This window comes from Paenibacillus sp. YAF4_2, assembly GCF_052113225.1.
Lineage (GTDB): Bacteria > Bacillota > Bacilli > Paenibacillales > Paenibacillaceae > Pristimantibacillus.
In genome coordinates this window covers 574,243-629,819 of record NZ_JBFRCT010000001.1, presented here as the reverse complement: position 1 = coordinate 629,819, position 55,577 = coordinate 574,243, and the positions used below count along the sequence as shown (strand labels likewise).

The following is a 55,577-nucleotide window of genomic DNA, read 5'->3' as shown; positions in this document are numbered from 1 at the left end:
ATCCACCTCATACTTGCTTATATACGCAGTTGGCTCTGTACTCTACGGCAAGCTGCTTGATCGTTATCAAGCCAAAAATCTGATTACCTTCGGATTACTCGTATTCGCGTCAGGCTCATTACTTGGGTTATTCGCTGGATCCTACGCATTTGTGCTGATGGCAAGAATCCTGCAAGCAGTCGGAGCGGCTGTCATCCCGGCTTTAGCCATGTTAATTCCTGTCCGCTTTTTTCCACCAGAGAGAAGAGGTCATGCGCTTGGAATCTCGGCCACCGGACTAGCACTAGGAAATGCCATCGGTCCAATCGTGTCTTCGCTGCTCGTATCGTTTGTTCATTGGCGGTGGCTGTTCGCTATACCGTTACTAATTCTGATTACACTGCCATATTATCGAAAATATCTAAACACGGAAATTAGAGCAGGAGGAAGCATCGATTGGCTTGGTGGAGGTCTTCTGGCCGGGACTGTTGCCTTGCTGCTTCTTGCGATTACACAAAGTAATTGGTGGCTAGGAGCTGGAAGCGCGTTGTTGCTCTTAGGCTTCTCTCTGCGGATTAGGATGGCTTCTGATCCGTTTGTCTCAAGGACGCTAATGAGAGATCGTATTTATTTAACGGGATTAATGATTGCTGCGCTTGTGATGAGTGTCAGCTATGCTTTACCTTTCTTGACACCTCAGTTATTATCGGGTATTAATCAGTTAGAGCCAGGATGGGTCGGCTTCGTCATGGTACCTGGTGCCTGCGTTTCAGCTTATCTCGGTAGAAAAGTCGGCAAATTGGCGGATGCAAAGGGTAATTCTTTTGTGTACCATACGGCTTCTCTGTTACTTTTCAGCTGTTTCCTCTTGTTATCGTTATTCGTAGGAAGTCCGGCGGTTATAATCGGTTTTATTTTCACCCTTGGCAATGTTGGCCAAATGTTCATGCAGATTGCACTCTCGAATACGATCTCGCGCAGCATTCCGAAGGATCAGATTGGCGTTGGGATGGGGCTGATGACACTATGTAACTTCCTCGCGGGGGCGATATCAACGGGGATCTATGGGAAGATCATGGATGATGGGGCAGATGTGAGCTGGATTCCGTGGCATTCGAACGAAGCTTCCTATGTTTTTAGTAATTTGTATTTGGTCTTGGCCATTATCCATGTAGGAATTTTACTTCTCTATCGCAGTGTCTTTGTCAGCAGGAAGAAGGCTGATGCTGCAGCTCAAGGCATGAGTAGGCAATAATAAATGAAAAAACCGGATCAATTCTCTTGTGAGAGATCGATCCGGTTTTTTATATGGAATTGCCATAAGCACCAAAGCTGATGATAGACGGTGAAAACAAGACGAAAAACACGATTGATTGGAAAATATAGAAGGTTAACGATACTAAGAAGGAATACCCATGGACAATAAACAATTATTTGCCGGCTTTCATAACGAGGAACAATGGAACGAAGCACTGCACGATCAAAATAATCATTTGCAGGAGACCTACGGCATCGAGCCGTTCGAGATCAAGGAAGCGGAAGTGCCAAGTATGAATGAGCAAGCTCTAGAAGCTATGACTTTCATGAATGAAATAGCGGATTGCTTGAAAAGTGGTGTCAAGCATCATGATAGCAGGGTTAGAACCCTTATTTGTAATCACCTTGCTTTTATGAAAGAGCACGGTCATTCTATTTCGGCTGAAGATTATGTTGTGCAAACTCGATTTTTCTTAAGCGATGATTTTCACCTTGCCATGCTAGAAGGCAAGCAAACAGGATTGGCTTATTATCTAGCAGCGGCAGCGGAGGCTTATATAGAGAGTTAAAGGAATGAATAAAATGTGTAGACGCTTTCATTTATAATGAATAACCAGGCAAATTGAGATGATTTGCTTGGTTTTTTGTATGAAAAAGATTAATGAGCTTAAATAAGTTTTGTTTTAGATAAATGTAAAGAATAATTCGTTATGATCATGGTAATGAATTTACTACGGGTCGGAATTAAGATTCAGCAGCCGGCAAAAAATTGAAAATGAATTAACCGATTAACCAGCTGATTGAAATCCATGCAATCAATGAAATCAGTTGTACAAATGATCAACTGTAGAATTAGCTGCAGATCAGCTAATCAGATAATTAATCATTAAATACGATTGTAATTAAAAATGTGAAACATTGAAACGCGAAATTAGATTTAAACAGCAAGAGAAATGAAATTGAAGCAACATAAAAGCAACATAATGAAGCATGAACGCGCGAATATGAGAGCTTAAAGCAAAATCAACGAAAAAGAGCAAAATCATCGAAATTGACCAGAAGCACTGTTATCCTGGTTTTATTTGGTATTACTTTTTCACAAAACCCGTATTTTATACATATGTCTGTAACTAAGTAATAACCCTTACATCAAAGGTTTTGATATTGTGTCATACATTATATACGTGTGTTAGAGAAAATCAAATTTATAAGTTGAAGACATCCGTTGTTCCGTCGTTATCTCATCCCACACGATTATTACTGCTGCTTATCACAAATATAAAAAAGCATCGTATTTAATAACGATGGTTTTTTATCGATATGAAATTGGTCTACAACGTATTCAGCCAATTGTTTAAGTTGGTCTTAAGATTCCACGGCGTTTTAAGATTTATTTAATTTTATATTTATTTATAAGCTCGTCTTTAAAGCGCCCTTCTTTTTCACCAGATATATTTTTTTGGTTTGTTTCACCAATGTTGTATTTACCTTCATTAATACCTAAAATCACATTTAAATCAGGATATGTTAGGTCAGGTTTTAATACAAGAAGGTATCTTGTATTTAAGCTCATCGGTGTGTAATCTTCAATGCGAAATTCTGTTTTTCCTGGAGAAATACCGTTATCAACGATATAATAAGGCTCTGCAACCTGAATTACATCCCCTTTTTTATATTTTTCATCCTTATTAACGTAAGTGCCATCTATCTCAAAACTTGTTATTGTATAGGATTCAATTGTAAATCCATCTTTATCCCGAACAATATGATTTTTACTTTCAATTGGCTTGCCTGTAACAATTAGTCCTGAGCGATTTTCAAGTTCACTTAAAGATTGATGCTTAACACTCAGCGCCTGTACTTCTGCATAGCTTACTTTTGTATCTGCGTATAAATACCCTGAAACTGACATTATGAGTGCTAAAGAAGTTATTGTTATGGTTTTTTTGAATTTCATAGTTATAACACCTCCTTAGTATCCATATTTTACCTACATAAGCAACTATACTAAAATATGTAGGTTCTGAAGTAACCTCAGACATAGCCAAATTACTTGAAACATTATTCCAGGCCAATGCCCCTGTATTTGTTTTACTTGTATATCCATAAGTGGCAACAGAAGAATCTTTCCAAAACTTTAGGTTTTTAGCAGTATTACCGAACCCTGTAGTGTGATAATACACGCTTGCTGCAAACGCTGTTGTTGAAGCAACCACAAGAGAAGCTGCAAGAAGTGAAACACCCAACAATTTACCTCTTTTCAAACTAATCATCCCCTAAATTTGTTTTATTAATTCCTCGTAAATAAATGTATATTACATAATGAGATCTTCCCCTCCAATTCCTTTTTTTTACATTGTATAGCAGATTTATGGTAATATCTACATTTTATATAACAAAAACTATAAAGGATACATATGAACTATTTCCATATAAATCAAGTACTTTAGGTCGTATATCTTAATATTTCCTGCATGCTCATTGGCGTAAATGACTGGTAACGATCGTGATTCCGTTTCTCTTCGAAACGAAATGCGTTAATGGAGTTTCTCCTTATAGGCTAACGTATCTTTAAGATTCGTCTATCTTTTGTCGGTAATGAGATCAAGTTCTAATCATCTGGTTTTGACAAGAACTTGATCCCATTAATGAAGAAAGCCGCGATTTTCGTGTGCTTTAATGAAATTAATGTTTTTGTCACCCGACACCAGTTGACTCCGAGTGTTGGCAGCCCTATAAGATCGAAGTCGTAATTTTGCGTTTTCTACCCTGTACTTCGATAAAAACGGCAGCTGATCCTCCGATCCGCTGCCGCCACAATTTTTATCATTGAAATTTCTCGAACTCGTTTTTTAGCCAAATCTGATTTTGTTGGGCTACATATTGTTCTAAACGAATAATATGTTCTACTAGTTCAGACTTTGTAGACTGCATATAACGTAGTTTAACGCGCTCTAGGTCTCGATTAATTTTGATCTGTTTGAATGATTCCATATCGTCCAAAAGCCGCTTAACTGCCTTTTTACGCGCCTTATAAGGTTTGGCAGTTTGATGCTGAGTGAAATATGCCTGAAGTTCGCTATTCCTACGAATTGTGTTAGGGTGGATGCCCTCACCATCCGGATCCAATACCCTGGTCAGTTCCGAAACAGTGTGATATGAAACGGGTTTATTATCTTTTACAAGCTTATCGATTGCATTAATTCCGAGTTCAACAGATCTACTTTTTCTTTGCTCGTATCTGTTTTGAAGCCAAGATAATTCATTATTTGTGGGAGATTCTGATTTCTGACGCATGTTTTTCATCCTTTTGATATCTTTCAATCAATTGTATCTCTTTAAGCTCAGTTCGAGCTCGATTCTTAGTAATCTTCATTTTTTGAGCTTCTAGTGGCAGTCCAAGCTTTTCAAATCGTTTCTCACTTTCATCTGCCAACGTGTAGAGAGACGTTATTTCATCTTTAAATTCAGGCCGGGGAACTTTAGCAGCACACCCGATACATGCCATTTTTGTAGGACATACTGAGTCAATTGTACAGATACCGCCTACTACTTTTGAAAGAGTCCCTACTTTCTCCCGATAGTCGTCATATAATTCTTGCAGTTCCTCCGGACCTCTCAAAATTCCCTTCTGAATATCGATTTGGGTAACCCAATTTTCATGGAGACTATTAATAGACTCTGAGATCTGCTGAGATGTAGGTGCAGAGTAATATGCAGTTACCTCAACATCCTTCTGATGTAAGAGAGACTTGACGATATCCAGTGGTAGCTTCTCACTTTGTACTGCATGCGTAGCAAAGGCATGGCGAAGTAAGTGTGATTTTTACGATTACCTGATTACCTTCAGCTGTTTGAATGATGATCCCGTGTAGTAGAAATCTTAATATTGCATTAATAGTAAAAACATTGATGTGCCTGGACTGATACTGAAAAATGTATTTTTTTGCGCTAAGAAGGTGTTTCCGGCTCTCTACATCGAACTCGACATCAGGAATCCGATCATTTCCGTATGAATCTTTTAGCATCTTCACAATTTCAGTCATAAACTTAAAAACATCTTCAGGCATGTAATAATTCTCAGCCTCTTCACGTCCCTTTGGTGTAAGACGAAAAATGTAATTCTTCCTAGCTGGTGTGGCACTCTTATCGACCGTTATTACACAACATTCCTTGTCATAACTGATTTGTAGTAATTCAATTATCCGTGCTCCTGAAGAAGTAATAATATCTAAAGCGAAACGAGCAAACATACAAGCTGTATAAATTGGCTCTATATTGATGAATATCTTATTGGTGGTTCGCTGCTTCTTTGTAAGATACAATCCCTGAATTAACAATCCAGGATTTCGCGGAAGAAACGGAGCTGTGGTCTTACCATCCTCATCTACATCATAGCCCCAGTGATTAAGGTACTCAATTACTCTGGCTCGATGTTCCTCAGTTGTGTATTGAGTATCCCATTGACCTAATACTCTTAGTCGCAAGAGGTCTAAAAACCATGGACCTTCTCCAACAGATCCGTCATCTAGTTTCTCTGCTTTAATAAATTCCAGAAAATAATCTTTATCATTTTGCTGACGGTATTGATTTTTTCCTTCAATCTCGTGTTCATAGCTCGAAATGTCCCAGAGTGTAAAGTACCATCTAAAAACGGCAGCGAAAAAAGCGGAAATCACTGAAAACGGCAAGCTGGCTGAACTTCTCGCCCTCGCTGACGGACAGGAATATCAAATCAACTACGTCCTTGGCGGCAAGGCGTGGCGCGGCTTCGGCGTGATGGGTGCCTACGATACGGAAGACGCGGTCCCTCCTGGACTTCCTCGCCGGGGACTACATTGTGGTGCCTGGCACTGGCGCTGACCATGACCGCCTTGCTGACGAAATCACAGGCAAAGTGTTCGGTGGCCTGATCCAAGAAATCCCGGACTACAAATACGTTGGGCCTGGTAACTCAACCTTCGTCAAAGCAGTTGAAGACGGTACATTCTACGGTGAAATGTGGCTTCGTGCGAAGAAAGTAGCAGACTAATCGCAGTCACAGGAGCACCCTCATGGCAAATTACAACGCTACTTGTGATACGGTTCATCGTATCGTCTATACAGCAAAATCGAAGGCACCGATAGGTGCCTTTTGAAGTTAGACGGAGGTTGGAAGCGACGATATATGTGCCGTTCATCCTGATCCAACAGTATCAGACGAAGCGGACGAACCTTCCACTCACTGCCTGTCATGTCGGTAGCATCCTCCGCCAGGCGATAAGCATATCCAGCAGCCTCGCATAATAATATGAGCCGTAATGTCCTGCACGAACGGCTCGTCAAGTGACGCATGGCCGTTCAGCAGTCGGTACCAGATAGCTGATTCATTAAAGATTAGTTGCCGTAGTGTATGTTCAGTTAAATTTCAAAGCTTTTCCGAAATAGCTTTAAGTCAAGGAGAAAAAACAAAATAACTAATGTCTCCCGTTCACAGTTCGTCAGCGTCGTTCAAGGCGTTTCAATGATTGCTCCGGAGGACGTTACGCGCCGATTTGGCCGTCCTGCAGCCGCAGTTTAATATCATGCGGATGCTAAGGTGAGTTTGTCAACCGGTCTTTGACGATGCCGCGCGTCAGCTTCCTGGTGCGTTAATTCAAAACAATCCGTTGGCCTTCTTTGTTTTCCGTTTATCTTCAGTTTACAAAAACGCTCTAAGCTATTATTAATTAAATCGAACTCAAGGAGAGATGCACATGGAGAACACATCATTAATCGAAGCAATGGATGGCTATTTTCAAGCGGGGACTCTATTGGATTTGGATAGGCTGGATGCGATCTATGCACCTGATTTCGTTAACATTAGGACTGACAAGATCGGGCAAACCGTCACGATTACGAAGGAACAGTTCATGCTGACCTTTCGCCGCTTGAAGAATGGGGGTGGGACGACGCTCGGAACGACTGAAGATGTGCAGTACATGGCCACGACCGTGTATGATAATCACGGATCGGTCGTTCTGCGTCGAGTAAAGGAAGGAAAGCCCGCTCTCTATAACTTCGTCTGGCGCATGGAGGATGGATTGCCGACAACGATCATTCGCGAGTTTTCGGTGGAGGATGACTTAAGTGCACTGATCAGCATGATTCGCGGATCATCTACCAGCGGACAATTTGGATCCTAGTAATCCGGCAGTCAGTGTTCCGCACAGGGTTGTTACCGGGATTATAACCTTTAGTTTAACAGCCTGCCGGATCCCGGTAGGCTGTGTGATTGAACTATCGTTCCCAGTTAGCTCAATCTGCTAGGTGAAAGGGAAAGAAGCCACGAGAAACTGACGGCTATTTTGCAGCGGAAAAACTGTGTCTGAGGCTCCGGAGTATCCGCGCAATAAGGTCACTGTGAGGCGAAGGTTCACTCTCGGCCCATTGCGGCCTTTCGATCTTCTAGCATATCGGCATAAATTGCTCGCCGTTCGGCTGCGATGCTCTTTACGGATTGCAAATGCGCAATTTGCTCTTGCAATTGGTTGATATGCTTCATCAGCAGATCCACGCGTTTGCTTAAAATTTGAGCGGTCAAAGTATCGGGCTGTTCCTGCCGCATCAAAAGACAGCCATCCTGTGCGAACAATGCGATATCCTCGAGCCTCATGCCGGTTTTTTTTAGCCCGTCTATAAACGCGATAATTTTCAAATCCGAATCTGTATAGCGCCTTGCCTGACTTCCGGCCGCGCGCTGCGGTTCGGGTAGCAGGCTGATCGATTCGTAATAGCGCAGTGTTGAAGCGGATATGCCAGTCATTCGGGATACTTCGCCGATCGCGTACATCCAAGTGCATCCTTTCTATACGTTTATTCATTGACCAATACAATTTTACCTGCGACCCTGGAAGTCTCCAATATTTCGTGCGCCTGGATTGCATCCTCTATAGGAAGGATCTGGGAAACTAGTGGCTTAATTTTTCCTCGCGCCAACATATCAAGTACTGCCGCCGCATCCTCCCAGAACCAATCGGGCTGTTCCCGTTTCATCCCCGTAATACTGTAAAGCAAAATGGGATTACCGTTCTCGGTAGCCTGCTGTTCGGCCAGCCACTTCCATTCAGCCGCCCAGTCTTCCGCCTCACCCTCCTGAAGGATGGAGGTATAGCCGTAACTGATGAATCGGCCATTGGCACTTAAGGTTTGCAAGGATCTGCGATAGTTGTCGCCGCCGATAGGATCGAGCACGATGTCCATGCCCTCTGGCGCTTGTTCCCTTAGTACTTTAACAAAGTCCTGACTGCGATAATCGATAGGGAAGGCCCCATACGACGTGACAACTGCATGTTTGGCCTTGGAGGCGGTGCCGTACATCTGAAGTCCGGCGAGCTTGCCAAGCTCCAACAGAGCCGTGCCAACGCCACCACTTGCCCCGTGAATCAATAATCGATCGCCCTCGGTTGCGCGTGCCAGGCGGTGAAGCAATTGGTATGCAGATACGTAATTCAGAATGACCGCTGCCGCAAGTAAGGGATTTAGACCTTCGGGAATCGGGAACACCTCATCGGCTTTGGCATATACATGCGTGGAATAACCGCCGGCGCCGTTGAAGAAGACGCCCACTTTTTGCCCCGGATGGAAGTGCTTCATTTCCGCTCCTGCTTCTTCGACGATTCCTACTGCATCGTATCCTGGTGTAAAGGGAAGCGTTAAGGAAACCGGATATTTCCCCGCCCGTCTCAACACATCGCCGAGTGCAACACCGGCAGCTTGAATCTTGATCCGCAGCTCTTGCGCGAACGGGGGGCGAAGCGGCTCCTTAACCCATTCCATCGCCTGCGGACCTCCGAACTGTTTGACGACCCAATGCGAACGAAACATAAGCATCTCTCCCCTGATTGAGTGATGCTTCTCATTGTAATGTTTAAAGTTAACTTTAAGTCAATGGAGAAAAACAAAATAACTAACGTCTCCCGTTAACCATTGAATAGTACCTATCGTTATTACAAATTAAGCAACCTTGGCAGGATAGAATAATTTCATATCTCCAGATTGTGGGAATCAATCTTTCTTGAGACCCTGATTCAACTACATGCATAATTCGTATAACTTTCATTTTCCACAATCAAAGCCCTTTTCCACCTAATACTTGCAGCTTGTCTCCCTCCATACTGGAAATCAATGGTCTTCCTCGTTGGATAAGAGTCTTCGTGGACTCAAGTGTCAGAGATGCTGCATGTGACGCCTCGTCTTTCCATATCTCTGTGACCCAGATTGTATCCGGGTCTGTATTCGAGATGCTTACTACGTACAATTCGCAGCCAGCGACTGTTTGCATGGAATCAGCTGCTTCCAGCAGGACTTTAGCCAATGCTTCCCCTTGTCCCTCTTGTGCTTTCAGTTTACCGCACATACCGAATTTGCCCATTACCATTACCTCCATATTTGTGTTTTAACGAGCGTACTAATATATCTTCCTGCAACATGTCCTCTGCTCAACCATATTACCATAAAATGGATTGACACGCATTTAACTAATCTGCCCGTTAGCTCAATAACTCGTTGTACATTATTAGCAACCGGCGTTGTATAGAAGTTCTTGTCCTAATACGGCTATGTATAGAAGTTCTTGTCTTGGGCAAATGACAAGAACTTCTATACATAAAATAAAAAGCCGCAATATAAGCGACTCCGATTGTATGTATGTTCTTGTCCTCCGACACTCCTTGTAGGATAACCATCGGGAATGTTATCAAGTTCTTGTCATTTCATTTTGACAAGAACCTGATAACATAAAACAAAAAAGCCGCAGTTTATGCGACTCTAATGTTACCATGTTCTTGTCACCCGACATGTAATATGGATTGTGTCACAATCAATCACTTGCTCTCAGCTTTGTTTTTTATTACTCTCTTTATTGTTTAGTTTTTTTATAACTAAATTGAGAATGCCTTGGCAACATCAAAGGGGAAATTTCAAACAGGCAGCCACGAATGGCTGCCTGTTTGAAATAATAACAATTATTATCTTTTAGAAGCTAACCAGACAGCTAGTGCATCTATTTGTTCCTCGCTTAATCGTTTTTCAAAGGAAGGCATTCCGCCTTTACCTTTACTCATGATACCTAAAAGCTCCTCTTGTGTATATTTTGCACCAACCTTTTGTAAGTTAGGGCCAACTCTACCTTGAAGATCGATTGCATGGCAGGATACACATTTTTGTTTATAGATCGTTTCTGCGTCACTAGTTCCGCTTACAGCGTTTTGCTCTTGCTCTGAAACGCTGCTGCAACCAGTTATTGTACTTGCAATAACCAAAAGTGCTATGGCTCGAATAGATTTCGTAATCATAAATGTCCCCCAACTATTTATAGCCTTGTTCGTAAGCATACCTTGCTAATTGAACGCGATTATCCATCTGCAGTTTTTGCAATATATTCTTCAAATGATTTTTAACGGTATGTTCAGAAATACTTAAATTGTCTGCTATTTCACGATTAGAGGACCCACGAGCAACCCAGCGTAATATTTCTTGTTCTCTTGGTGTTAATGGATCACTGAATACTCTAGGAGTATCCTTGTGGGAGAATTCTTGCAGAATACGCAGCGCTAGTTCTTTGGATAACGGTGCTTCGTCAAAAATGACTGCTTTCAAATACTCATGCCAGGCTCCTGGATTTAAATTTTTAAGCAAATAGCCCTGCGCCCCTTTTTTTAGTGCTTCGAATAAATGAGTGATATCATCTGATACCGTAACCATTACAATTTTAACATAGGGAAATCGAGTCTTAATTTCCTTCGTAGCTTCTAGCCCATCCATACCTTTCATATTGATATCCATTAGAATTAAATCCGGCATCCATATGTCTGTGAGTTGAATAGCTTCCACTCCGTTCTCCGCCTCTCCAACTAACTCAAAGATGGGATTTGAACTTAGAATGACCTTCATTCCCTCACGGGCATGCCTATGATCATCTACAATTAGTACACGTATTGGCTGCTTCATTGTTATTAATGTACCTCCCCTCTAATCTTCTGATATTTCCGAACGACCCTTCTTATTCCGACTTATATACCTTTCATTTTGCCCGAATCTGAAGGTCTTCACATGACTCGATAGAGCTAAAGAAGTCCCGATTGTTTGAATATAATTTGAATCTTATGGATTGTTCAGTTAAAGCATATGGTGTTCCTCTATTGTTCAAAAGTCTGTAACATCCCTCCATCTATCTAGCCCCATTGAGTTATTCTTGTTTATTGATTCGTTTCGCATAATGAATATGTAGGGTACGCAAGGACAAGGAAGTGATTATATATTTGTTGAATTTCGGAACGAAAATTCTCATTATTGCTCGTGATAAACGTATTCAAATGCTGTTGAAGTCTAATCTTGAGATGGAAGGCTGCATTGTTATCCAAGCTTATGATGGTAAGTCCTCGCTACTTAAAGCACGACAATTCGACTATAGTCTCGTTGTATTGGATGCAGTAATTCCTTACGAGAATGGAATCGCTCTTTGCTCTAAGATCAAGAAGGATAATGATGTACCGGTCATCATGATCACTGATAACGAGCATCAGATGCTGAAGAGTTTTCAAGCTGGCGCTGATGACTGTGTACTCAAACCGTTCAGTTTCACAGAGATGATCCTACGCATCCAAGTGATTATAAGACGCTACACGGTTAGGAGATCTGATGATTCAAAGCTAAGAAATAAGGAATTTATTAAGCTCTCACATCTGATTATTGAGCGTTCTGCGCATAGAATTCTTGCGGATCAGAAACCTGTTCATTTTTCGCTGAAGGAATATGAATTGCTCTTATACATGGCTTGTAATCCTAATGTTGTACTAACGAAAGAGCATCTTTTCCATGTGGTTTGGAAGCAGGAGCAGCCCAATAATTACCGTACGATAGATACACATATAAAAAGAATTCGAGATAAATTGTCCAATGCGTCTACAGTTTCACGTAACATGATTCAAACCATATGGGGAATCGGCTATATTCTACGAGACCCGATGTAATATCATCTAGGGAGAGGAGCAATCGAAATGCTGTATTGGTTTATCTTGGGAGGGCTATTTCTATGCGGTGGCGCCTATATCATGTTAAACGGTGCTAAGCTTGTACGAGAGGATAATGAAATTCAAGACAAGTTAGCCGAAGCAAATAAACAAATGCAACAAGAGTAGATATTTTATTGAGTAAAGGGCTGCCCTAACAAGTCAGATGAACTTGGGCAGCCCTTTCGCAGCTTTCAATTACTTTGTATGCCACACCACTAGTGTAGTTCGGCCTGAATCTCTTCTTAAATCCATATCCCATCCCAATTCCAATGAACGTTGCTTAAGAAACTTTAAACCATAGCTTCCTTCCTTTAGAAAAGGATTTCCAATAAAACCTTGCCCATTATCTGAAATAAAGCATTTCCAGCCCGCCTCTAGTGCTTCTAAATTAATGCGAATATGATTCGCTTCAATGGCATGCTTTCGGATATTGTGAAGGCCTTCTCTTATAAACTCGCTAAGGCCCTTTTGTTCTTTCGCTGAAAGATCTATTTCTGCAATAGGCCACTTGTATTCAATTTTCATAGATGGATCCCAATCAATATCATGAATAATACGGTGTATTGAATCTTTACCCAGAATGGAGATGGTTTCGGGCGGATGTTTTAAAGTAGAGATTGACTGGCGTACATAATTATTTACTTCTTGAACTGTTTTTTTTATAGATTGTAGTTGTTCATCTTGTACGTCGCCTAAATTCTGATGATCAAGTTTTACAGATAACAAAAACAATGATTGAGCAATTCCATCATGTAATTCTCTGGCCAAGTTCTCACGTTCCTGTAAAGCAGCCTGGAGCAATCTCGATTGATGAAGCTCTTCTTGAATTCTTTCTAAAATGACGAAAAGTCGTGTTATAAAGAGCAAAGTTATCAAAAATACAATTAAAGGTGACAGCCAATTTCCTGCATCCATTGAAATATAGGATAATAAGTATTCATGACGAACATATTCCCAGACCCAAATCGTAAGCGTAGGGATAATTAGGATCAGCCACTTTATTTGCTTATACATTTATATTTTGTCCTCCTTGATAAAATAAGAAAAGTTAATCAACTACATACCTATTGTCCCTATTTTCTACGTATCTGACATGACTCTATAGAGCTAGCCGCGCATATTTCATTTATTTGTCACCATATAGAAAAAAGTCGCGTTTACACGCGACTTAGAGCTCTTTAACTACCCAAACCAGCCCGACAAAGCATCCTGCAGCCCATGGCTGCTTCCCAGCTGGTCTCTGATTTGTCTTGCGTTTCCGTCTAATTCAATTTGTCCGTTACGTAAAAATAAAATACGGTCGGAAAGAGCTTCGGCAACCGTTAATTGATGTGTAGAAAAGATTACGGTTTGTCCATTCTTCGCTGTTTGCTTAACAATATTAACAAAAGTATCTACCCAATAAGGATCAAGTCCGTTAGTTGGTTCATCCATCAGTACAATTGGCGGATTAGCCAGTAATGCTTGAGCGAGCATCATCCTCTGCCGCATGCCTTTGGAGAACGATGAGACAGATTTGGTTCCAGTGTCTGACAAACCAACTTGCTCTAACACTACTCTTGCTCTCTGTGCCGGCAAACCTTTTAATGAGCTCCAGAATGACATTGTTTCAATTGCTGTTAATCCGGGGCTGAAATGAAAATTATCTGGCATGTAACCAATCAGGCTGGCATACTGCTTACGATTCTTACGCCATGATACGTTTTTCACTAAAATATGACCTGCATCAGGCTGCCATATACCGGCTGCCATTTTGAGAATCGTACTTTTGCCGGCTCCGTTTCCGCCTAATAGAGCGATAATTTCACCTTGTGCAGCCTTAAGATTCAAATTCTCAATAATGACCTGCTTCTTTAGTTTTTTCTTCACCTTACTGATAGTCAATACGGAGTCAGACACGTGTTCTCCCCCTTTCCCAAAGGTAACAGGCAGTCGTAATCGAGATGCCGATCCATACAATCGCTACACCAATGAAGGAATAGGTTCCTTCTGAACGCCGAATCCATTTTACCCAATCGTAATATTCCGGGCCAAGGATTGCTCCTCCCCCTAGTTTCACAACCGTAAACAATCGCGATAATTCAGCGGGGTTCAAAAAGGTCAAAGTCGTAACCATCGGTTTAATTAACGGGTATTGTAAAAATCCCAAAAAAGCAATCATGATAGGCGCCCATCCAATAATGGCAAAAAACCAGACAGCTACACCATAGGTTAACGCTTGCCAGCGGTTTTTTGCAATTGACCCTGCAATCATGGCGATAGCAAGAAAAAATAAGGCAAGGCAACAAGAAAACACAAGCAAAATAGCATATGCCTTGAGGGCAAATCCGCCTGCAGTGAAAAGTCCAGAAATCCCTGCCAATCCGAAGCCGGTTGCTACAATGAGCAGTAACACAACGGATAATCCGATATATTTGCCAAGTATATACGTCCAAGTAGATATAGGATAAGAAGAAAGCAGTTCCCAGCTGCCTTCTTCTTTTTCTGCTGACAGAGAGAAAGAACCCAGCAGAAGAGACATTAATGGTAGCAAATATAGAATAAGATTAATCATCGTTCCGGTAATACCGGAATACCCCTGCAAATAACCCTGTGCGTTGATCATGAGAAGACCGATCATAAATAGAGCAAAGATAGCCATAAATGAGTAGGACCAGGGATTACGTAAACCGCTTTTCACATCCCTAACAGCAATATGATAGATAGACATTAAGAATGATTTCCTTCTTTATTGCCGTTCATGTCCATGGACTCATTCTCATCTGTTTGATGCATTTCTTCATTATGCATTTCCATCGATTCCATATCCATCATGTCACGGTTTACTTCCCATGTATGAGTAGCTAGTTCCGATGCCGTCATTAATTTTCCTTTTCCTTGCTCACTAATATAGTTCTCCGCTTTATCCTTGGATTCAAAGGCTATGATTCCGTATGCCATTGGCGTTTTGAACGTAGAATCGTAGGCATAATATGCTTTATCATACTTCAGCCAATCCCCCGTATTCTGGTCTCTTACAAATTTGGCACCTATCGAATCTGATCCATTCTTCTCTTCCCACTCATGCATACATCCGATATCGTCAAACTTTAAAGATTGTCCATCTACCGTGACAATTTGAGTCGCATAAGGGTCATCCTTGATTGACATGTTACAGATTGCGCACTTGTCCGTCTCTTCGTTAATGGCAACAGGCTTATATTTGGTCCCCCCGCACGCGCTCATCAATAATACAACAATCGATACCAGAACAAATAATTGAATACGTTTTATCATTTTCTTTTAACCCCCATTTTTAGGTAAAAAGTCATTACGATAAGCAGCAATGCCGCCCCGATGAACCCCGGTACTGCGGTAGACCATTTGTTAATGGATGCTTTTTGTATCCTCTCAGGTTGCATGAGAGGAGAGATATCTGTTGTCCATGTGTTTCTCTCCGATTGGAACAGCTCTTCGAGAAATATCATTCCTGGTGACTGGAACAGCAATTGAAATCCCGGACGGATTTTCACTAAGTTTTGAAACAAGGGATTAATGGAGTAGGCAATATCACTCCTTCCATCACCGTTTGAATCAATTCCTTGAAAGTTATCCCAATAGTTTCCGCTTATATTGTTACCGGCACTATTTCTGGCTTGGGCATTAGCAACATTAGCAATAAACTTGTTTCCGGCAATTCGGTTTGTTTTTGCATCCAGCAGCTGTAGACCGATAAAATTGCCCGATACCTCATTATTCTCAAATACATTGCCGGTTGATTGCTCCAAGTATAAGCCTACCCTGTTGCCTTCTATCTTGTTTCCGCTAATACGGCTGTTGTGAGCTTCGAATAACAATATTCCTTGAGAATTGACATTTTCGCTCTGTTTCGTGAATACGTTTCCGATTACTTCGGTATTGTCAGCCTCCATGATCATTGCACCTGTGATATTCATATCCCCGATGTTATTCCGGATGACGGTATTTTTCGTGTACATGCAATGGACGCCGTAACGCATCTCTTCGAAATGATTGTCCTCAACCCGATTGTTATCGCTATTTTCCAAGTAGATACCGTCATGCATGCCGACAATCAGATTCCCTTGGAACACGTTATTATTAGCGTTATACAAATCCACGCCGTTGCCTTTATCGGACAGCTTAATTTTCCCGTTTGGCAGGTTGCCTTCCCACTTAATAACCGAGTCCGTAATTGAGGCCCCTCTCGAATCTGTCATTTTAACCCCATACGAACCTGTAGCTATGTATACTTGATGAAGCTCCGCACCATTGCCTTTTATATAAATAGTCGGATTGTCCTTTATGGTTGTATCTATAATCTCAATACCGGATAACTCGACATTATCAGATACAATTTGAATTGCCGGAGACTTTCCCTCATTTACAATCACAGCTTTAGATTTTGCCTTACTTGTCAGTGTAATTGATTTCGTTATCTTTATTGGTCCGCTATAGTGCCCTGCTGGAAGTGTTAAGGTGTCTCCTGGCTGTGCCTTGTCAATCAATGGCTGTAGGGGAACAAGCGGATGTTCTTCAGCTGACACTGTCATAGCACAGAAGATGCAAAGCAATGTAGCTACAACAAATGCGGCGGTAAATCGGATACCTGTTCTCATGGCACTATTACTTCCGCCTTCTTTGTAATGTGATATTCCCCATTGTACAAATGCAAGAATATCTCGTACGTTCCAGATGCTTGGAAGCTGTAATTGCCTGCATAAGCATTCTTTCCTTTAAACGTGCCATCAACAAACTCAGACTTCTCGTTATGACGGAATTCGAAAACCATGGTGGTTGCATCCGTTAAATTACTTCCGGTAAATGTAGCTTGAAGCTTGGTTGGCTTGCCCGCATCAGGGATATCCGGATCTGTTGATAAAAAAGCTTCAATTGAGGCTGGATCAATATCTTCCGGAGCAGGAGCAGCTGTTGAGCATCCCGACAAAATGAACAACACTACAAAAAAAGTAGTCATTATTATAAATCTGGTCCGCACAATTTCACCTCCTTCTGATTTTGCACTCATTGTAACAAATGCACTTCTGTAAACAAATGGCTCGAACGGGCTATACGCGGTTGCCTTTTTAACAAATTTTCATCAATTTTCTATTCAAAGCAGCCCTTTAGAGTCATAACACCCCAAAGATCCTTTCTCTAACATAAATCGGCCATATCTGCGCTTTTTTTAATGTACCAAACAGCTGGTGAGCTACCTCCCTTTGCTTAAACAACAAACCGGCAGCGGATTTTTTGATCTGCTGCCGGTTTGTTGTTTAAAACTAATGTATTAGGTTATTAGATTAATTTAACCACGCACGAAGTTTTGGAATTCGTTGTATGATAATCCAATCCAGGATTAGCGCAGCTAGGAATGTGACACCTACTGGCGGAATTAAAACTGCCAACACGATGACAATGACAGCCACTCCGCTTTGCAGTTTATGATTTACCGGCTTTGTTGGCGCTCCTATTCCGGAACCATTTGGACGACGGCGCCACCACATGAATACACCAAGTATCGAGGAACCCGCAATCGCAATACATGCAAGCAAGCAAATAATCAGATTTGCAACTCCAAAGTATTTGCCCTCATGCAATGAGATCCCGATCTCTATCCATTTCGCCATAATGCCATAGTCACTGTATCGTAATGATGAAAGCACATCTCCGGTATACTGGTCGACATGAAGCGTAGCTTCATCATAGACATTTTTTGGCCATACAGAGATCGTATAGACTCCTTTGTCGTCTTTCGGAAGCGCAACGCTATAACCATCAACGATTTTTTCCTTCTCGGCAATTGCGAGTATATTCTCAATAGGCAGCGCTGGTACGCCACTCTTGCTTGAACGCGGAACAGGCAAGCTCTCGGCAGCCCAAGGTACCTGCATGATGTCCCTGGTTGGAATCGTTGATTCGGGCCCACCCCAAAAAACGCCTTCCGGGTAGTTACTATTAAAGGATGTAGCCGCCTTGTCTATGTATTTCCCGGTAAAGCCGGACCAAGGAAGCCCTGTGATAACAAGCATGATGATCACAATGCTTAGCCAAAACATCGGCACCGCGTGGAGATCTCGAATTGTGGTTTTCCGGCCTTTACGGAACCGCGGAAGCAGTACTCCCCATATTTTACTCGCGCCTCTCGGCCACCATAAATAGAGACCTGTTACAATTAACACGATCGCCCAACAAGCGGATAATTCAATTATCTTGTCGCCGATGGAATTGTCACCGGCCATCAGGCTGCCATGAAGATCTCTAATACGTTGGGTAAAGGTCTTTGATGGATCCATGATCCCTACAATTGAACCGTCATAGGGATTTACAAAAACGGTACGATCGCCTTCGGCACCAAATATGCCGACCTCGGCTGTACGGTCATTGGCTAAAGATGGCTTATACGAGGTTAGTAAAGCGTCTGGATACGCCTTCTTTACGGTTTCAAGTTGATAGGAAGGAGAAATCAGAGCGGTTTGTTCTGCTTTAATGTGATAAAACTTATGATACATCGCATCGTCTATTTGATCTTTGAATAGGTATGCCCCGCCGGTAATAGCCAGGACGATAAGAAATGGCATGAATATAATGCCGGCATAGAAGTGCCAACGCCATATTCTAGCGTACAATCCTCGACGTATCGGTTGCTTTACCGGTGGGCTGTGTTCTTTCGTTGCAATTTCCATATGGACAACTCCCCTATTTTATTTTTCTCTATTTGGCCGATTAGAGCTGGAGGCTAATCTTTCTCTCATGATTGTCTTTCTTCAGAGAAACAATTGCTTTCCAGTCACCGTTCATTGGAAGAAGAACTTTGGTATGGTATTCTCCTAATCCGGTTCTCTCCATTTGCTCTTTCATCTTATGATTCATACCGTTCATTGACATCGAAAGATTGATTCGAACACGGTCGACATCTATCAGGTTGCCTGCTTCATCTTTAATCACCAGACTGTATTTATGGGCGGTTTTGTCGCCGCTGTTTGGAGTGTCTTCAATGGAGACTGTCAGACCATCCAAGAACGGACTAGATGACAGCTTTGAACCGCAGCCTGCCAACATAATGATAAAAATAGCGATGACTGCTATTGCGTATAGGTTAATCCACTTACTCTTCATCGTCATGTATACCATTGGCTAATCATTTCTGCATGAATCATTTAAGTTAACCCCTCGCTTCTATTCTGTGAACAGTCTATCATGCGGACAATCTGTAACACATGACTAGAAAGAGCTATAAATAATGATAGCCATGTCCAAAATTTGAACAGATACCTTACTAAAAAAACCGCTTGAGAGCGGTTTAATCTTCTGTCAATGGTATTGAATTATCTCTTGCTGTAAGTAGTTCCTGCTCTAATACTTTGTAAAGCAAACTCATACAAATGATTAGGATAACATCCATGAAGATAATTGTCTGGGCAGGATATTCTTGAAAAACCATAACACCAAGCATAGCCCCCATCATTCCGCCCATCACACCAGACAGCATACCGTCCATTGAAGCAAGCATACTGTAACTAAATCCAGAAATATAACCTGCAAGCATTCCAAAGATTACTCCTATAACTGTCGAATAAAACATCTGGTTCATTAATATCCCCACTACCGTTCCGATAACAAGACTTGAACTCATAGCGATCGTCATTGCTGCCATCATGCCCAACATTTTACTTACCTGCGCTCCATTTTTACGGGCTTGAATTAGAAAAGCTATAATTACCAATAACACAAAAACAATGGAGGATATTCCCGTAATAATGGTGAAAGAAGACAACCCAGAGGAACTAGTTGCTGCTGTATCTCCATGATCATGCGCAGATGCAGGCAGCGCATGGATCATCATGATGCAGACCACTATTCCTGTTAACCCTTTACTCAACAATGATTTCATCATCATCCATACACGGCTCCTTACAGTCACATTATCCTTATCAGTTTGTCACTGAATCATTATATTGTTCATCGATTTCTTCTAGAATGGCTCTAAAGGGTTACATGTAATAGGGCCGATCCTAGTGATCGACTGCTATTACTTCGCTAAGTGATGCATTATTATATACGTTTAACATTGATGCGCTATCTCGGTAAGATGTCGTACACAATGTTCCCTGCAGAAGAATAAAACCGGCAGTTGATTCCTGATCTGCAGCCGGTTTGGAACTAATGTTTCGAATGGTTCTATTCTATTTTTGGATTCCAATCCACTTATCTACTCTTAATTCAGAAAAACAGCCGGTCGTTATGACCGGCTGCTGCACTGTTGATATTGAAGTAAAGTTCTCCGAGGGAGCATATTAACTCGTTACATTATTGCCACCGGCTATGTATAGAAGTTCTTGTCTTGAGCAAACGACAAAAACTTCTATACATAAAAATAAAAAAGACTTCGATTGTATGATATTCTTGTCGTCCGACATCGGAATAATCGGTTGCAAACTCTTCTCAATCATTTTATCAATCTGTTTCCATTTAGGAGCAATAACTTGTTAGCTCCCTCTATAGCAATTGCTAACCACTGATGAAAATAATTAATACGCAATTCTGTTGTGTAACGATTTAAAATTTGATGCATTACTGGCCTATTCTCAACATCTGATATCTTCATTTGAGAACCAAGTATTTTTCTGAAATAGTCAATTTTTTTCGTTAATAATTTTGTTACCGCTCACTGCACTTACTTCCCTTTAGTTATACTGTCCAAGCTGACTGATAGCCTTTAGCGGATAGGCATACCCGAGTCGTAAAAATCACTGTTCTCCCGGTCTTCAACGGGCCGGTTGACGGTGTGGTTGAGCCCTTCTGGGAAAGGAACTCGATCCTCCATGCTTTATTTGTGAGGCCCTTAATACATGCCATTGATTTTATTAACCGTTACGCTATCCGAATCCCAATTGCGTGTCGCCCAATTTGAAGTCGGCGCGGAAGAGACGAAAGCGTACCGTTCGTCTTGCAGACACCGTCATCACAAATCTCCTCCGGCGCGGGATCCGGATTATGATCAAGCAGTTCCAACCCGAAACCTTCGTCGTGCGCGTAGACGGCTTCCTCCATCAGGATATGTCCCTCTGCCGCCTGTTCCAGCAGCTCAATATCCCATTCAGCTGCAAGCCGGATTCGGCTCTCGCTACCTGCCTCATCCACCAAGGAGTCGATTGTTCTTTATACTTCGTATTTCTTCATTATAGGAATGCTCTCTCTATGGAGAATCGTTTTTCTCTTAAATTCGCTTGTTTTCGTAGGTTTTGAACGTTTTTCTTTCGTGCCAGACAACCGTTGAATGGAATAATGTTGTAGAAGATGTAAAATATGGGGCGAAGAAAGTGCAAAAATACATCCACCCAGACCACTCACTTTAAAAAGTGGACATTCTGGATATATATGGTCGCACCTTTGGATCTCCACTAAGGCTCATGGCGGTCAACCCTCCCATGTCTCACAGAGTCTTCGCTCCCACATTCCTTCATTCAACCTGTCCATGAGGTGGAGGCCGGATATGCTGCCCGACAGGATCTTCGTCCGTATGTTAGTTCTGTTCCGACTCATCCGTGCTTCAATTGTCTGTACCTTTTATTGATGTTCGACTTCTATGAAAACATTGAATCTAAGCTGCTAACGACACTGCCGTGTACCTTGGGATATCCTGCAACATCTTTTCTTCACTGAACTGATGCCCCTTCTTCAAGACCCCAAAGAGAATTCGAATCAGCTTGTTGCATAGCGCAATGAGCGACTGCATCTTTTTTAAGGGATTATCTGGCCGTTTGGTATAGTATTGATGCAATGCCTTAAACGCACAGTTCTTAGCCACCAGTGGCATCATGACGCGAAATAGCAGCGCTCGTAGTCGCTTACGACCTCGCTTCGTGATCTTCGTTTGTCCCTTGTGTTTACCGGACGTGTTTTCTTTTAGGTTCAAACCGGCGAGTTTAATGATTTGTTTCGGATGCCGGTAATGCGTAATGTCGCCAACTTCAGCGAGGAAACCGGCTATACTGTCCCGGCCAATGCCTTTTATGTCCAGTAATTGCTTCACATGGGGGATTTGCTCCAAGAGCTCATCTAGCCTTGCCTCAAGCTCTTCAAACTTACTCTCAAGCAACTCGTACTGCGTTAACAACAGTTGAAGCTCTAGTTTTGCTAGTGCGGTCCCTTCTCGTATACCAACAGAACGGCTTGCCGCTGCTTTCAGACTTCTCATACGTTCGATGCCGAGACCTCGCTTGGCAACCTTTCTGAGGTGACTCAGCAAGGCTTCCTCAGACTCAGAAACCAGCTCATGCGGCAACAAACAAAGACTGAGCATTTGGCGTGCTGACTTGCATTCCCAGTCCTTAAATACCGTGAGAAACTCTGGAAAGTACCGATCCAACCAGTTATGAACGCGGCCTTGCACCACGCGCAGGTCAGTCGACAGATGATCGCGAATTTTCATCGCTTCCCTTAGTTCGGCATAGATGCCCTGGGGAAGGTTTGGTAAGGCATATCTACCGTCTTTGACGAGCAGCGCACGTAACATGCTGTTCTCTTAAAAAATGGGCCAGGTTCAGCCAGTAGTGACCGGTCGGTTCCATGCCAACGATGACGTCTTGGAACCCTTTCTCCGTCGCAAGCTTTCTAACCAGCTAACGAACATTTCGAAGCCTTCACGGTCGTTCTCAAACGTAATTGACTTCCCGAACTCGACTCCGCATGTGCTCGAGCGACATGTTTGAATTTAGCGATGTCTACACCGACAATTAAGGTAGAAGAAGTAATTTGATTAATACGTTCATTTTGAGTAGAATTCATTTTGTAGTCTCCTTGGTTTGTATTTGGATCCGGTCGCTGGCGAGCATCTGGGACCCTCATACATCATTCCAAGGAGTCTTTTTGTTTCTCTAACCTCGTATTCCTTCATTATAGGAATGCTGCCCGTTAGCTTAATAAAGTTCTCATTTCTGGGGATTACAGGGCTGTATAGAAGTTCTTGTCCTAATACGGCATTGTATAGAAGTTCTTGTCTTGAGCTCACGACAAGAACTTCTATACAAAAATAAAAAAGCCGCAGTTTATGCGACTTCTGTTGTACAGATGTTCTTGTCGTCCGACAATACTGTTCCATTTCCCTACAGTAACACTTTATCCGCAATATTTACCATAGTTCATAGTATATCTGTACATTGCATAGTACTGAATCTATGAATCTAATGTATGAAAACAAAAAAAGAAATGGTTCCCTCCAATTTCCATTCCTACTGATACAAAAACCTTGCTTAACCGACATCTCCCCATTGCGCTAAGGTTATATCCCCCAAAGTATCTCAAATGGCTATCAATCCCTATCACACCTTTTATCATGTGGAATCCCCCGGACCGTAAATGGCCGGATTATATAAGTCCTATTATCTGTCTACTGAAACAGCTGGAATCGGTACAATTACTTAATTGGCCCGTTTTGAAAGGAGGTGATAGTATGTCTGTTAATATTGTAGATCACCAATATCAAGATGTTGCTGCAGGAACGGGTTCGCTTCCGTTTTTAATCTCTCCGGGTGCAGAATATCTATTGACTTCAGTCTTTCTCCAAGTCAACAACATCAACAACCGGATTGAAATAAAAGCAACAATTGGCTGGGAAGCACAGCTGCTACTTCTCACAATTGTTCCAAAGCTGCTCTTTCGCATCCGGAGAGGCGGAACCGCTGCTCCTGCTCTTATTGTTTACCAGACAACAGATTCTGCTTTTATTGGAACAAGAGATGAGGGCCCTTGGGTAACGCTTGATTTTACGACAGCCTTCCAGCACACGGAAAATGCAACAGTTGGTCTAGTTGGTACATTTCAGCAATATTCTCTGACCGTAGAACATGTCGGCCAAAATGCCGTTACCATAACCGGTCCCGTGCATCTTGACGGAACGGTCTATTTGTAATTAGGCACTAAATAGGCGGTTGGTTGGCTTGATCTAGATAACCAACCGCCTATTCTTTATCCTCTTGGCCCAATGTTCTAGGCAATTGCTGATTTGTCTTCTGACCTTTGTAACGGGGCCTTACAAGGGTCTTTTTAGACTTTAACCTTTCAAACTTCGTCCTCACCCATTTCTATTATTTCCAATAAACCATGCGGATTCGTCTTCGCATCCATTTATCCGTTTTTTTAGCAATTAATCAGCTGATTAAAGAACTAAACTGACTTGCAATTATTAGCCGTGTCTAACAATTGGTTGCCTTTTTTTCTTGCGTTAAATCCATTTTTAGAATAAATATGCGAATCCGATTACCATAAATCTTCGTTTTAAAAATATTAAATATCCCAAAATGTACTAATATTTACATTTGGGTCAATATTCTTAGCAGCAGTCATTATTTTTTTTATACTTACTCCACTAGGGAGATAACTACTATCATTACATATATTTTTTATTGTACCTGTACTTAACCCGCAGAGATCTGCGAATTCCGTATAGTTCAACCCATTTTTAGTTAACTTTGTAGAAAGGTATTCTTGAGTTATTCCATTATCCAAAAGACAAATCAAAAGCATTTAAGGGATCATAATTCCAGAAATCAACAACACTGACATCATGATTTTGTTGTCTTAAAGAACCAATTATCCTACTCATTAATTTATTTGTAGGCGTGAATTCTATATCTGTACAAAGCTTACTAATCGTATTCTTATTCACTTTACTTATGTCTACTAGATATTGCTGGTTAAGTCTATTATGTCGCAACAATTTTCCTATAAGTGTTTGTTCATTTCCAATACCTTCTCCATATGCACGATAAGTTTTATCACTCACATCCATACCGATCACCTCATTAGAATATTATGATTTATTATTTTGTGAAATAACATAAACGTGATCAACGCCATTAGTTTTACAAACTTACAGCAGTAAGGACAAATCCTAGATGCTTCCAGATGCACAACCGCCGAAGAAGTCATTAGATTATACCGCTCGAGAAGTCGCCGTCGTTCGGGATATCGCATAGATCGCGTATTACTTCCGAGGTCTGAGGCGAGAATGCCGACTCTACGGCCAAAGAGATTATTAATAACCTTGTAGGCATGGGAGAGCGGGCGCCCGTAGACAGGGCATATGATTGTTTTTTCCTTCTATCTGTGGCTTCCTCACCTTATTTAACCAAAATCCCTCCAATTTAAAATTGGCTAATGCCCTTGAGATATATACATTATTCCAACTCGAAGTTTGCACGTACTATGAAGCATATCGTCAAATTGAGGAGTTGAATAATGAAAGCTTTAGTTACTGGAGGCGCAGGCTTTATTGGTTCCCACCTGACAGATGCGCTAGTTCAAAGCGGTGCCGTTGTCCATGTCATTGATAATCTATCAACAGGCTTCAAACACAACGTCCATCCTGTCGCAGTTCTGCATGAACTAGATATTAATAGCGATGCGGCTTTGCAAATCATTAAGCAAGTCAAACCGGATATTGTATTTCATATGGCAGCGCAGGTCGATGTCCAGCGTTCGGTAGCTGATCCTGCTTTTGATTCGTCGGTTAATATTCTCGGAACGATTCGCCTGATGATGGCATGCCAGCAGGCTGAAGTCGGCAAGCTTGTTTTTTCTTCTACCTCCGCAGTTTATGGCGATGCCAATAAAGAAAGGAATTTGGAGGATGCCAATACAGCCCCCATCTCCTATTATGGATTGTCCAAACTTACTGGAGAAAACTATATCCGGCTGTTCCACAAAATGTACGGTCTTCCCTATACGATATTACGCTACAGCAACGTGTACGGCCCTCGGCAAAACGCTTCAGGGGAAGGTGGCGTCGTTTCTATTTTTATGAACAAATTAAAACAAGGCCTTCCTCTTCACGTTAATGGCAGCGGCAATCAGACCAGGGATTTCATCTATGTGCAGGATGTTGTCCAAGCGAACTTGGCAGTTATTCACCAGGGTGACCAGGAAACGATCAATATCAGCACAGGACTGCGCACATCCATTAACAATTTGATTCAAATAATAAAGCTTATCCACGGTCAAAAGGTCGAAATTACTTATGGCCCGGAACGGCCTAGCGATATTATGGACAGCTGTCTGGACAATACAAAAGCCAGTCAACGATTAGGCTGGCGGCCTGCATGCAGTTTGTTTGAAGGGCTATCTCAAACCTATCAGCATGTGCCAATGAAATAACAAGAAAAGCTAATATCGTCACTGCAGCCAGTGGCATATTAGCTTTCTCCATCATTTTTTTCACTTGGTGGCCACATAAATGATTGTAAATCCATCGTCCCTCCCGGGCACAATCTCGTACGTTTCGTTGTCTTGCGTTACGGCCTGCTGGATATGAAAGCCATGCTTGACAAGCAGGCTGCGTAACTCTTCAGGACGATAGTGACGATAATGATGAGGGTTTACGCCATGCAAAAAGTAGGGGTTCTTTAAATGAGGAATAACGTTCTCGTTAGGTGCCGAAATAAGCAGCACCCCGCCTTTATTCAAGCATTGATACAATTTCCGGATAAATGACTGGTCATCCTTCATATGTTCGACCGTCTCAAAACAGATAATGACATCATAGCTTGGCAGCGGGAGTTCCTCGTGAAAGGAACCCGATAAATCAGTTTGACAATAAACGGTTTTGTGGGAGAAGAAGTGATGAACCGCCCAATCTAATCCGTGCTCAGACTTATCCACCCCGACAGCTAATGTACAAGCAGAATGGGCGGCCATATAATGCGTTCCAAAACCTGAACCGCAGGCTGCATCGAGCAAAATATCACCAGGGCGGATAAAGTGTACCGCATATTGATAGCGAAAGTAATGATCCGGCATGGCATCGTCTACTGACGTTGCATACATGCGTTCCATCTTCGCAATTTCGTCATCCATTTTATCGACTCCAGTAACTATAAAATCAAATCTGTTCCGCATAACAGATATTTACCAGGGGATATCTGTACATTGCAATCTACTAAATCAATGAATCTAATATATGAAAAGCAGAAACGAGGAGGAGATCAGCTTGAGCGACTGGATAGATTTTTCTGCGCAGGAGGTTTCTGTCGGAACGGGATCGCTGCCATTGTCAATAGCTACGGGTACCGAGATTTTGCTTACTTCTATCTTTCTTCCTATTGCGGATCATCAAACCCGGATTAACGGTTATGCAACAATCGGTTGGGAAACTCCTCTGTTACAGAACACGCAGCATATCAACATGATTTTTCGAATTCGCCGTGGCGGGTTTACATCGGCCCATAAGTTAATTTGCTGGGTCGTCGATTCCGTCTCCCTAGGCCATGACGTTCCCATATTAATGATAGATAAGACTTTATCTTTGCAGTTCACCGATCTGCCAAGTTCAGAGAACATTGGAACCTATCAACAATACTGCCTGACAGCAGAGCTCGCGGGTACGGGCATGGCAACAATCTCCGGGCCGGTCACGCTTATCGGCGGAACGTTTAACCTATAACAAGAGGAGGGCAACAAAAACGATGGCTATTCAAGATTCCGCTTCAATAAGAGTACTGCCGGGCACTCATTCCCTCCCGCTTCCTATCTCTTTCGGTACAGAAACCTTGCTCACATCCCTATTTCTGAAAAGCTCTAGCCCTGACAGCAAAATCTTTATCGAAGCATCCGTCTGCTGGAGAGCCGAAGCGTCTCAGCTGCCCATTGTGCCGAAGATCATACTCCGGCTAAGACGAGGCGGCGTTACTCCGGCTTTCCCCGAAGTCTCCCAAATCGCTGACTCCTGCTACTGGAGCAGCAACACATCCCCAACCTCTGCCACAACCGACTTTTATCACGTGGAATCTCCCGAACCAGGAACAGACGGATTATATCAGTCCTATTATCTGACGGCAGAATCAGCCGGCATCGGCAGGATTACGGTAATGGGGCCGATCGTACTAAAGGGAACGACAATCGGATATTCCTGATGATTTTGCTTTTTGAAAGGAGGTGATAGCATGACTGTTACAATTGTAGATTACCAATATCAAGAAGTTGCCGCCGGAACGGGTTCTCTTCCGTTTACCATCTCTCCGGGTACCGAATACTTGTTGACCTCCGTTTTCCTCCAAATCAACAACATCAATAACCGGATTGAAATCAAAGCATCGATTGGCTGGGAAGCACAGCTGCTGCTGCTCAATATTGTTCCAAAGCTGCTCTTCCGCATCCGGCGCGGCGGCATCGCTGCTCCTGCTCCAGTAGTGTACCAGACAATGGATTCTGCCTTTATCGGAACAGTACAAGAAGGCCCATGGGTAGCGCTTGATTTCACGACGGCCTTCCAGCATACGGAAACGGCATCGGCTGGTCTGGTTGGTACCTTCCAGCAATATTCCCTCACCGTTGAACATGTTGGACAAAACTCGGTTACCTTAACCGGCCCCGTGCATCTTGACGGAACTGTCTATCTGTAAGTAGGCAACAATGAGGTGGTTGGTTAGCTGGATTCCGGCTAACCAACCGCTTCTTTGTTTACCGGTCCTCGAAAATATTCTGCGATCCGGTTCTCGTATCCATCCATACAATGAAAGTTGTCCCTGCCGCGTTGATTTCCAGGTCGTTATAATCGCCAATCGACGGTGTAGGTTCGCCAATCGACGGGTCTGCGTTTGGATCAAAGGAGACGCTGGTAATCCGGCGGTTAGGCAGAAACGTATTGCCGGCATCATTCGACTCGGTCAAATACACATCAAGGAGATTATTGGTTACGCGGTTCGTATAGTACATAGCCTTGAATGCGCCGGTGTCGCGGGAAACCGTCGCATTGGGCAGAAAGTTCTGCGTACCGGCTGGGCTGTCATCAATCTGCTTGGCGGCTGACCAGGTATTGCCCCTGTCCGTCGAACGCGACATAAAGATATGCGCGCTGCCCGTACGGTTATCTTGCCAGACGGCATAGACGATACCTTGACCGTTAAACGGCGAAATATCCGTCGCCATATAAGCAATGGTCAAGACGCGGAAACCAAAGGTTGGAACCGGCAGAGGAGTCGGTACGAGGCTGACCGTGGACACGATTACGATTGGCCCAAAGGTTACTCCCCCATCCAGCGATCTCCGCATTAAAAATTCCGGCGTTCCTGGCCCGTATTGCATCCAACCGACATACACATCGCCTTGCGGTCCGATCGCAATCGTTGATCCAAAGCTTGTTACGCCTTGCACCTGATTCGTCAGCAGAATTGGCGGAGACCAGGTCAGTCCTTGATCCAGGGATCGCTGGAACAGGGTTTCCGACTGCGTAAAATTGTTAAAGTACCGGGTATACGCGACGTACGCTTGCCCCAGATAAGGGCTGCCATTCGCCGTATCAATGGCAAGCGCCGGTTTATCATTATAAACGGCCGTCCCGAAGCCCTGATTGACAATGACGGGAGTAGAGAACGAAGCCCCATTGTCGGTTGAACGATAAACGATAATCGAGGAGTTTTGCACAGGGTTTACAGTGAGCGCGGTAGCGGCGACCAGAAAGGTTTGAGCATAACCAAAAGCGGCTACGCCATCTCCCGAGGCGTCAAATCCCGGTGGAGGTGAAAGTAAGGTTTGAGCATACGATACCCCTGCGTTAATCGAACGGTAGACCGTTGTCATGTTATTGCCCGAACGCAAATCATTTGTCGTTACCAAGATGGTGGATTGGTCAAGAGTATTAAGCGCAATGGACGGCTCCTGCTGAGGCCCTGAAGGGGTAATTTGTTGGTTTGCCATCTCTGACTTCACTCCTTTTTAAAATTTATTGGGGCTCGTTGGCTTGGAACAAGATCGAACCAACGATATGGTCGTCTACGATCGAAAAAGACTTAGGAATGTCCATCTGATAGGCATTCCGGAAATAGGTGCATATCTTAGAACCATGGTGACCGGGATGCTTAGGCGGATGCGATGCCTTGCGGGTATGCTGATTGTTCCTGAGAAGTTCATACAGCTTTTCGATTCGTTCTGCCATAGCGGGGAGCGACCATTGATTCAAGCCCCAGTTGTGTCCGTTCTTGGCTAATCGGTTACGAAGCGGCTTGTTCTCGATCAGCAATTGCAGGCAGCGCGACAGTTCGCCGCTATCCCCGGCTCTTGCCATCAGACCGGTCTGACCGTGCTGAACCATTTCCGGAATACCTCCGGCATCCGAAACGATTATCGGCTTGCCCGCGAGCTGAGCTTCCATTACGGCATACGGCTGGTTGTCATTCAGGCTTGGAAGGACGATGATATCCGATTGCCGCATTAACGCAGGCACATCATTCCTGCTTCCTGCAAATACAACGTAAGGCGATAAGCCAAGTTGAAGTGCTTTGGCTTCCAGCTCTTCCCGGAGATTGCCGTCGCCAACAAACAGGCATCTCCAATCGGTCCTGGATTGCTTGAGCAGATACAGGGCATCTAACAAGCTGCTGTGTCCTTTTACTTTATCCAGGCGGGCGGGACACAAAATATTGCAGTTTTCTTTCGGAAGTCTGAAAGAATTTCTCTCTTTGGTGCGCTGTAAAAAATGTTCGATGTTCATTCCGTAAGGAACCACTTCCATATGATCACCGGGCACCAGATAACTGCCAAGCGTCCGATGCAGCCAGTTGGTCGGTACGACGGCCAAATCACTTGAGGTTGCTCCATAATATTCTCTGGCGCAGGCATACTTCCAAATCGAATCGGATGGTGTTCGCCCTTCCAGAGAAACCCAGAAATCGGTTGCGAGGCACCCGTGTATTGTATTGATCAAAGGAACACCCTCCGGCTTGATTTGCCATAAGGCACGCGAGGAAATCACATCTTGTGCGTGGATGATATTATAGCTCTGGAGGCCCAAATACGAGGCCGCCAGCGCATAAGAGCAAAACTCGGTTTCCTGGTCGACGATCCAAGGGTCAATTGGAATCTGCTGCGAGGCATACACCGCTCTTATTTCTTTTTCTATCAATTGTCTAAACAACTTTTTCTCAACTCTGCGGCCGGTATTCACGATATAGTAGCTGTTCTCGTCTGGATGTCTCGCTAATATATCTACTTCATGGCCTAGCTTCTCCAAACTGGCTTTCAGATCCTGTATATATACCCATACCCCGCCTACATGCGGAATCAGCCAATACGTTGCAATAAGAATTTTCATAAGCTGTCAGCACGCTTTGCAGCTATGGTTTTCTCGTAAAGAAGAATCGTCCGGTTAATCATCGTTCGTAATGACCAATTGCGAAGGCCTTGATATCTGGCTTGATTAGCCAATTTCTTTCTTTGGTCTTCATCGCTAAGCAGCTGGTTTAAGCCCCTGCATAACAGATTCGCCTTCCCGCTTGGAAAAAGCACACCCGTCTTTCCGTTGTCAATCATTTCGGGTATTCCCCCTGTGTCCGAAGCAATGATGGGTTTTCCAGCCGCCTGCGCTTCCATTACAGCAAACGGCAAATTGTCATGAATACTTGGCAGAACAATCAGATCCGCTTCCTGCAGCAGCAACGCCATGTTATTTTGGTGACCAAGAAAGCTTACCTGTTGACCTAACCCTAACTGGCTTACTATTTGTTCTAACTGCTCGCGCATGGGACCGTCCCCCGCCAACCAGCAAATCCAATCCGAACGGGATTCCTTCAACATAGACAAAGCTTGCAGCAGCACTTGATGACCCTTCACAGGATCGAGACGCGCAGGACATAGAATTAACTTTAAGCCGTTTTTATTAAAGGCAGGCGTATAAAGGGCAGTTTGATGGAGGAATTTCAATGTATCGAAGCCATAAGGAATAACGGCTGCTGAGGAATTTGTTCGGCCTGGTTTTACGTCATACTGCCGCTTAAGCCATCCAGAAGGAAAGATAATCTGGTCTGCTGCTAATCTTCCGTAATGATCAAGTGCTTTCGCCCATTCCCAGGATAAGGAGCGCTTCGAGACAACACCCTGATACTTCCATTCCGCTGCAAGATCTCCGTGAAGAGTTAATAGCAGCGGGATATTCGGCAGTTTCACTTCATAGGCGCCTATCGCGGATATGACATCCTGGGCGTGGATGAGATCATAATCTTCCAATCTGAAATGGGATAACGCTTGACGGAAAGCGATGCGCTCGCTTTCCATATCAGCCAGCCAGGCGTCATAGGCATGCATTTTTATATTGTATCGCCTACCGGTATTCTGCTTCACCGCTTCCGAAATCAACGGTTTATCGATGGTTTTCCCCTTGTCTACCATGTGGTATTTCATTCCCGTTTCGTTGTGGGAGATAATGTCCACTTCATGTCCAAGGTCTTCGAGTCCCTTCCTTAATGCCAGCGTATACGTGGAAACTCCGCCGGAATAAGGAATACACCAATAGGAAACAAGTGCAATCTTCATTCCGCTTCCCTCCTCCGACTAGACCGTCTCTAAGCTGAGACGCTCACGGTACCATTCAATTGTTTTATTAAGTCCTTGTTCCAAAGAAACGGAGGGCTTATAGCCAAGTATAGTCTCTGCCCGAGTCAGATCGGGCTCGCGGGCCGGCATATCCTCATAACCCGGACCATAAGCCTCCGCATAGGATTTGAGTATAACCGGCGACGTAGAACGGCTCAGCTGAATAATCAGCTGCGCAAGCTGAATGATCGTCACGGAATGAGTCGAACCGACATTAAATGCCAGACCATCCGTCTCCGGACTAAGCGCCGCGACCGTTCCGCTTACAGTATCGTCCACAAAAGTGAAGCATCTCCGCTGCGTACCGTTCCCGTATACCTCAAGAGGTTCTCCTTTTATTGCGGCGGTAATAAATCTGGCTACGACCCCGCCATATTGCGAGTTTGTTTGCCTAGGTCCGTAAGCATTGAAATAACGAAGCACCGTCACCGGAAGTCCTTTCGCTGCATACGCAAAGCACATATGCTCGTCGATGGATTTGGCTGTCGCATAACTCCAGCGATGAATGGAAGGCGCACCGTAAACGCGGTCAGACATCTCGTTAAACGGCAACCTCTCATTTTTCCCGTAAATCTCCGAGGTTGATGCAAATATAACTTTGGTGCGGCTCGGATATGCCAGTTCAAGAATATTGCGGGTCCCGTCAATGTTGCCTTCAATGACCTTAATTGGATCTTCTACCGTATTTTTCACTCCAAGCACAGCTGCTAGATGATAGACCGTATCTACATGACCCATGCATTTCTTCACTAGCTTCCGGTCCAGTACCGACCCTTCAATAAGACTATGACGAGGATGATTGGACAAGTGAGCGAGAAACTCTGGTCTTCCGTTCGAGAAGTCGTCCAACGTCCAGACGGTATGCCCTGCCACCAATAAGCTTTCCACAAGATGAGAGCCAATGAACCCTGCCCCGCCTGTTACTAATATCTTCAAGAAATTCCCTCCTTAAATTAGGATAACGTTATTCCGGTCCGCAAGTTTGCCGGTTGCATTCCTCGTATCCAAGACAATAGGTGTATGAGCGACAATAAGCTCGTATGGAATATTGGAATGATCCGTCAGAATGACGGTGAGATCGTAATTTTTCATATTCCGTGCAGTAAGCGGAAGCGAATGGAGAGTTGTTTCACCAATTTGCAGTTCGTTTACGTAAGGGTCGAAAAAGCCGACATGGACGCCTTCCTGCAGCAATTGTTGAATAATAGGCAATGCTATGGATTCGCGCATATCATTAACATCTTTTTTATACGTGACGCCAATAATCAGCACGCTGCTGCCCTTCAACTCTTTTGGCCTCAAGATTTTGGAAACTCTCCCAACAATATAAGCGGGCATACTCTCGTTTACTTGCGAGCTAAGCTCGATGAAGGGCATGTCGATCTGATGCTCTCTCGCTTTCCAGAGCAAATACAAAGGATCAACCGGTATACAATGTCCGCCAACTCCCGGACCGGGATAATATTTAGTAAATCCAAACGGCTTTGTCCCTGCTGCTTCAATAACTTCCCAAAGATTGATATCCAGCTCTTCGCACAGCTTAAGAAGACTGTTCATAAAAGAAATGTTCAAGAATCGCTGACAATTTTCCAGCAGCTTCGTCATCTCTGCGGCACGAGGTGAAGATACGACAACTACCTTCTCAAATGCGGTACCATAGACTTCTTTGGCATACGAGGTACTTGCCGGATTCACTCCGCCTACTACCTTCGGAATTTGCGACAGTTCCCAATGCGATCCTGGATCGATCCGTTCCGGCGAATAAGCAAACAGAAGATCCTTCCCGACCTCGAGTCCCGTGGTCTCCAGAAGCGGCTTTAAGACTTCCTCGCTAGTCCCCGGGAAGGTGGAGCTTTCAAGGGCGACAATCTGGCCTCTTCGTAAATGAGGAAGTATGCAGCGTGTGGCGTTTATCACAAATCTCAAATCCGGCTGCATATGTTCGTCAAGTGGCGTCGGAACACACAGAATAATAGCATCGGCCTTCTCTATGACTTCAAACGAATGGCTGACATGAAAGTTTTTTCCGCTGAAGAGCTCTCTAATATCGTTTCTCTTATAGTCGGATAAATAGGATTGACGTTTCTGCAACATTTGAATCTTGCGAATATCGGTATCAATTCCGTATACCGTATTCCCTTTCTCTACGAACAACTTCGCGAGCGGCAATCCGACATACCCCAGGCCGATTATGGCGATTTTATATTTAAGGGCAAGCTCCATCTCTTTCAACTCCTTCAATTCATCTTCTAGCATAATACGCAAATGAATCAGAGTCGCATTGGATTAACGTCTAAAGGCTATGAAAATAGTAGTTTATCCCGAACTTATGGACTAAAAGAGATAAATGCCATGCTTTAGCGGTTATTGTTGGAAATTTATCTTTTTTAAAGGGCTATGTAATAGGGAGATGCCCGTCCGGAAATACGGCTGAAATAGGTTCGTGTACGTTAACAATACTTTGGTTGAATCATATACTAATGGGACGACGGACCAATCGGAGGACAAAACATGCGAATATTAATCGCTTGCATGTGGGCACTGCCGCATGCCGGCGGCGTAAATACCTATGTCAATCAACTGGTCAAGGGATTACAAGGTGCCGGACATGAAGTTGATATATTTTCCTCAACACCGGATGCGCAAGGCTTCTATATTCCAAGCAGAAATTTATCGATAGAGAAAAGTCGGCTTGCTCCTCTCATTGCACACCAAACGGAACTTTATTTGAATCAACTGCTGCCGGGGATCGATCCTTGGATCAAACAAGCAGAGGTTGATAGATTGTGCATGGAAGCAGCCGCTTTGTATTTTGGATTGGCCGAATACGATGTCATACACGCGCAGGACATCGTAAGCGCACACGCGATTTCCCGCGTTAAGCCTGCACATATCCCCCTTGTTACCACCATTCATGGCTGTCTTACAAAGGAATGGTTTGTTAAATTGAAAGAAATGGGCATGACTGACCAAAATATAGGCTCTCCCTTGTGGTACTATTCGTCCTTACGGGAGTATCTTGGCGCAACGGTTAGTGATGTAACGATTTCTCCTTCGCTTTGGTTAAAAAACGAACTGGTCAATGACTTTGCTGTTCCCGAAGAACACGTGACGGTCAGTCATTATGGGATAGATATCGCTGAATTTCAGAATAAAATGCTTAGAGAACCAAAGACGATTAAACCCCTGGCGGAGAAAGTATTTATATGCCCCGCCCGCTTCGATATCGTAAAAGGACATTCCACTCTCATTCATGCCTTAGCCAAACTAAAGGAACAACGCTCTGACTGGGTTTGCTGGCTGGTCGGAGACGGTTTCCTTCGCGATGAATTAATTCAACTGACCAATCAGCTTGGTCTGGCAAATCATATTCTCTTCTGGGGACACCGGGAGGACGTGCCCGAAATGATGCAGCAAGCTGATTTTGTCGTTCTGCCCAGCATGCAGGACAATCAGCCATTTGCGATCATTGAAGCTCAAATTGCAGGTAAACCAGTCATCACTTCTGATGCCGGAGGCATTCCGGAAATGGTTATCCACCTTCAAAACGGGCTGGTATCTCGTTTGGGAGACCCTGATCAGCTCTATTTATGCCTTCGAACAGCCCTGGAAGAGCCGGAGCTATTAAGCGTGATGGCCGACCAGGCGAAAGCGTGGGGGCATCATCATTGGTCATTGTCTACGATGATCTCACGGGTTCTGGAGCTGTACGAGTCCGCCCGGAGTAAACATACGGAGGAACGTCTAGCCTTAGAGGCTCAATCTGGGGAACAAGTCATAACACTGCCGGAGGAGGACCACAAATGGGTTACACCAAGAAAGAGAAAACCGTCAGCTCGAAAAACAAAAAAGTATCAAAAAAAAATAAAAGGCTTAAGAAAATAAAAACGGCAAAAAAAAAATCTCCGCCATTACGGAAACGAAGAAAAAAGCAAGTACCGGCTGCTGTTGAAACGCTAAACCTCGCGCCTCTCTTTGCCTCGCCGATTGATCCAGGCTTTATCCTTTCAAAAACGGATGAAGAGGTTTGGAGACGTATTCTGGAAGCTCAGCCCAAAGGCTACGTCCTCCCCGACAGATTTACCTTTCAAAGGCTTAAGCAAATCATTACGCCGGTATCACCCCCACCGGAGGAAACGATGACGCAATGAAAAAGAGCAGGCCGTTAGAATAAACAGCCTGCTCAGCATGTTGAACGAGCAGAGACGTTCTACCCTGGCTACGATACTATCGGCCGACTCGTAATGAATAATACCATCTAGTTTTTTTCGATTTCATTCACACGCCGATAAAATGTAGTTCTACTCATTCCAAGATTTTTCATTGCGGTTGATGCAGTGATCGATCTGCTCTTCCATTCATGATAAGTCTGGATAAATGCTTCTGTAATCTCCTGAAGTGGCCGTCCAAACTTAATACCCTCAGCTCGTGCAATAGCTATTCCATCTGCTTGTCGTAGGTGATTGTTCTTTCTTTTTCAGCCAAATAAGCTAGTAAACTAAGAAGCTGATCCTCCATAACTTTCCCGAAGTACCCATCGAACGAAATTTGCTAGAATCAAACAATGCCTCATTACCCAAAAAAATAATATCTGCTCCGAGCTTACGGGTGATATACTTCCATTCCGCAATAATTCCCTCATACTTTCTCCCTAGACGATCTAAGAAATCCAAGTAGATAAGATCACCAGCCCGAATCATAATCTCATAGCCTGGTATCTTGGCCGGTTAAAATCTCCCCACTCTGTTTCTCAACAAATATGTATCGCTAATGAATCCCTAATTCTCGAAATTTCTGTATCTGCCGTTCTGGATTCTGGTTCTGAGGATATACGAGCATATGCCAATTTCATTGCTTCTCCCCCAGCATAGATTGTTTTACTCCATATTTTAACGGAAATTCCAAATCCAGTTTAATAGTTTTTTGAACATTCGAGCGCTTTCCTATATCTCAAATAGCATGCTTTTGGGGACAAATAAAAGGCAGCCGAGAACACTCAGCTGCCGACCAATACTAAATTAAGTTATTTAATCGGTGGTAAAATTAGGATCCTAGAGAACACTCAAGATAATACATAACGATAAGTGAAAAAACACAGATGAACAGTTTTCACAAATTGAATTGACCGCTTCATCCAGATGAAGGATCAGTAATAAATTGAAGTAAACTCCCGTTCGCTTAATAAGACTGTGGCAAATTTTGTTGTCTTCAGTGACCAAAGAAGGGTCTTGTCGGGAATGTTACAAAGTTCTTCTCACCTATCGGGAATGTTATCAAGTTCTTGTCATTTCATTTTGACAAGAACTTGATAACATAAAACAAAAAAGCCGCAGTATATGCGACTCTCAATGTTACCATGTTCTTGTCACCCGACAGAAAAGGTATTCCTGACTGACATCACCTACCTACGTATAAGGACCTCTCTTGTTGATGCGGTGTCTGGTCAGAGAAGATCGTGACGATGTTCCTGAACTGGGTTCCTCCTTCCGCATCATGACGGTATTGGCAACTGCAGAGTAAATACCCTTCTCTCTCCAGGTGCCAGAGATGGCAGGATTGTTCGGAAGCTGAGGAGTGAATCGAAGACATGTTCCGGCCAAGTAACCGTTACCCGATTGGGGATCATAATTCCTTGTGCTGTATCAGACGGTACCGTAAACTCGAAATTAACCCTTTCTATATCTTCTGGCGCAATGACTGGAATCGTGAGCTACTGTCCAGTCAATGAATCATGTACGACAACGCTGGTTTCGACAGCTGTTTTATTTGGATTTCAGAACAATCATTACAACTGTCTTTGCGTATATTATCTTTAAAAATTGAAAAACTACTTGATGGGATTCATAGAAAACTCGGAAAGGAACATCTTATGTACCCTAAAATAATGATCACGCTAGCTATTTCTGCCCTTGTTCTCCTATTTGCCGCTCCGGAAGTTGGTGCTCGCGAATCCGAAACAGGCAATATCACAGTAATACTCAATAATCTGAAAAAAGGAGGTTTCATTATATATTTTCGACATGGAGAGGCAACGATAGGTCAAGATCAATCTGAGGTGAACTTAAATGATTGCCTAACACAGAGGAATTTAAGTAATCTTGGCAAGGAACAAGCCTTGGCAATCGGAGAAGTGTTTAAGAAAAACCCCTTTCCTATTCATTTACCTGTTATATCTGACCCTTATTGTCGAGCAAAGGATACGGCTAACATTATTTTTGGCAAAAAAAATGTGGTCGTAGCCCCCATTTTAGCTTCCATTGAAAAATTAAAAATAGAAAGTTATCCAAATGAAAAGAAACAAAAAATTTTATCGGACTTAACCAAAATATTTGAAATTCCACCTACTCCTGATACAAACTCAATTATTGTCGCTCACACTTTCCCTCCTAAAGTAGGATTAGGTGAGATTCCAAACCTGGGGGCCGTTATAATAAAGCCAAAAGGATTGGGGAACGGTTATGAAGTTGTGGCGAGAATAACGCCTGAAGAATTAATAAACTGGTCAGATAAAGCCTACAGTGACTCACACTGAGGCCAGGTATCAACAACAAATAAGCTCGGACGTACAGATCGTCCCGGCTTATTTGTTCATACTATACGTTTTACGTTACTAATCATAAAGCTCTTATTGAATTCCGAACCGAACATAGAAATGTATCGAGGGCAAGCCGTTTAAAATGGCTGTTATTGTGTGAATAAAATAATTCATTTGAATCGCAATTCTGTGCCAAACAGGCAGCCGAATTTCAATCGATTAACGGAGTCGTGACCGATTTTTTTCGGCTCAATTAGATCATGTAATTCCGAAGTCCGAGATATTTGGGGTCTCTTCTAATAAAATGATAATCAAACACTCTTATCGACACAAGCGGTCAACCGCTTCTCGATATCGGAAGCAATACTCATCAAGGCTTCGTTTTCAACCAACTCAATCAAGGCCGTCGGTTTCGGCATGCCGATCCTAGTCGTTCCATTCTCTACATATACGGCCAATTTGCAAGGGAGAAAGTAACCGATCAGTGCATTCTCCGAAAGCACACGCTTGGCTTCAACCGGATTACAAACCTCTAAAATTTGATAAGACATATCAAATTCGACACCTTTCTCTCGCAGCTTTTCCTGCATATCGAGCTGCCACAGCACACCGAATTTCTCAGCCTTTAGATTTTCCGTCAGTGCCTCGACCGCTTCTTCATGTGTCTTTGTTGTTTCAACCGTATAATGGAACATTAAGTAATCGCCTCCATAATATATCCCAGAATTATCTGGTGATCCATGTGATGTTTTTCAGGCAATGAGTCTAGCTACCAAAAAGGCTGTGGCAGCAGCCAAGCCACCGACTAATGTGGTTTGAGCAGCACTCTTTAACGGTTTAGAGCCTGTGAATTTCCCCTTCACGTATCCGAAGACAAATAACGCTGTTAGTGTCGCTGCAACAGAAACCATTAGAGCCGTAACGTCGTGATGAATAATCATATATGGAAATAACGGAATGAACCCGCCTACGATGTAGGATAACCCGATTGTTATCGAACTATTGCGTGCCCTCTTTGGTTCAGGCTCTTCAAGTCCAAGCTCATGCTTCATCATGAAGGAAATCCAACGATCCGGATCGCTGCTAATTTGGTTGACGGCCGATTCAACGAGATCTTCTTGAAGCCCCCATTCCCGGAACACCTCGGCTACTTCTTCTCTTTCATAATCAGGAAGTTCGATGATCTCCCGCCGCTCTCTCTCTCGTTCATTCTCATAATGCTCTTGTTCGGTTCGAGCCGCTAGATACCCCCCTAAACCCATCGCTATCGAACCGGCTGCGATCTCTGCCAAGCCAGCAACAACAACAATTTGCGTCCCCGATACGGAACCCGAAAGACCAGCTGCAAGGGCAAAAGGAACCGTCAGTCCATCCGACATACCTATCACGATGTCTCTGATTAGAGCGGTCGCTGTAAAGTGTTTCTCGATATGATTGTTTTTTTTCGGATGGTTCAAATTGAAAGCCTCCTTGTGCATTTGCAGTTATTAGATACTAATCATGATTTCCTTTCGGAGGGTTTACCATTACGTCATTTACTTTTACACCTATACCGTCTTCATACACCATTTTTCCGCCATAATAGCCAGTACCCAAGACTAAACCGCATGAGACAATAGCAACTACAAAATATATAACGAGCGTCAGCTTAGCGAAGGATTGTTTGCCGCGAAGCAGCAATAAAAGTCTAACCACCACCATGATACTAACGACCCACGCCGTAATGTCCGCTAACGTACTGTGAGTTTCCAAGAAAGCAGTATTGGCTCTAGCGTCCTCTTCAGGACCAGTCGCCACGGAAAGCCATGCAGATAATGCAGCGCCAACCCAAATCCAAAGCCCTTGTTTCAATGGAAGAGACCCACGCCGAATAGATACGATGAGGTCATGTAGTACAGCGATAGTGATCAAAACGATTGGGAAATGGACAAGAATAGGATGTAAGTGATCAACAATTTCATTCAACAATGGAATTCCCCCTTGATTTTTGTACTAAACATAGCCATCATAGCAAGAGATTATTGAAATATTCTTAAAAACCAGAAAGGGATAAAATCATGCGCATTCTAATTGTTGAGGACGACCCTGCTTTGCTTGGTATCATTAGCAAACTATTTGAAAGTGAGAATTATTCAACAGATGTCGCTGCGACCGGAAACGAAGGTTTATTTCTTGCAGAGCAAGGAATCCATGATTTAATCGTGCTTGACATTATGCTTCCCGGAATGGATGGTATTGAAATTGTTCGGCAATTAAGAGCGAAATCAAACCCAATCCCTATTATCATGTTAACCGCTAGAGGCAGCTTGGATGACCGTGTGAATGGCCTCAATGCCGGAGCAGACGATTATTTGCCGAAACCTTTCGCCTTAGCCGAACTGCTGGCCAGAGCTAGAGCTGTACTTAGACGTAAAGGAGCAATAAGCAAGGAAGGCGAGATCATCTGTGGTCCCGTCAAATTGCTCTCGTCCGTAAGGGACGTTATTGTCGGTGATCAGCCTCTTAAGCTTACTGTTAAAGAGTATGAACTTTTGGAATTTCTTTTATGCCATCAGGACCGTATATTGACTCGTGAGCAAATTTTTGACCGGATATGGGGATTTGATTCCGAGGCGGCGATCTCGGCTGTCGATGTTTATGTACATCATTTGCGTAAAAAACTATCCTCTCATGGTGCAGAAAATCTGATTCAAACCGTTCGAGGCACTGGTTACATGATCAAAGGAGGCTCTGATGTTTCGTAACATTCGCATTAAGCTGGCTTTCTTCCATTCCGCAGCATTCTTACTTATACTTACCGCACTTGGAGCCATTCTTTATTGGCATGTTCACTTTCGACTCTACAACGATATGGATGAGATCTTGCATCAGTCAGAAAGCCGAATTCGTGCGACATTGAATTTGGATGAGTTGCTTAGATCGGACTTTAGGGAACTTCAACAGGATGAGCGAACGACTTATCTGTTCTGGAGCAAGGACGGTGAATTAATAGGTCAATTGCCGGAACAAGCTTTATCTCAGAAGGAAACACAGATGTTGAAGCCCATTACAAATAAGCTCCTTCAAACCGTTACTATAGATCACCAAAGCTATCGACTACTTCAGATCTCATGCAGGGACATAAAATGCAACGCAACTATACCGGTCGAATCGATTACCGTCGTAAGAAGCCTTAGAGATGTCGCGGGCATGCTTAAAAATTTGCAACAAGATCTTGCTGCAGGCATTGCGATCGGACTCCTTCTATCCATGGCGGGAGGTTACTGTTTAGCCGGACGGGCGTTGGTTCCTATTCGTCAATCTTGGGAAAAGCAGCAGCGTTTCACCGCTGACGCATCGCATGAATTGCGAACACCAATCACGATTATTCAAGCGCAAACGGAGATGCTGCTTAGGCATCCCTACCATACAATCGAAGAAGAATCCTCCAATATTTCTAACATTCTTAGAGAGAGTAAACGAATGGGGAAATTAGTAGACGATCTGCTGACATTAACTAAGGGTGATACCCATGATTTAGCGCTTCACTGGGCACCTATATATCTAGACACCGTAATGAATGAGGTCGGGGAGCAATTCCGTTTGATCGCTGAAACAAAACAAATCCATGTCGATTCCGAAGTCCAGCCCTCTATCATTTTATGGGGCGATGAAGAACGTATTCGGCAAGTGCTTCTTATTTTACTTGACAATGCATATAAATTTACGCCGTCAGAGGGTTCCATCGTAATAGCAGCCCATCAAACATTTCATGGCATAGTTATACGCGTATCAGATACCGGAATTGGAATTGCGCCTGAGGATCTGGCACATGTATTCGAGCGCTTCTATCGAGGTGACAAAGCCCGCACACGTTCCACAGGTGGAACAGGTCTTGGGCTCTCAATTGCAGAATGGATCGTAAAATTACATGAAGGAAATATCAGGATCCAATCCATTTTAGGCCGTGGCACAACCGTGGAGATAAGCTTCCCTGGATCAAATGCGCGAATCCGACGAACCCCTTGAAATCAATTGGTGTCTAATTATGCATACCTAACAACGAATGAACGAGCGCTGAATAGTCTATATCATCCTGCCTGCCAAGGAGTAAACATCTGATGAGATTATTAATCATTGCGCCTGAGCAAATACCTGTTCCCCCCTTCAGTGGAGGATCAGTTGAGAATTGTATTTATCAAATCTCAAAGCATGTTTCTTATAAATATCAAATCACTATTGTAAGCCGATCGAATAAAAATTTGCCAAGCAAATCTGTGTTTGGAAATACAACCATTATTCGCGTGCCAGGAAAGGCTGCGGTAGATCGCTTCAGCTGGAAGCATACGGCTAGAAAGCTGATGAAGATCTACGAAACGTAGTGGCAGCATAATCGCGCCATCATGAATTTAAACAGTCATTCCCCGCTGTCGTGGCTCCTTACGTGATTTCGTTGTTACTTTTGAAGAGAAGCGTGTATGAAGCAAATGATAAAGGTTGCCGGCGAACAGCCCGATAAACAAATACATCAGTCCGCCATATATTCCGTATACAATCGTTCCGACAACGGCGGCCAATATGCCAAATATGATTTGTCCAGTGGGCTTGGCAGGTGATGTCGGAGGATCTGTTAGCATGAAGCAGCCGAAAAACAAAGTCGCGTTAATGAACGGCGGCCGGAGTGCGTCGAAAGCGTCGCCTCTATGCAACAATTCCATGGCCAGCACCATCGCAAAAGTTATCATGAAAAAAGCGAATATTTGCTGATATTTATTCACGCGATTCGTTACGGCGTATCCGCCTATTAACAACAGCGGAATATACCAGCCGGGAAGGTCCCCGAAAGCCCCCCACCAGCTTTGTTCCGTGTGGTAGATCAGTATCGACAAGAACAGTCCGAAAGCTGCTGGATTAAATATTGGTTTTTTCTTATAAACAAGTAGATGCTTAGAAATGATCGAAAGGCATGCCGTACTCGCGATAATGGGCCAAGCCGTATTGAGGCTAAGAATCAAAGCGACAATCAGTCCCGTAATAGCCGCTCCGTCTGGCATAATGCGTTTTCTCTTTTTGATTAGAGCAAAGAGAACGTCGATAACAATTGCTGTCCCAACCGCAATCCCTCCATTTTCTATGCCAAGTATACTATGTGAAGCCCAAGAAGCGATGGAAAGATAGACAACGATCGTGATAAGAACATATGCTTTGGGCGATTTGAACCATTGTTTCCATTTCATACTAAATTCCTCCGATCCTTTTGATACGTAAATCCCATGTCAGGATCAAGCCTTGCAGGCCAGCCTCGGCGATTAATGCTATTCCTTCTTCCCCGCCCATCACAAACGCCGCGGTTGAAAAAGCATCCGCCATCATGGCGTAAGGAGCAATAACGCTGCAGCTAATCCATTCGTTAGGTGATCTGCCTGTTGCAGGGTGAACGATATGATGCTCACCATCATCCACTTCGCTTCGTCTCTCGTAGCTTCCTGAAGTGCATACTGAAGCATCGGAGATGTATAGCGTCTGCAGGATGGCGTTTGCACTTTTCGGTTCGCGGATGCCGATTGTCCATTTGTCTCCTTGCTCGTCTGTCCCCCCCGCATATACATCGCCTCCTGCGTTCACGACAAATCCGGGGCAGCCTTTGAGCTCACTTACTGCCAAGTCGATGGCGAAACCTTTGGCGGTGGCGCCTAAATCCAGTATGAGCGGTTTGTGCAAGCATAATGTGCGATTCGTTTCGTTGAGTTCGACATCCCGGAAATTGGCGGATAAGTCAGCATCACTGTTCGTCCTTCCACCGGTCAAGTAATGGCTGTTGAATCCTTTTGACTCTAATAACCGGCCGATGGAGGGATCGAATGAGCCATCTGTCCATTCGGCCATCTCAAGTGCGAATCTTAACGGCTCCAACAAATACGGGCTGATCGTTGTGGCTTTTCCAATCCTGCGACAAGCCTGCATTAATTCGCTCTCGGGACTAAAGCGGCTGCACGCTCTTTCGACTTGCCGAAAGGCATCGAATGCTCTGCTAACTCGTATTTCGAGCTCTTCCTCCGACATTGCATTTCCGCAGCGAGCTTCAATCTGAACAACTGTGCCCATGAATAATTTGGCTTTTTTCATCAGAGAGGCCTCAAGTTCGAAGTGCCTGATTTAACGCATCCTGCACAGCGTCCGAGAACGCAATTGTACTATAGGTCGCGCCAGAGACATTAACTACCTTCGCACTTTGAATTTGCAATACTTCTTCTGGCATTCCGATGACGTCATCGATTGAATAGTGCATGGCGAAGTCGCTAATCTCGACGTCCGTGATTTGGTCATTCTTGATGGCGACCGTCACCTGAATCATGCCACGGCGATTGCTTCCCATTCCGGTGTAGGTTCCGTCGATATACTTTGAGGGTACCTCATCGTTTCCTGATACCGAGGTTTTGCTTGACACAAAGGTACTGCTGTAATTCCTGTTGACAAGCACTTCCGGTTTTTCGACCTCCGTGGACCAATATCCAGCGGCATAGACAGCAGCAACAGCTGTCGAACATAGCGCTACCCACTTTTTTTTCATTTTCGCCATCTTAAATCCTCCGATCAGACAAGGTTTCTTAAATTCACAATGATCACTGTAGGCCTCATTATATATGAGCAAGCTTAAAATTTTTTTAAAGAAACGCCTCCATACTGTCGCGATGGAAATCCTTAAAACAAAAAAAGCCGCAATTTATGCGACTTTTTTTGTCATTTTTGAAGGAACCGACCAACTTGATTTATTGCCGCTTCATTCCTGCGGTAGTAGGTCCACTTCCCGATACGTTTAACATGAACTAGTCCTGCTCTTTGTAAGATAGAAAGATGCTGTGAAGTAGTGGATTGATTCATATTCAACTTTTCAGTAATTTGGCTTACACATACCCCGACCCCAATAAGATCATTTCCTTCTTGTGGCGAAAAATGGGTTGTTGGATCTTTAAGCCATTCTAAGATCTGAAGACGTGCTTCATTGGATAGTGCTTTGAAAATATCAATTGGTTTAGTCATGTCGATTCATTTACCTATCTAGTAACTTGTGCGTGAGATTTCCGTTCCAGGCACCGAGGCCTCCCTGCAGGTGAGCCAGTTCTGTATGCCCATTTTTGAAGAGCATCTTCGCCGCACTTTGACTCCGCATGCCGCTTCGGCAATAAAGAAGCACTTGCTGGTCCTTTGGAATCTCGGACAGTCTTCCAGACAGCTGAGACAAAGGGATATTCTTCGCCCCAGCGATATATCCACCTTTATACTCACTAGGCTCACGGACATCGATTACGAAAGGTTTGTCCGGCTTCGTCATTTCGGCTTTAAAACCTTCCGTGTTTAGATTTCGGAGCCCCTTAGCAGGTTTAAATTTCATATATGCAAACCACACGATAACCGCGATAAATAAAATATTAATGATCAAACCTGTGTCCAAAGATTCCACACCCTTTCGCACTACTTTGTTGACATCATCGAGTATTTGCGCATTAGACCAGCTTGTCTATCCAAGCGTTCAGTCCGCCGGTCATATTCACGACGTTGAAGCCCTTCTCACTAAGCAATTCACACGCAAGGCCGCTGCGATTGCCGCTGCGACAAATGACGATAGTCTCTTTAGACGGATCTAATTCATGCAACCGCTCGGAAAGCTGCCCCAGCGGAATATGCTTGGCGCCTTCAACATGACCGTAAGTCCACTCGTCAGTTTCGCGAACATCCAACAGATAAAGCTTCTCGCCATTAATAAGCTTCGCCGCCACTTCTTGCGGCGTAGTTGCTTTTGGAAATTTGAATGCCATCGTATTCCTCTCCTCTTGGTTGTTTTAGACCAGGAAGAACTTACCGGCTTTTCACCAGTAACTCGACCGCTTCCTGTACCATTTTGCCAGTATCATTGTTACCTGCGGCTTGTTCAGCCAAAATACATTGATGCAGGTTTTCCGCAACAATCTGTGCAATAGCTTTGTCCGATGCATTTCGAACGGCGGACAGCTGAGCTACAACATCCTTGCACGACTTACCTTCCTCCATCAGACGCAATACGCCTCGTATCTGGCCTTCAATTCGGCGAAGGCGAGTTTTCATCGACTCAGTGTAGTTATATTCCATTTTCCATATGCTCCTTTCAATATATATACGGGTATGGGTATATTATAGAGCAAAAAATGAACGTCTATCAATTAAATAAACAAATTAACCTTGCCGTTCGACGCATCTCCCAGATAAGCGGCTACACCGGCATATTCCAAACCGTCGATCAACTCTTCCTGCTTCAGGCCAAGGAGATCCATGGTCATCGTGCAGGCAACCAGCTTTACTCCCTGCTCCTGTGCAAGCTCAATAAGTTGGGGCAGAGTTAAAGCGTTGTGCTTCTTCATGACGTGCTTAATCATTTGCGGTCCCAGTCCACCAAAGTTCATTTTGGATAATCCTAACTTCTTGGCACCACGTGGCATCATCCAGCCAAAAGCTTTCTCCAGCAAGTTTTTATTTGTTTTAACCATTTCGTCTTTTCGTAATGCATTCAAACCCCAAAAGGTAAAGAATATTGTCACTTCATGATCATAGGCTGCCGCGCCGTTTGCAATGATAAAAGCGGCTATTGCTTTATCCAGATCACCGCTGAACAGCACGATTGTCGATATATCTGCCATTATTATTAGAGATGCCTTTCGCTAATTTATAAAAGGATGAAATACAACTGCTTTAGGTTTTCTCCTAAAGGATCGACGACCACACCTTAACAGCAGTGAGTGCTATTAATACAACCAAGCCGTATCTTAATATTTTTACGTTTATTTTTGCGCTTATTTTCGAGCCAAGCGGTGCACCTATCAAACTTCCGACGATGGCAAAAACGGTCGGCCACAGCGGAATATCGCCGCCGGTGACTTTGCCGATGACGCCGCCTACCGCCGAAATAAAAACGATGGCAAGCGAAGATGCGATAGTTGTCCGTGTCGGTATCTTAAGAACCGTCAGCATGATTGGAATGAGAATAAACGCACCGCCTGCGCCAACAATCCCCGACACGATCCCCACTACAAAGGCGGATCCGACAGCGATCCATTTATTAAAGCGAAGTTCATTTGTGTGTTCTTCATTCGTTCCTCTGCGGGGAATCAACATGAGGATGACGGCCAAGACGGCAAGTATGCCATAAATCAGGTTGATAACGTCACCATTCACCATGCCGGACACGAATCCCCCGATTAAGCTTCCTGCCAGAATACCGCTGCCCATATAGAAGACGAGTCCTTTGTGTACGACCGAAGGCCCGGTCTTGTTTTTCTTACGAAATGCAAGCATCCCTGCAAGCGAAGCGAAAAAAACTTGAAACATGCTTATAGAAGAGACCTCATGCGCTGAGAAATGTGCAACACCGGTCAAAGAAGGAACATATAATAGCATCGGATAGTTTATGATCGCCCCGCCGATGCCAAGCAAGCCGGAAAAGAAGGAGCCGACCAGCCCAAGCACGATCATGACGATAAACAGCAAAACGTCCATTGGCTTCCTCCTTTCTTTAAATATGCGGTAGCTATTAAAATAAAAAATAGTATACGTTGACAACAAAATGGATTACAATAAAACCTAGTAAACTCATTGGAATGAGGTATTAACTAATGCTGAACAAATTAAAGTCCTTGTTCGAAGTTACATGCCCTACCTGCAACGATAAGCTCCAAGCCGCAAGCAATGGTGTGTGCTGCACCAAAGTCTGCCCGCAGGGTCACTATAAAGAAGAATGCTACTACACGCTTGGCGTGACTATTGTTTATGACGGCGGCTTGAAATAAGCGAACATGTACGCATGTTCGCTTATTTATTTATAGAGAAATTAAATCTTCTTCACAAAAAATTTATAGATGCCTTTGTCTTCCTCGTAACTTAGAAGTTCATGTTTCGTTTGCTTGACCCATGCCTGGAAATCATTCACAGAACCTTTATCCGTGGATTGAACCTCCATGATTTGCCCCTGTGCGAGTCCGTCGAGTGCTTTCTTTGCTTTCACAATCGGCATCGGACATGCCATGCCCTTCGTATCTACAACAAGATCTGTTTTCATATAGTTTCCTCCTCTTATCGGTCGTGGACAGCGCAGCGGTTCGGACCGATTTCCATCTCACGCTGCTCGTCTTCGTCTGGTGTCATTTTACCCATGTTCGTTTGGCGGATTTCTTGGTAAGCGTTCGGCTGTGGCGGCAGGTTTTCCGTTACCGTACGGCGGAACGTATCTTCTTCCTTGATATTCAGGCCGGGGTTATTGCGATAGAGATCCGACAGCTTGCCCATGACCCTTCCGCCTTCACCCAGTTCGGTTACTTTTCCAAAATGAGCCGGCAGCACAAACAGATCCTGCGACAAGCCTTTGTACCGGCTGTATAGAGTCTCACGCAGATCGCCCACCCAATCTTCTGCCTTACCTGCGAGATCGGGACGACCGATCGACTCGATGAACAGGATGTCCCCAGTCAACAGATACTGATCGTCAACAATAAACGACGTACTGCCAATCGTGTGTCCCGGGGAGTAAATCGGTTGAATTCGGATCGTCGTGTTTCCGACCGTGATGTCCCCACCTTCTTCCAGCTTTTCATAGGCGAACGTCACTTCCCCTGCGTCTTTTGGAGGCAGCCAGTAGGTTGCGCCAGTCTGCTCCGCCAGCTTCCGTCCGCCGGAAATATGGTCAGCATGCAGGTGCGTGTCGAGAGTGTGCTTGATTTGTGCGCCATGTTTTTTCGCGAATTGCTCAAATACTTCTGTCATCCGAAGAGTATCAATAACGGCAGCTTCTCCATTAGAGATGACCATATACGACAGACAGCCTTTGCCGATCCGTACAAACTGATAAAGTGCTCCGCCATCCTGCAGCTCGCCAATCTTTACTGGTTCGAGGTGCTCGCTCCAGGATTTCATACCGCCTTCAAGGTAATGCACGTTGGTTCGGCTTGCTTCGACTAGCTGCTCTGCCACAAACTTAGAAGATCCTTCCTTCGCACAGACGACGAGCAGTTTTTTTTCATCTGGAATTTTGTCCAACGCTTCATCTACACCGTCCAGCAGGTCGAAATATGGAATGTTGATGATATCGATCGTTTGGCCTTCGATTTTCCAATCGTTAAAGTCGTTTTCATTACGTACGTCAAGAATAAAAAGTTCTTCCTTCGCCAGGACGATTCGAGTAAGTTCCTTGGCCGTCATCATGTTCAAGTTAGAAGTCATTTTATATTTCCTCTCCTTAGCTTCTTAGAATGTCAGCGAAACGTTCGCATCTTTTGCGAAATCCAGGAATGTAACAGCCCCTCCAACTTCAATGCCTTCGATAAAATCTTCTTTGTTCAGGTTCATGACATCCATCGTCATTTGACATGCGATAATCTTAACCCCCAGATCCTGTGCCATCGTGACCAACTCGGGGATGCTCGGAATGTTCGCATTTTTGAAGCCTTCAGCAAAGTGCTCACGGCCTGCGGGCAATGGTAGTTGATGGTGTGCTTGCTTGTGAATCAGATTGAGTCCTTCAAAAGTAAAGAAGATAGCGACCTCTGCGTCCGTAGCAGCGGAAGCTGTGGCAATATTAAAAACTTTATAAGCATCGAACAAACCACCGTTGCTTGCGATAATGGCTACTTTTGTACTCATATGGATTACCTCCGTTAGTTAGTTATTGTTTTTGTTCAGTTGGTCCACTCCAACCGGCCATTCCCTGCTCTACATTGCTCACATGCTTGAAACCTTTCTCCTTGAGCAGCTGGCAAGCGAGATCGCTGCGGTTACCCGTACGGCAAATGACATAAATGTCATCTGCGGGGTTCAGCTCGTTGAAGCGCCTTTCAAGCTCGCCAAGCGGAAAAGATATTGCCCCAGGTATACGATTAAAGGCATATTCTGCGGGTTCCCGAACATCAATAATCTTCACCTTTTCGCCTGACAAAAGCTTACTCTGCAGATCTTCTGTGGAAACGACTTGCAAATGCTTCTTCTCTTCCTTTACTTCCCCCGGGCTGGATTTGCGAATATAATGCTTTAGCACTGCCCCTTCTTCAACCGATCCTAAATACTGGTGTCCTGTATTTTTAGCCCAGCCTTGGATATCTGCAAGCGAGCCTTTGTCCGTTGCTTGAACTTCAATGACCTGACCCGCCTCAAGCTGATCTATTGCCTTCTTTGTCTTCACAATCGGCATTGGGCAAGCAAGACCTTTGCAATCCAGTGTCTGATTTGCTTTAATGTCCGGCATGCAAGTACCTCCTAATGATTTTTTGTAATTCAAGTTGTAATCGGCATAATTCTAGCTTATTTTCCCATGGGATGATTCTTCGCCTCTTACATAGGAATACGATCTGTCTAATACTTATACCCCTATAGGTATATTAACGCGAGGTTTATGGTTTGTCAACAGAGTGCCGTAGTGAGGAGAAACGTTAAACTATCCAGAGAATAAAAAAGGATCACCCAGAATTATCTGGTGACCCATATACACCTGTGTGGTGTTTACTTGTAAAATTACTAATTAGTCACGCATGTCCTACATGCGCTTTTTGATTCACAAGGCTGCCTCAGTGACCGATCACTGCCCAGTAATAAAGCTTGTTTTAGCTACGTCCATTGAACCCGATATCGACTTTATTAGTTATATATTATGATTCCCATCCGGAGGATTTACTATTACACACCATTTACGATGCCGTTGGGACGAGGTTAGGACTCCTTCTATCGTGAGTCGGAGATTACTGTGATGTTTGGAGAAAATAGTGTCAACTTAATTTGGGAGGGTACAAAAATGTCCGAGCATAAAGTGATTTTACTAAGAAGTATCGCTTCCTACTCACTGTCACCTCATGGTTACTTAGTCTGTTTTCTTTAAAAGGTAGAACCATGGAGAGGTTGTTATAAAGAAATGCTTCGTAAAAAGGATATTTTTTATATATCCGAAGTGGAATATGCATTACTTGAAAACAGCGGCAAACTGTTTTTTTGCTGTTAAAGGTACTGATGGTAATCTGTATTTTGATTTTTATCAGGATAAATTAAAAGATCCAAAGAATTGTAGCCTTCTATAAGTCAGCCAGTAGGATCTTTGTTGTTACATAAAACTAGGCTGTTGCATATGATAAATGGTCAAATGAAAAAGATCTGAAAGGAGCATGAGTATGTACCCTTATTCATGCTATTACCATCAATGGCAAAATCAAATCCAATACCGATGGCCTAGCCCATATTACAACTGGAATAACCGCGATAATAATTCATATCAAACCATTCCATTGCATGATTATGGAACAAGACCATTAGTAGTGAATATTGACCTTGCTGCCAAGCAAAATAATAATTACCGTACTGCTTTATGGACAGGTCAATATTTTCAAATAACCTTGATGAGTATTAATGTTGGTGAGGACATTGGTCTGGAAGTACATCCGACAACTGACCAATTTATACGAATTGAACAAGGTCAAGGGCTTGTTCAAATGGGCGACAGCAAAGATAATCTAGATTTTCAAGTTATGGCTTATGATAACTATGCAATTGTAATACCAGCTGGAAAATGGCACAATGTTACGAATACAGGTAATGTCCCTCTAAAAGTTTATGTTATCTATGCTCCACCTAATCATCCGTTTGGAACAGTTCAAGCAACGAAACCAATCACTCAAGAAACAGAATAAATAAATATATTGCTGATGAATATAAGTTCTAAGTCAAGAAGCACACACCTTTATATTTGGTGTAGGCTTCTTTGTTTAAACTACGGCTGAATTATTCGATTCCAAGACGATGCTCGGCAATTGCATCAATAAATGACTTATAGTATGTTTTATCTGCACTTTGTTCTCCGGCGATTAAAACGCCATTCAACTGAGCAGCTTTCTCTCCTGCAGCCTGTACGACGCCTGCGGAAATCAGCAAACGAACACCGTCACCTACAGCGGCAATAGTCTAATAATGCTGAAACGCTTCACGAACAAATCCCGTTGATGAAACGTCGCTAAGCAACTCGTCCACACCTTGGGCTCCGCCGCAAACATATACAGCGTCATACAATACGGATGCAGCCGTTAGCATCGATTGCTGAGGCTCGATAAGCGTACCGTCAACACCTTTTACTGGAGCAAGCGTTTTACTCACAATCTCCGCCGTTACTTTCGAAGCTATCAATTCTTTTAACAGTGCTTGTACCTCTGTTGTGTGATATCCATTACCAAGCATGACCGCGACCTTGCGTGTAACAGCAGTCTTAGTCATCATGTTGCTTATTATTTCATTACACTACAGAAGTATGTAATCAAACTTATCACAGAATAAAACACAAAGAGCAGCTCCACCTTTATCAGGGTGGAACTGCTCTTTACTTTTTTTAACTGGATTATTAACTGAAACGAAAAACATTACAAAGGCAAATCCTTTCGTGTGAAAACCCTTAGGGCTAGGATATAGAACCCCTATCCACCTGGAATGCAATTAGACTGTTGGCCGTCATAATAATGAACACGACAGGAAGCAGAACCCCCTAAGTTTTGGAGAACATACCAAGGAAGGTAGCTTCACCAAGAAGTCCAGCAAGCGGCGTATCCTTTACCATACCTGATATCTCATGAAGTGATAACAATCGCGTAGGAGGAGGCGGCGGCTAGTCTCCGTCCTCTCACACCACCGTACATGCAGTGAATTTATTGCAAGGTGATGTTCTCAATAAACATCCAAATACCCATGATTCCAAGCACAATGCCAGATGCTTTTTCTGTCCAATCACCAATGTAACGCTTTAGTTTAATACCGAAAGTAACGCCAACCATTGTAAATAGAAAGGATTGAGCAGCAATCAAAAATATAGTGAGCAATATCGGTAATTGCATCAACCCGGCAGTAAATCCAACGGTGAGTTCATCCATGCCGATACCGATCGCCACTGCTAATAATGTCCAGTTAGCTAGAGGCTGTTCAAATTCCTTGCTATGATCCTCGTCCTTGTCAAAAAAAAGAAAATAGATAGCCAATCCAATCAAGATTAGAGCGCCTATTGCCGATAAAGCACCTTTAAAATATTGTCCGAGAGCTCCACCAATAATCATGCCGGCAATCGGCATGAGTGTTTCAGTCAGAGCGAAGAATAACGCGATTTTCATCTTGTTTTTGCGCTCAGTTCTGAGTCCCAATGACGAGGAAACGATTAAAGCATCGAAGCTAAGCGAGAATGTTAGGACCCAAGCGAAAAACGATTCCATGATCATGCTCCTTCTTGCTTTGTTGTTACTACCCAATATATACAGATCAGGAACCTTGTAGTACAAGCATGGAATAAGATCGCCATTGTCGTGAGAACCTAAGAAAAAGATACAAAAAATACGTCCTACAAAGGCTGGTGTTGTACAATGATAACTAAAACCCTATGCGGAATAAGTATTGCGCTAATTACGTTGTTACTTGCCTCTCCTCCTTCTTCTGCTAATGCCTATTCGGGAACTGCAAATGGAGGAAACGGCGGGCTCGGGAGCGGAATGGGAATCGAGTCGCCTGGCACGCATCATGGAATGTCCACTAAGAGCTACGAGCCGGAACAATCGGACCAAATGAGAACAAATGCAAGGTCCAACCATGAGGTCAGCGTCTATGGAACAGGTACTGGCAGCCAGTTCTCGCATATCAATGCGAAAGCTCATGGTTCAACGAATCTAATAAATACACAATCGGACGACAGTTATCATGCAACCGCAGCAACTACGACTAAAAATACAGGTTGGGGTTGGCTGGGATTGCTGGGCCTGCTTGGATTGTTCGGAATGCGAAGCCGGAATCCAGAACGCAACAACTGATCAGGTAAGAAGGCAAGTAAAATAACGATACAGATACCCCTCGGCAAACATCTGGAGGATATTTGTATCGTTATTTTTTATTCTTGGACATCCCAATGCTTACATAGAATGAATCATGTTGCCTTACCTGATGCTACTTACCGAAGGGAGGTATAAACATGTGGGTTAAGCCTGAATTTAAAATTATCGAGATTTGTGCGGAAGTAACGGCTTACGCTTATCGGAAATAACTTGTTATGCCGGAGAAATCCGGCATCTCTTCTATAGGGGGGGAGATTGGTTATGATCATTAAAGTGTTAGGTTCCGCTGCGGGAGGAGGATATCCGCAATGGAATTGCGCTTGTCCAAACTGTATTAAAGTGAGATCAAGCGACTCATCCGTAAGAGCACGAAAGAATGATTCGCTTGCTTTAAGCCCGGATGGCATTCGTTGGGCGCTGCTGAACGCAAGCCCAGATATTTGTAGTCAATTGGAAGCATACGCCTGCTTGCACCCAGGTCCCTCCTTGCGTGATTCCCCGATTGAAGCTGTTCTTCTTACCGATTCGGAATTGGATCATACAACCGGGCTGCTCCAGCTCAGACAAGGCGCTTCC

Annotated in this window: 67 protein-coding genes and 1 pseudogene (2 of these 68 only partly in view); 22 read left to right on the top strand and 46 right to left on the bottom strand. The window is 43.7% G+C overall.

The window, feature by feature from the left end; all coding sequences use genetic code 11:
* On the top strand, positions 1–1,234 hold the 3' portion of the coding sequence (locus AB4Y93_RS03195; protein ID WP_441888868.1) for an MFS transporter. The gene continues 167 nt to the left of window position 1, outside the view; only the last 1,234 of its 1,401 coding nucleotides appear in the window; the start codon falls outside the window, past its left edge; it ends in the stop codon at positions 1,232–1,234.
* A gap of 160 nt (positions 1,235–1,394) precedes the next feature.
* Positions 1,395–1,805, top strand: coding sequence for a TipAS antibiotic-recognition domain-containing protein (locus AB4Y93_RS03190; RefSeq protein WP_441888866.1), 411 nt, complete (start codon positions 1,395–1,397; stop codon positions 1,803–1,805).
* Between the two features lie 821 nt (positions 1,806–2,626).
* Here the strand turns inward: AB4Y93_RS03190 and AB4Y93_RS03185 are convergent.
* The 4 genes from AB4Y93_RS03185 to AB4Y93_RS03170 form a co-directional block, all read right to left on the bottom strand.
* Complete coding sequence (locus AB4Y93_RS03185) at positions 2,627–3,193, bottom strand: hypothetical protein (RefSeq protein ID WP_441888864.1); 567 nt, start codon at positions 3,191–3,193, stop codon at positions 2,627–2,629.
* 869 nt (positions 3,194–4,062) lie between these two features.
* On the bottom strand, positions 4,063–4,533 hold the full coding sequence (locus AB4Y93_RS03180) for a hypothetical protein (RefSeq protein ID WP_441888862.1): 471 nt from the start codon (positions 4,531–4,533) through the stop codon (positions 4,063–4,065).
* A complete protein-coding gene (locus AB4Y93_RS03175; protein ID WP_441888860.1) occupies positions 4,502–4,858 on the bottom strand; it encodes a hypothetical protein in 357 nt (118 codons plus the stop codon). The genes AB4Y93_RS03180 and AB4Y93_RS03175 overlap by 32 nt, the downstream gene beginning before the upstream one ends.
* Before the next feature lie 154 nt (positions 4,859–5,012).
* Positions 5,013–5,927 carry a hypothetical protein gene (locus AB4Y93_RS03170; protein WP_441888858.1) on the bottom strand — a complete coding sequence of 305 codons (915 nt, stop codon included), beginning with the start codon at positions 5,925–5,927 and terminating at the stop codon, positions 5,013–5,015.
* Positions 5,928–6,076: 149 nt separating this feature from the next.
* On the opposite strand from AB4Y93_RS03170, the gene AB4Y93_RS03165 reads away from it, so the two are divergent.
* Together AB4Y93_RS03165 and AB4Y93_RS03160 are read left to right on the top strand one after the other, a co-directional pair.
* Positions 6,077–6,268: a hypothetical protein gene (locus AB4Y93_RS03165; RefSeq protein ID WP_441888856.1), complete on the top strand. Its 192-nt coding sequence runs from the start codon at positions 6,077–6,079 to the stop codon at positions 6,266–6,268.
* A 703-nt stretch (positions 6,269–6,971) separates the two neighbouring features.
* The gene (locus tag AB4Y93_RS03160; protein WP_441888855.1) at positions 6,972–7,400 is read left to right on the top strand and encodes a hypothetical protein; all 429 of its coding nucleotides are present in this window, start codon (positions 6,972–6,974) and stop codon (positions 7,398–7,400) included.
* Between the two features lie 230 nt (positions 7,401–7,630).
* On the opposite strand, the gene AB4Y93_RS03155 is transcribed toward AB4Y93_RS03160, so the two are convergent.
* The 5 genes from AB4Y93_RS03155 to AB4Y93_RS03135 all read right to left on the bottom strand — a co-directional run bounded on the left by AB4Y93_RS03155 (position 7,631) and on the right by AB4Y93_RS03135 (position 11,205).
* Entirely contained in the window at positions 7,631–8,047 is a 417-nt protein-coding gene (locus AB4Y93_RS03155) for a MerR family transcriptional regulator (protein ID WP_441888853.1), read from the bottom strand.
* A 23-nt stretch (positions 8,048–8,070) separates the two neighbouring features.
* The gene (locus tag AB4Y93_RS03150) at positions 8,071–9,081 is read right to left on the bottom strand and encodes a zinc-binding dehydrogenase (RefSeq protein ID WP_441888851.1); all 1,011 of its coding nucleotides are present in this window, start codon (positions 9,079–9,081) and stop codon (positions 8,071–8,073) included.
* 244 nt (positions 9,082–9,325) lie between these two features.
* Positions 9,326–9,628 (bottom strand): putative quinol monooxygenase, encoded by a 303-nt coding sequence (locus AB4Y93_RS03145; protein WP_441888849.1) that lies wholly within the window; start codon positions 9,626–9,628, stop codon positions 9,326–9,328.
* Positions 9,629–10,223: 595 nt separating this feature from the next.
* On the bottom strand, positions 10,224–10,550 hold the full coding sequence (locus AB4Y93_RS03140; RefSeq protein WP_441888847.1) for a c-type cytochrome: 327 nt from the start codon (positions 10,548–10,550) through the stop codon (positions 10,224–10,226).
* Between the two features lie 13 nt (positions 10,551–10,563).
* A complete protein-coding gene (locus AB4Y93_RS03135; RefSeq protein WP_441888845.1) occupies positions 10,564–11,205 on the bottom strand; it encodes a response regulator in 642 nt (213 codons plus the stop codon).
* A 311-nt stretch (positions 11,206–11,516) separates the two neighbouring features.
* On the opposite strand from AB4Y93_RS03135, the gene AB4Y93_RS03130 reads away from it, so the two are divergent.
* A complete protein-coding gene (locus tag AB4Y93_RS03130; RefSeq protein ID WP_441888843.1) occupies positions 11,517–12,227 on the top strand; it encodes a response regulator transcription factor in 711 nt (236 codons plus the stop codon).
* Between the two features lie 237 nt (positions 12,228–12,464).
* On the opposite strand, the gene AB4Y93_RS03125 is transcribed toward AB4Y93_RS03130, so the two are convergent.
* The 11 genes and pseudogenes from AB4Y93_RS03125 to AB4Y93_RS03075 all read right to left on the bottom strand — a co-directional run bounded on the left by AB4Y93_RS03125 (position 12,465) and on the right by AB4Y93_RS03075 (position 23,057).
* Positions 12,465–13,283, bottom strand: coding sequence for a sensor histidine kinase (locus AB4Y93_RS03125; RefSeq protein WP_441888841.1), 819 nt, complete (start codon positions 13,281–13,283; stop codon positions 12,465–12,467).
* 168 nt (positions 13,284–13,451) lie between these two features.
* A complete protein-coding gene (locus AB4Y93_RS03120) occupies positions 13,452–14,168 on the bottom strand; it encodes an ABC transporter ATP-binding protein (protein ID WP_441888839.1) in 717 nt (238 codons plus the stop codon).
* The gene (locus tag AB4Y93_RS03115; protein ID WP_441888837.1) at positions 14,161–14,979 is read right to left on the bottom strand and encodes an ABC transporter permease; all 819 of its coding nucleotides are present in this window, start codon (positions 14,977–14,979) and stop codon (positions 14,161–14,163) included. Before AB4Y93_RS03115 ends, AB4Y93_RS03120 begins: the two co-directional genes overlap by 8 nt.
* On the bottom strand, positions 14,979–15,545 hold the full coding sequence (locus tag AB4Y93_RS03110) for a nitrous oxide reductase accessory protein NosL (protein WP_441888835.1): 567 nt from the start codon (positions 15,543–15,545) through the stop codon (positions 14,979–14,981). The genes AB4Y93_RS03115 and AB4Y93_RS03110 overlap by 1 nt, the downstream gene beginning before the upstream one ends.
* On the bottom strand, positions 15,542–16,885 hold the full coding sequence (locus tag AB4Y93_RS03105; RefSeq protein WP_441888833.1) for a right-handed parallel beta-helix repeat-containing protein: 1,344 nt from the start codon (positions 16,883–16,885) through the stop codon (positions 15,542–15,544). Before AB4Y93_RS03105 ends, AB4Y93_RS03110 begins: the two co-directional genes overlap by 4 nt.
* Positions 16,882–17,265 (bottom strand): hypothetical protein, encoded by a 384-nt coding sequence (locus tag AB4Y93_RS03100; protein ID WP_441888831.1) that lies wholly within the window; start codon positions 17,263–17,265, stop codon positions 16,882–16,884. Before AB4Y93_RS03100 ends, AB4Y93_RS03105 begins: the two co-directional genes overlap by 4 nt.
* 304 nt (positions 17,266–17,569) lie before the next feature.
* Positions 17,570–18,952 (bottom strand): PepSY-associated TM helix domain-containing protein, encoded by a 1,383-nt coding sequence (locus tag AB4Y93_RS03095; RefSeq protein ID WP_441888829.1) that lies wholly within the window; start codon positions 18,950–18,952, stop codon positions 17,570–17,572.
* Between the two features lie 40 nt (positions 18,953–18,992).
* Positions 18,993–19,385, bottom strand: a complete 393-nt coding sequence (locus AB4Y93_RS03090) for a FixH family protein (protein ID WP_441888827.1) — start codon at positions 19,383–19,385, stop codon at positions 18,993–18,995.
* A gap of 184 nt (positions 19,386–19,569) precedes the next feature.
* Positions 19,570–20,166 (bottom strand): hypothetical protein, encoded by a 597-nt coding sequence (locus AB4Y93_RS03085; RefSeq protein WP_441888825.1) that lies wholly within the window; start codon positions 20,164–20,166, stop codon positions 19,570–19,572.
* 974 nt (positions 20,167–21,140) lie between these two features.
* Positions 21,141–21,410, bottom strand: coding sequence for a hypothetical protein (locus AB4Y93_RS03080; RefSeq protein WP_441888823.1), 270 nt, complete (start codon positions 21,408–21,410; stop codon positions 21,141–21,143).
* Positions 21,411–21,870: 460 nt separating this feature from the next.
* A pseudogene (locus AB4Y93_RS03075) lies at positions 21,871–23,057 on the bottom strand (IS110 family transposase).
* Positions 23,058–23,721: 664 nt separating this feature from the next.
* On the opposite strand from AB4Y93_RS03075, the gene AB4Y93_RS03070 reads away from it, so the two are divergent.
* The gene (locus AB4Y93_RS03070; protein ID WP_441888821.1) at positions 23,722–24,180 is read left to right on the top strand and encodes a hypothetical protein; all 459 of its coding nucleotides are present in this window, start codon (positions 23,722–23,724) and stop codon (positions 24,178–24,180) included.
* Between the two features lie 588 nt (positions 24,181–24,768).
* Here AB4Y93_RS03070 and AB4Y93_RS03065 read toward each other — a convergent pair.
* Entirely contained in the window at positions 24,769–25,059 is a 291-nt protein-coding gene (locus tag AB4Y93_RS03065) for a hypothetical protein (RefSeq protein WP_441888819.1), read from the bottom strand.
* A gap of 449 nt (positions 25,060–25,508) precedes the next feature.
* Between AB4Y93_RS03065 and AB4Y93_RS03060 the strand changes: the two genes are divergently transcribed.
* On the top strand, positions 25,509–26,423 hold the full coding sequence (locus AB4Y93_RS03060) for an NAD-dependent epimerase/dehydratase family protein (RefSeq protein WP_441888818.1): 915 nt from the start codon (positions 25,509–25,511) through the stop codon (positions 26,421–26,423).
* A gap of 60 nt (positions 26,424–26,483) precedes the next feature.
* Here the strand turns inward: AB4Y93_RS03060 and AB4Y93_RS03055 are convergent, their stop codons facing one another.
* A complete protein-coding gene (locus AB4Y93_RS03055) occupies positions 26,484–27,122 on the bottom strand; it encodes a class I SAM-dependent methyltransferase (protein ID WP_441888816.1) in 639 nt (212 codons plus the stop codon).
* Positions 27,123–27,255: 133 nt separating this feature from the next.
* Between AB4Y93_RS03055 and AB4Y93_RS03050 the strand changes: the two genes are divergently transcribed.
* The 3 genes from AB4Y93_RS03050 to AB4Y93_RS03040 are packed head-to-tail and all read left to right on the top strand — an operon-like array spanning position 27,256 to position 28,666.
* On the top strand, positions 27,256–27,708 hold the full coding sequence (locus AB4Y93_RS03050) for a hypothetical protein (protein ID WP_441888814.1): 453 nt from the start codon (positions 27,256–27,258) through the stop codon (positions 27,706–27,708).
* A 22-nt stretch (positions 27,709–27,730) separates the two neighbouring features.
* A complete protein-coding gene (locus AB4Y93_RS03045) occupies positions 27,731–28,177 on the top strand; it encodes a hypothetical protein (RefSeq protein ID WP_336772928.1) in 447 nt (148 codons plus the stop codon).
* A gap of 30 nt (positions 28,178–28,207) precedes the next feature.
* A complete protein-coding gene (locus tag AB4Y93_RS03040) occupies positions 28,208–28,666 on the top strand; it encodes a hypothetical protein (protein ID WP_336772929.1) in 459 nt (152 codons plus the stop codon).
* Positions 28,667–28,724: 58 nt separating this feature from the next.
* Here AB4Y93_RS03040 and AB4Y93_RS03035 read toward each other — a convergent pair whose 3' ends face one another.
* From AB4Y93_RS03035 to AB4Y93_RS03015, 5 genes are read right to left on the bottom strand one after another with little or no spacing between them, the layout of a single operon-like run.
* The gene (locus tag AB4Y93_RS03035) at positions 28,725–29,960 is read right to left on the bottom strand and encodes a sialidase family protein (protein WP_441888811.1); all 1,236 of its coding nucleotides are present in this window, start codon (positions 29,958–29,960) and stop codon (positions 28,725–28,727) included.
* A 25-nt stretch (positions 29,961–29,985) separates the two neighbouring features.
* Entirely contained in the window at positions 29,986–31,353 is a 1,368-nt protein-coding gene (locus AB4Y93_RS03030) for a glycosyltransferase family 4 protein (protein ID WP_441888809.1), read from the bottom strand.
* On the bottom strand, positions 31,350–32,570 hold the full coding sequence (locus AB4Y93_RS03025) for a glycosyltransferase family 4 protein (protein WP_441888807.1): 1,221 nt from the start codon (positions 32,568–32,570) through the stop codon (positions 31,350–31,352). The genes AB4Y93_RS03030 and AB4Y93_RS03025 overlap by 4 nt, the downstream gene beginning before the upstream one ends.
* Positions 32,571–32,588: 18 nt before the next feature.
* On the bottom strand, positions 32,589–33,566 hold the full coding sequence (locus tag AB4Y93_RS03020; RefSeq protein WP_441888805.1) for an NAD-dependent epimerase/dehydratase family protein: 978 nt from the start codon (positions 33,564–33,566) through the stop codon (positions 32,589–32,591).
* Positions 33,567–33,578: 12 nt separating this feature from the next.
* Entirely contained in the window at positions 33,579–34,853 is a 1,275-nt protein-coding gene (locus tag AB4Y93_RS03015; protein WP_441888803.1) for a nucleotide sugar dehydrogenase, read from the bottom strand.
* Between the two features lie 288 nt (positions 34,854–35,141).
* On the opposite strand from AB4Y93_RS03015, the gene AB4Y93_RS03010 reads away from it, so the two are divergent.
* The 3 genes from AB4Y93_RS03010 to AB4Y93_RS03000 all read left to right on the top strand — a co-directional run bounded on the left by AB4Y93_RS03010 (position 35,142) and on the right by AB4Y93_RS03000 (position 39,162).
* Positions 35,142–36,515, top strand: a complete 1,374-nt coding sequence (locus AB4Y93_RS03010; protein WP_441888801.1) for a glycosyltransferase family 4 protein — start codon at positions 35,142–35,144, stop codon at positions 36,513–36,515.
* Entirely contained in the window at positions 36,434–36,781 is a 348-nt protein-coding gene (locus AB4Y93_RS03005) for a hypothetical protein (protein ID WP_441888799.1), read from the top strand. The genes AB4Y93_RS03010 and AB4Y93_RS03005 overlap by 82 nt, the downstream gene beginning before the upstream one ends.
* 1,580 nt (positions 36,782–38,361) lie before the next feature.
* Positions 38,362–39,162 carry a histidine phosphatase family protein gene (locus AB4Y93_RS03000; protein WP_441888797.1) on the top strand — a complete coding sequence of 267 codons (801 nt, stop codon included), beginning with the start codon at positions 38,362–38,364 and terminating at the stop codon, positions 39,160–39,162.
* 314 nt (positions 39,163–39,476) lie between these two features.
* On the opposite strand, the gene AB4Y93_RS02995 is transcribed toward AB4Y93_RS03000, so the two are convergent.
* From AB4Y93_RS02995 to AB4Y93_RS02985, 3 genes are read right to left on the bottom strand one after another with little or no spacing between them, the layout of a single operon-like run.
* The gene (locus AB4Y93_RS02995) at positions 39,477–39,860 is read right to left on the bottom strand and encodes a DUF302 domain-containing protein (RefSeq protein WP_441888795.1); all 384 of its coding nucleotides are present in this window, start codon (positions 39,858–39,860) and stop codon (positions 39,477–39,479) included.
* Positions 39,861–39,917: 57 nt separating this feature from the next.
* Positions 39,918–40,622, bottom strand: a complete 705-nt coding sequence (locus AB4Y93_RS02990; protein ID WP_441888793.1) for a VIT1/CCC1 transporter family protein — start codon at positions 40,620–40,622, stop codon at positions 39,918–39,920.
* 37 nt (positions 40,623–40,659) lie between these two features.
* Complete coding sequence (locus tag AB4Y93_RS02985; protein ID WP_441888791.1) at positions 40,660–41,133, bottom strand: DUF2231 domain-containing protein; 474 nt, start codon at positions 41,131–41,133, stop codon at positions 40,660–40,662.
* 89 nt (positions 41,134–41,222) lie between these two features.
* Here AB4Y93_RS02985 and AB4Y93_RS02980 point away from each other — a divergent pair, with 89 nt between their 5' ends.
* The 3 genes from AB4Y93_RS02980 to AB4Y93_RS02970 all read left to right on the top strand — a co-directional run bounded on the left by AB4Y93_RS02980 (position 41,223) and on the right by AB4Y93_RS02970 (position 43,526).
* Positions 41,223–41,909: a response regulator transcription factor gene (locus AB4Y93_RS02980; protein ID WP_441888789.1), complete on the top strand. Its 687-nt coding sequence runs from the start codon at positions 41,223–41,225 to the stop codon at positions 41,907–41,909.
* Positions 41,899–43,173 carry a sensor histidine kinase gene (locus AB4Y93_RS02975; protein ID WP_441888787.1) on the top strand — a complete coding sequence of 425 codons (1,275 nt, stop codon included), beginning with the start codon at positions 41,899–41,901 and terminating at the stop codon, positions 43,171–43,173. Before AB4Y93_RS02980 ends, AB4Y93_RS02975 begins: the two co-directional genes overlap by 11 nt.
* A gap of 92 nt (positions 43,174–43,265) precedes the next feature.
* On the top strand, positions 43,266–43,526 hold the full coding sequence (locus tag AB4Y93_RS02970) for a hypothetical protein (RefSeq protein ID WP_441888785.1): 261 nt from the start codon (positions 43,266–43,268) through the stop codon (positions 43,524–43,526).
* A 27-nt stretch (positions 43,527–43,553) separates the two neighbouring features.
* On the opposite strand, the gene AB4Y93_RS02965 is transcribed toward AB4Y93_RS02970, so the two are convergent.
* From AB4Y93_RS02965 to AB4Y93_RS02925, 9 genes are all read right to left on the bottom strand, one after another.
* Positions 43,554–44,381: an RnfABCDGE type electron transport complex subunit D gene (locus AB4Y93_RS02965; RefSeq protein WP_441888783.1), complete on the bottom strand. Its 828-nt coding sequence runs from the start codon at positions 44,379–44,381 to the stop codon at positions 43,554–43,556.
* A 1-nt stretch (position 44,382) separates the two neighbouring features.
* Complete coding sequence (locus tag AB4Y93_RS02960) at positions 44,383–45,270, bottom strand: FAD:protein FMN transferase (protein ID WP_441888781.1); 888 nt, start codon at positions 45,268–45,270, stop codon at positions 44,383–44,385.
* Between the two features lie 10 nt (positions 45,271–45,280).
* Positions 45,281–45,724, bottom strand: coding sequence for an FMN-binding protein (locus tag AB4Y93_RS02955; protein WP_441888779.1), 444 nt, complete (start codon positions 45,722–45,724; stop codon positions 45,281–45,283).
* 161 nt (positions 45,725–45,885) lie between these two features.
* Positions 45,886–46,185, bottom strand: coding sequence for an ArsR/SmtB family transcription factor (locus AB4Y93_RS02950; protein ID WP_441888777.1), 300 nt, complete (start codon positions 46,183–46,185; stop codon positions 45,886–45,888).
* Between the two features lie 10 nt (positions 46,186–46,195).
* Complete coding sequence (locus tag AB4Y93_RS02945) at positions 46,196–46,597, bottom strand: rhodanese-like domain-containing protein (RefSeq protein ID WP_441888775.1); 402 nt, start codon at positions 46,595–46,597, stop codon at positions 46,196–46,198.
* A 52-nt stretch (positions 46,598–46,649) separates the two neighbouring features.
* On the bottom strand, positions 46,650–46,961 hold the full coding sequence (locus AB4Y93_RS02940; protein ID WP_441888773.1) for a rhodanese-like domain-containing protein: 312 nt from the start codon (positions 46,959–46,961) through the stop codon (positions 46,650–46,652).
* A gap of 40 nt (positions 46,962–47,001) precedes the next feature.
* On the bottom strand, positions 47,002–47,271 hold the full coding sequence (locus AB4Y93_RS02935) for a metal-sensitive transcriptional regulator (protein ID WP_441888771.1): 270 nt from the start codon (positions 47,269–47,271) through the stop codon (positions 47,002–47,004).
* 71 nt (positions 47,272–47,342) lie between these two features.
* On the bottom strand, positions 47,343–47,816 hold the full coding sequence (locus AB4Y93_RS02930; protein ID WP_441888769.1) for a DsrE/DsrF/DrsH-like family protein: 474 nt from the start codon (positions 47,814–47,816) through the stop codon (positions 47,343–47,345).
* A 64-nt stretch (positions 47,817–47,880) separates the two neighbouring features.
* Positions 47,881–48,672, bottom strand: a complete 792-nt coding sequence (locus tag AB4Y93_RS02925; protein ID WP_441888767.1) for a sulfite exporter TauE/SafE family protein — start codon at positions 48,670–48,672, stop codon at positions 47,881–47,883.
* Between the two features lie 116 nt (positions 48,673–48,788).
* On the opposite strand from AB4Y93_RS02925, the gene AB4Y93_RS02920 reads away from it, so the two are divergent.
* Entirely contained in the window at positions 48,789–48,962 is a 174-nt protein-coding gene (locus AB4Y93_RS02920; protein ID WP_441888765.1) for a hypothetical protein, read from the top strand.
* Between the two features lie 41 nt (positions 48,963–49,003).
* Here the strand turns inward: AB4Y93_RS02920 and AB4Y93_RS02915 are convergent, their stop codons facing one another.
* The 4 genes from AB4Y93_RS02915 to AB4Y93_RS02900 are packed head-to-tail and all read right to left on the bottom strand — an operon-like array spanning position 49,004 to position 51,406.
* Positions 49,004–49,231: a sulfurtransferase TusA family protein gene (locus tag AB4Y93_RS02915; protein ID WP_441888763.1), complete on the bottom strand. Its 228-nt coding sequence runs from the start codon at positions 49,229–49,231 to the stop codon at positions 49,004–49,006.
* 14 nt (positions 49,232–49,245) lie between these two features.
* Positions 49,246–50,388: an MBL fold metallo-hydrolase gene (locus tag AB4Y93_RS02910; protein ID WP_441888761.1), complete on the bottom strand. Its 1,143-nt coding sequence runs from the start codon at positions 50,386–50,388 to the stop codon at positions 49,246–49,248.
* Positions 50,389–50,412: 24 nt separating this feature from the next.
* Positions 50,413–50,808, bottom strand: coding sequence for a DsrE/DsrF/DrsH-like family protein (locus AB4Y93_RS02905; protein WP_441888759.1), 396 nt, complete (start codon positions 50,806–50,808; stop codon positions 50,413–50,415).
* Positions 50,809–50,830: 22 nt separating this feature from the next.
* A complete protein-coding gene (locus AB4Y93_RS02900) occupies positions 50,831–51,406 on the bottom strand; it encodes a sulfurtransferase TusA family protein (protein WP_441888757.1) in 576 nt (191 codons plus the stop codon).
* A gap of 660 nt (positions 51,407–52,066) precedes the next feature.
* Here AB4Y93_RS02900 and AB4Y93_RS02895 point away from each other — a divergent pair.
* Both AB4Y93_RS02895 and AB4Y93_RS02890 read left to right on the top strand, forming a co-directional pair.
* On the top strand, positions 52,067–52,153 hold the full coding sequence (locus AB4Y93_RS02895; RefSeq protein WP_441889247.1) for a YetF domain-containing protein: 87 nt from the start codon (positions 52,067–52,069) through the stop codon (positions 52,151–52,153).
* 166 nt (positions 52,154–52,319) lie between these two features.
* Positions 52,320–52,835 carry a cupin domain-containing protein gene (locus tag AB4Y93_RS02890; RefSeq protein ID WP_441888755.1) on the top strand — a complete coding sequence of 172 codons (516 nt, stop codon included), beginning with the start codon at positions 52,320–52,322 and terminating at the stop codon, positions 52,833–52,835.
* Between the two features lie 91 nt (positions 52,836–52,926).
* Here AB4Y93_RS02890 and AB4Y93_RS02885 read toward each other — a convergent pair whose 3' ends face one another.
* From AB4Y93_RS02885 to AB4Y93_RS02875, 3 genes are all read right to left on the bottom strand, one after another.
* Positions 52,927–53,076, bottom strand: coding sequence for a hypothetical protein (locus AB4Y93_RS02885; RefSeq protein ID WP_441888753.1), 150 nt, complete (start codon positions 53,074–53,076; stop codon positions 52,927–52,929).
* A gap of 30 nt (positions 53,077–53,106) precedes the next feature.
* Positions 53,107–53,415: a DJ-1/PfpI family protein gene (locus AB4Y93_RS02880; RefSeq protein WP_441888751.1), complete on the bottom strand. Its 309-nt coding sequence runs from the start codon at positions 53,413–53,415 to the stop codon at positions 53,107–53,109.
* A gap of 422 nt (positions 53,416–53,837) precedes the next feature.
* Positions 53,838–54,392, bottom strand: coding sequence for a manganese efflux pump MntP (locus AB4Y93_RS02875; protein ID WP_441888749.1), 555 nt, complete (start codon positions 54,390–54,392; stop codon positions 53,838–53,840).
* A 147-nt stretch (positions 54,393–54,539) separates the two neighbouring features.
* Here AB4Y93_RS02875 and AB4Y93_RS02870 point away from each other — a divergent pair, with 147 nt between their 5' ends.
* The 3 genes from AB4Y93_RS02870 to pqqB all read left to right on the top strand — a co-directional run.
* Positions 54,540–54,980 carry a WGxxGxxG family protein gene (locus tag AB4Y93_RS02870; RefSeq protein ID WP_441888747.1) on the top strand — a complete coding sequence of 147 codons (441 nt, stop codon included), beginning with the start codon at positions 54,540–54,542 and terminating at the stop codon, positions 54,978–54,980.
* A gap of 158 nt (positions 54,981–55,138) precedes the next feature.
* Positions 55,139–55,210 carry a pyrroloquinoline quinone precursor peptide PqqA gene (gene pqqA, locus AB4Y93_RS02865; protein WP_441889245.1) on the top strand — a complete coding sequence of 24 codons (72 nt, stop codon included), beginning with the start codon at positions 55,139–55,141 and terminating at the stop codon, positions 55,208–55,210.
* A gap of 52 nt (positions 55,211–55,262) precedes the next feature.
* A protein-coding gene (pqqB, locus tag AB4Y93_RS02860) for a pyrroloquinoline quinone biosynthesis protein PqqB (RefSeq protein ID WP_441888745.1) crosses the window boundary here: on the top strand, positions 55,263–55,577 show its 5' end (the start). 603 nt of this gene lie beyond the right edge of the window; 315 of the gene's 918 nt are visible here — the first part of the coding sequence; the start codon lies at positions 55,263–55,265; its stop codon lies beyond the right edge, outside the window.

Bases quoted from the DNA above. Each gene is read 5' to 3' on its own strand.
- AB4Y93_RS03190 (WP_441888866.1), top strand. From the start codon at position 1,395: ATGGACAATAAACAATTATTTGCCGGCTTTCATAACGAGGAACAATGG.
- AB4Y93_RS03185 (WP_441888864.1), bottom strand. From the start codon at position 3,193: ATGAAATTCAAAAAAACCATAACAATAACTTCTTTAGCACTCATAATG.
- AB4Y93_RS03180 (WP_441888862.1), bottom strand. From the start codon at position 4,533: ATGCGTCAGAAATCAGAATCTCCCACAAATAATGAATTATCTTGGCTT.
- AB4Y93_RS03160 (WP_441888855.1), top strand. From the start codon at position 6,972: ATGGAGAACACATCATTAATCGAAGCAATGGATGGCTATTTTCAAGCG.
- AB4Y93_RS03155 (WP_441888853.1), bottom strand. From the start codon at position 8,047: ATGTACGCGATCGGCGAAGTATCCCGAATGACTGGCATATCCGCTTCA.
- AB4Y93_RS03150 (WP_441888851.1), bottom strand. From the start codon at position 9,081: ATGTTTCGTTCGCATTGGGTCGTCAAACAGTTCGGAGGTCCGCAGGCG.
- AB4Y93_RS03145 (WP_441888849.1), bottom strand. From the start codon at position 9,628: ATGGGCAAATTCGGTATGTGCGGTAAACTGAAAGCACAAGAGGGACAA.
- AB4Y93_RS03140 (WP_441888847.1), bottom strand. From the start codon at position 10,550: ATGATTACGAAATCTATTCGAGCCATAGCACTTTTGGTTATTGCAAGT.
- AB4Y93_RS03135 (WP_441888845.1), bottom strand. From the start codon at position 11,205: ATGAAGCAGCCAATACGTGTACTAATTGTAGATGATCATAGGCATGCC.
- AB4Y93_RS03125 (WP_441888841.1), bottom strand. From the start codon at position 13,283: ATGTATAAGCAAATAAAGTGGCTGATCCTAATTATCCCTACGCTTACG.
- AB4Y93_RS03115 (WP_441888837.1), bottom strand. From the start codon at position 14,979: ATGTCTATCTATCATATTGCTGTTAGGGATGTGAAAAGCGGTTTACGT.
- AB4Y93_RS03110 (WP_441888835.1), bottom strand. From the start codon at position 15,545: ATGATAAAACGTATTCAATTATTTGTTCTGGTATCGATTGTTGTATTA.
- AB4Y93_RS03105 (WP_441888833.1), bottom strand. From the start codon at position 16,885: ATGAGAACAGGTATCCGATTTACCGCCGCATTTGTTGTAGCTACATTG.
- AB4Y93_RS03095 (WP_441888829.1), bottom strand. From the start codon at position 18,952: ATGGAAATTGCAACGAAAGAACACAGCCCACCGGTAAAGCAACCGATA.
- AB4Y93_RS03090 (WP_441888827.1), bottom strand. From the start codon at position 19,385: ATGAAGAGTAAGTGGATTAACCTATACGCAATAGCAGTCATCGCTATT.
- AB4Y93_RS03085 (WP_441888825.1), bottom strand. From the start codon at position 20,166: ATGATGATGAAATCATTGTTGAGTAAAGGGTTAACAGGAATAGTGGTC.
- AB4Y93_RS03070 (WP_441888821.1), top strand. From the start codon at position 23,722: ATGTCTGTTAATATTGTAGATCACCAATATCAAGATGTTGCTGCAGGA.
- AB4Y93_RS03065 (WP_441888819.1), bottom strand. From the start codon at position 25,059: ATGGATGTGAGTGATAAAACTTATCGTGCATATGGAGAAGGTATTGGA.
- AB4Y93_RS03060 (WP_441888818.1), top strand. From the start codon at position 25,509: ATGAAAGCTTTAGTTACTGGAGGCGCAGGCTTTATTGGTTCCCACCTG.
- AB4Y93_RS03055 (WP_441888816.1), bottom strand. From the start codon at position 27,122: ATGGATGACGAAATTGCGAAGATGGAACGCATGTATGCAACGTCAGTA.
- AB4Y93_RS03045 (WP_336772928.1), top strand. From the start codon at position 27,731: ATGGCTATTCAAGATTCCGCTTCAATAAGAGTACTGCCGGGCACTCAT.
- AB4Y93_RS03040 (WP_336772929.1), top strand. From the start codon at position 28,208: ATGACTGTTACAATTGTAGATTACCAATATCAAGAAGTTGCCGCCGGA.
- AB4Y93_RS03035 (WP_441888811.1), bottom strand. From the start codon at position 29,960: ATGGCAAACCAACAAATTACCCCTTCAGGGCCTCAGCAGGAGCCGTCC.
- AB4Y93_RS03030 (WP_441888809.1), bottom strand. From the start codon at position 31,353: ATGAAAATTCTTATTGCAACGTATTGGCTGATTCCGCATGTAGGCGGG.
- AB4Y93_RS03025 (WP_441888807.1), bottom strand. From the start codon at position 32,570: ATGAAGATTGCACTTGTTTCCTATTGGTGTATTCCTTATTCCGGCGGA.
- AB4Y93_RS03015 (WP_441888803.1), bottom strand. From the start codon at position 34,853: ATGGAGCTTGCCCTTAAATATAAAATCGCCATAATCGGCCTGGGGTAT.
- AB4Y93_RS03010 (WP_441888801.1), top strand. From the start codon at position 35,142: ATGCGAATATTAATCGCTTGCATGTGGGCACTGCCGCATGCCGGCGGC.
- AB4Y93_RS03005 (WP_441888799.1), top strand. From the start codon at position 36,434: ATGGGTTACACCAAGAAAGAGAAAACCGTCAGCTCGAAAAACAAAAAA.
- AB4Y93_RS03000 (WP_441888797.1), top strand. From the start codon at position 38,362: ATGTACGACAACGCTGGTTTCGACAGCTGTTTTATTTGGATTTCAGAA.
- AB4Y93_RS02995 (WP_441888795.1), bottom strand. From the start codon at position 39,860: ATGTTCCATTATACGGTTGAAACAACAAAGACACATGAAGAAGCGGTC.
- AB4Y93_RS02980 (WP_441888789.1), top strand. From the start codon at position 41,223: ATGCGCATTCTAATTGTTGAGGACGACCCTGCTTTGCTTGGTATCATT.
- AB4Y93_RS02975 (WP_441888787.1), top strand. From the start codon at position 41,899: ATGTTTCGTAACATTCGCATTAAGCTGGCTTTCTTCCATTCCGCAGCA.
- AB4Y93_RS02970 (WP_441888785.1), top strand. From the start codon at position 43,266: ATGAGATTATTAATCATTGCGCCTGAGCAAATACCTGTTCCCCCCTTC.
- AB4Y93_RS02965 (WP_441888783.1), bottom strand. From the start codon at position 44,381: ATGAAATGGAAACAATGGTTCAAATCGCCCAAAGCATATGTTCTTATC.
- AB4Y93_RS02960 (WP_441888781.1), bottom strand. From the start codon at position 45,270: ATGAAAAAAGCCAAATTATTCATGGGCACAGTTGTTCAGATTGAAGCT.
- AB4Y93_RS02955 (WP_441888779.1), bottom strand. From the start codon at position 45,724: ATGGCGAAAATGAAAAAAAAGTGGGTAGCGCTATGTTCGACAGCTGTT.
- AB4Y93_RS02950 (WP_441888777.1), bottom strand. From the start codon at position 46,185: ATGACTAAACCAATTGATATTTTCAAAGCACTATCCAATGAAGCACGT.
- AB4Y93_RS02940 (WP_441888773.1), bottom strand. From the start codon at position 46,961: ATGGCATTCAAATTTCCAAAAGCAACTACGCCGCAAGAAGTGGCGGCG.
- AB4Y93_RS02935 (WP_441888771.1), bottom strand. From the start codon at position 47,271: ATGGAATATAACTACACTGAGTCGATGAAAACTCGCCTTCGCCGAATT.
- AB4Y93_RS02930 (WP_441888769.1), bottom strand. From the start codon at position 47,816: ATGGCAGATATATCGACAATCGTGCTGTTCAGCGGTGATCTGGATAAA.
- AB4Y93_RS02925 (WP_441888767.1), bottom strand. From the start codon at position 48,672: ATGGACGTTTTGCTGTTTATCGTCATGATCGTGCTTGGGCTGGTCGGC.
- AB4Y93_RS02920 (WP_441888765.1), top strand. From the start codon at position 48,789: ATGCTGAACAAATTAAAGTCCTTGTTCGAAGTTACATGCCCTACCTGC.
- AB4Y93_RS02915 (WP_441888763.1), bottom strand. From the start codon at position 49,231: ATGAAAACAGATCTTGTTGTAGATACGAAGGGCATGGCATGTCCGATG.
- AB4Y93_RS02910 (WP_441888761.1), bottom strand. From the start codon at position 50,388: ATGACTTCTAACTTGAACATGATGACGGCCAAGGAACTTACTCGAATC.
- AB4Y93_RS02905 (WP_441888759.1), bottom strand. From the start codon at position 50,808: ATGAGTACAAAAGTAGCCATTATCGCAAGCAACGGTGGTTTGTTCGAT.
- AB4Y93_RS02900 (WP_441888757.1), bottom strand. From the start codon at position 51,406: ATGCCGGACATTAAAGCAAATCAGACACTGGATTGCAAAGGTCTTGCT.
- AB4Y93_RS02895 (WP_441889247.1), top strand. From the start codon at position 52,067: ATGCTTCGTAAAAAGGATATTTTTTATATATCCGAAGTGGAATATGCA.
- AB4Y93_RS02890 (WP_441888755.1), top strand. From the start codon at position 52,320: ATGTACCCTTATTCATGCTATTACCATCAATGGCAAAATCAAATCCAA.
- AB4Y93_RS02880 (WP_441888751.1), bottom strand. From the start codon at position 53,415: ATGATGACTAAGACTGCTGTTACACGCAAGGTCGCGGTCATGCTTGGT.
- AB4Y93_RS02875 (WP_441888749.1), bottom strand. From the start codon at position 54,392: ATGGAATCGTTTTTCGCTTGGGTCCTAACATTCTCGCTTAGCTTCGAT.
- AB4Y93_RS02870 (WP_441888747.1), top strand. From the start codon at position 54,540: ATGATAACTAAAACCCTATGCGGAATAAGTATTGCGCTAATTACGTTG.